Annotated in this window: 52 protein-coding genes and 5 pseudogenes; 27 read left to right on the top strand and 30 right to left on the bottom strand. The window is 68.5% G+C overall.

The annotated features are described in order from the left end of the window. The 3 genes and pseudogenes from DM816_RS09355 to DM816_RS09345 form a co-directional block, all read left to right on the top strand. Window positions 1–321 (top strand): annotated as a pseudogene (locus DM816_RS09355) (amino acid-binding protein); the annotation flags it as partial. A 70-nt stretch (window positions 322–391) separates the two neighbouring features. After that, window positions 392–1,381, top strand: coding sequence for a GNAT family N-acetyltransferase (locus DM816_RS09350; protein WP_117209755.1), 990 nt, complete (start codon window positions 392–394; stop codon window positions 1,379–1,381). A 149-nt stretch (window positions 1,382–1,530) separates the two neighbouring features. Next, on the top strand, window positions 1,531–2,658 hold the full coding sequence (locus DM816_RS09345; protein WP_117209754.1) for a nitric oxide synthase oxygenase: 1,128 nt from the start codon (window positions 1,531–1,533) through the stop codon (window positions 2,656–2,658). Here DM816_RS09345 and DM816_RS09340 read toward each other — a convergent pair. Beyond that, a complete protein-coding gene (locus tag DM816_RS09340; RefSeq protein ID WP_117209753.1) occupies window positions 2,651–4,186 on the bottom strand; it encodes an aldehyde dehydrogenase family protein in 1,536 nt (511 codons plus the stop codon). The two genes, DM816_RS09345 and DM816_RS09340, sit on opposite strands and share 8 nt — an antisense overlap. Window positions 4,187–4,388: 202 nt before the next feature. Here DM816_RS09340 and DM816_RS09335 point away from each other — a divergent pair, with 202 nt between their 5' ends. Next, window positions 4,389–5,237, top strand: coding sequence for a polysaccharide deacetylase family protein (locus DM816_RS09335; RefSeq protein WP_246001755.1), 849 nt, complete (start codon window positions 4,389–4,391; stop codon window positions 5,235–5,237). After that, window positions 5,234–6,139 carry a polysaccharide deacetylase family protein gene (locus tag DM816_RS09330; protein ID WP_117209751.1) on the top strand — a complete coding sequence of 302 codons (906 nt, stop codon included), beginning with the start codon at window positions 5,234–5,236 and terminating at the stop codon, window positions 6,137–6,139. Before DM816_RS09335 ends, DM816_RS09330 begins: the two co-directional genes overlap by 4 nt. On the opposite strand, the gene DM816_RS09325 is transcribed toward DM816_RS09330, so the two are convergent. From DM816_RS09325 to DM816_RS09310, 4 genes are all read right to left on the bottom strand, one after another. Continuing rightward, window positions 6,096–6,563 (bottom strand): tetratricopeptide repeat protein, encoded by a 468-nt coding sequence (locus DM816_RS09325; protein WP_162907274.1) that lies wholly within the window; start codon window positions 6,561–6,563, stop codon window positions 6,096–6,098. The two genes, DM816_RS09330 and DM816_RS09325, sit on opposite strands and share 44 nt — an antisense overlap. 19 nt (window positions 6,564–6,582) lie before the next feature. Beyond that, window positions 6,583–7,872 carry a hypothetical protein gene (locus tag DM816_RS09320; RefSeq protein WP_117209749.1) on the bottom strand — a complete coding sequence of 430 codons (1,290 nt, stop codon included), beginning with the start codon at window positions 7,870–7,872 and terminating at the stop codon, window positions 6,583–6,585. Beyond that, complete coding sequence (locus tag DM816_RS09315; RefSeq protein WP_117209748.1) at window positions 7,869–8,387, bottom strand: SigE family RNA polymerase sigma factor; 519 nt, start codon at window positions 8,385–8,387, stop codon at window positions 7,869–7,871. The genes DM816_RS09320 and DM816_RS09315 overlap by 4 nt, the downstream gene beginning before the upstream one ends. A 91-nt stretch (window positions 8,388–8,478) precedes the next feature. Then, window positions 8,479–9,378, bottom strand: a complete 900-nt coding sequence (locus tag DM816_RS09310) for a LysR family transcriptional regulator (RefSeq protein WP_211588607.1) — start codon at window positions 9,376–9,378, stop codon at window positions 8,479–8,481. 71 nt (window positions 9,379–9,449) lie between these two features. Here DM816_RS09310 and DM816_RS09305 point away from each other — a divergent pair, with 71 nt between their 5' ends. Continuing rightward, entirely contained in the window at window positions 9,450–10,157 is a 708-nt protein-coding gene (locus DM816_RS09305) for a CTP synthase C-terminal region-related (seleno)protein (RefSeq protein WP_117209746.1), read from the top strand. Window positions 10,158–10,224: 67 nt separating this feature from the next. Here DM816_RS09305 and DM816_RS09300 read toward each other — a convergent pair. From DM816_RS09300 to bioB, 5 genes and pseudogenes are all read right to left on the bottom strand, one after another. Beyond that, window positions 10,225–11,388, bottom strand: a pseudogene (locus DM816_RS09300) (cation:proton antiporter); the annotation flags it as partial. Further along, window positions 11,388–11,879, bottom strand: coding sequence for a cation:proton antiporter regulatory subunit (locus tag DM816_RS09295; protein ID WP_117209744.1), 492 nt, complete (start codon window positions 11,877–11,879; stop codon window positions 11,388–11,390). The pseudogene DM816_RS09300 and the gene DM816_RS09295, both read right to left, overlap by 1 nt. A gap of 99 nt (window positions 11,880–11,978) precedes the next feature. Beyond that, a complete protein-coding gene (locus DM816_RS09290) occupies window positions 11,979–13,070 on the bottom strand; it encodes a threonine aldolase family protein (RefSeq protein ID WP_117209743.1) in 1,092 nt (363 codons plus the stop codon). Further along, the gene (bsaP, locus tag DM816_RS09285; RefSeq protein WP_117209742.1) at window positions 13,063–13,242 is read right to left on the bottom strand and encodes a biotin synthase auxiliary protein BsaP; all 180 of its coding nucleotides are present in this window, start codon (window positions 13,240–13,242) and stop codon (window positions 13,063–13,065) included. Before bsaP ends, DM816_RS09290 begins: the two co-directional genes overlap by 8 nt. After that, entirely contained in the window at window positions 13,239–14,234 is a 996-nt protein-coding gene (gene bioB, locus DM816_RS09280) for a biotin synthase BioB (protein WP_117209741.1), read from the bottom strand. The genes bsaP and bioB overlap by 4 nt, the downstream gene beginning before the upstream one ends. Between bioB and DM816_RS09275 the strand changes: the two genes are divergently transcribed. From DM816_RS09275 to DM816_RS09260, 4 genes are all read left to right on the top strand, one after another. Next, window positions 14,233–15,330 carry an 8-amino-7-oxononanoate synthase gene (locus DM816_RS09275; RefSeq protein ID WP_117209761.1) on the top strand — a complete coding sequence of 366 codons (1,098 nt, stop codon included), beginning with the start codon at window positions 14,233–14,235 and terminating at the stop codon, window positions 15,328–15,330. The two genes, bioB and DM816_RS09275, sit on opposite strands and share 2 nt — an antisense overlap. Further along, window positions 15,330–16,016, top strand: a complete 687-nt coding sequence (bioD, locus tag DM816_RS09270) for a dethiobiotin synthase (RefSeq protein WP_117209760.1) — start codon at window positions 15,330–15,332, stop codon at window positions 16,014–16,016. Before DM816_RS09275 ends, bioD begins: the two co-directional genes overlap by 1 nt. A gap of 210 nt (window positions 16,017–16,226) precedes the next feature. Further along, entirely contained in the window at window positions 16,227–17,900 is a 1,674-nt protein-coding gene (locus DM816_RS09265; RefSeq protein WP_162907272.1) for a DUF2264 domain-containing protein, read from the top strand. After that, window positions 17,872–19,032: a cytochrome P450 gene (locus DM816_RS09260; protein WP_117209739.1), complete on the top strand. Its 1,161-nt coding sequence runs from the start codon at window positions 17,872–17,874 to the stop codon at window positions 19,030–19,032. The genes DM816_RS09265 and DM816_RS09260 overlap by 29 nt, the downstream gene beginning before the upstream one ends. A gap of 272 nt (window positions 19,033–19,304) precedes the next feature. On the opposite strand, the gene DM816_RS09255 is transcribed toward DM816_RS09260, so the two are convergent. The 7 genes and pseudogenes from DM816_RS09255 to DM816_RS42340 form a co-directional block, all read right to left on the bottom strand. After that, complete coding sequence (locus tag DM816_RS09255) at window positions 19,305–20,132, bottom strand: septum formation family protein (protein ID WP_117209738.1); 828 nt, start codon at window positions 20,130–20,132, stop codon at window positions 19,305–19,307. A 47-nt stretch (window positions 20,133–20,179) separates the two neighbouring features. Continuing rightward, entirely contained in the window at window positions 20,180–21,019 is an 840-nt protein-coding gene (locus DM816_RS09250; RefSeq protein WP_162907271.1) for a DMT family transporter, read from the bottom strand. Then, window positions 20,998–21,294 (bottom strand): alkaline phosphatase family protein, encoded by a 297-nt coding sequence (locus DM816_RS43670; RefSeq protein ID WP_211588606.1) that lies wholly within the window; start codon window positions 21,292–21,294, stop codon window positions 20,998–21,000. Before DM816_RS43670 ends, DM816_RS09250 begins: the two co-directional genes overlap by 22 nt. Before the next feature lie 14 nt (window positions 21,295–21,308). Further along, window positions 21,309–21,464 (bottom strand): hypothetical protein, encoded by a 156-nt coding sequence (locus DM816_RS44290; protein WP_246001753.1) that lies wholly within the window; start codon window positions 21,462–21,464, stop codon window positions 21,309–21,311. Between the two features lie 28 nt (window positions 21,465–21,492). Then, window positions 21,493–21,711: pseudogene (locus DM816_RS45725) on the bottom strand (NAD(P)-dependent oxidoreductase); the annotation flags it as partial. Further along, complete coding sequence (locus DM816_RS44285) at window positions 21,615–22,322, bottom strand: NAD(P)-dependent oxidoreductase (protein ID WP_246001751.1); 708 nt, start codon at window positions 22,320–22,322, stop codon at window positions 21,615–21,617. The gene DM816_RS44285 and the pseudogene DM816_RS45725, both read right to left, overlap by 97 nt. Before the next feature lie 265 nt (window positions 22,323–22,587). Continuing rightward, the gene (locus DM816_RS42340) at window positions 22,588–22,830 is read right to left on the bottom strand and encodes a hypothetical protein (RefSeq protein ID WP_162907270.1); all 243 of its coding nucleotides are present in this window, start codon (window positions 22,828–22,830) and stop codon (window positions 22,588–22,590) included. A gap of 529 nt (window positions 22,831–23,359) precedes the next feature. Here DM816_RS42340 and DM816_RS09235 point away from each other — a divergent pair. The 4 genes from DM816_RS09235 (at window position 23,360) to DM816_RS09220 (ending at window position 26,410) form a co-directional block, all read left to right on the top strand. Then, window positions 23,360–23,767 (top strand): hypothetical protein, encoded by a 408-nt coding sequence (locus tag DM816_RS09235; protein WP_117209736.1) that lies wholly within the window; start codon window positions 23,360–23,362, stop codon window positions 23,765–23,767. A 136-nt stretch (window positions 23,768–23,903) separates the two neighbouring features. Continuing rightward, entirely contained in the window at window positions 23,904–24,425 is a 522-nt protein-coding gene (locus DM816_RS09230; protein WP_162907269.1) for an ImmA/IrrE family metallo-endopeptidase, read from the top strand. Continuing rightward, the gene (locus DM816_RS09225; RefSeq protein ID WP_162907268.1) at window positions 24,355–25,563 is read left to right on the top strand and encodes an MAB_1171c family putative transporter; all 1,209 of its coding nucleotides are present in this window, start codon (window positions 24,355–24,357) and stop codon (window positions 25,561–25,563) included. Before DM816_RS09230 ends, DM816_RS09225 begins: the two co-directional genes overlap by 71 nt. Further along, a complete protein-coding gene (locus DM816_RS09220) occupies window positions 25,556–26,410 on the top strand; it encodes an oxygenase MpaB family protein (RefSeq protein WP_117209733.1) in 855 nt (284 codons plus the stop codon). Before DM816_RS09225 ends, DM816_RS09220 begins: the two co-directional genes overlap by 8 nt. Here DM816_RS09220 and DM816_RS45720 read toward each other — a convergent pair. Further along, window positions 26,397–26,525 (bottom strand): hypothetical protein, encoded by a 129-nt coding sequence (locus tag DM816_RS45720; RefSeq protein WP_425455230.1) that lies wholly within the window; start codon window positions 26,523–26,525, stop codon window positions 26,397–26,399. The two genes, DM816_RS09220 and DM816_RS45720, sit on opposite strands and share 14 nt — an antisense overlap. Between DM816_RS45720 and DM816_RS45715 the strand changes: the two are divergent. Then, window positions 26,524–26,841, top strand: a pseudogene (locus DM816_RS45715) (tetratricopeptide repeat protein); the annotation flags it as partial. The gene DM816_RS45720 and the pseudogene DM816_RS45715 sit on opposite strands and share 2 nt — an antisense overlap. A gap of 119 nt (window positions 26,842–26,960) precedes the next feature. Further along, window positions 26,961–27,605 carry a hypothetical protein gene (locus tag DM816_RS09210; RefSeq protein ID WP_246001748.1) on the top strand — a complete coding sequence of 215 codons (645 nt, stop codon included), beginning with the start codon at window positions 26,961–26,963 and terminating at the stop codon, window positions 27,603–27,605. 109 nt (window positions 27,606–27,714) lie between these two features. Here the strand turns inward: DM816_RS09210 and DM816_RS09205 are convergent, their stop codons facing one another. Beyond that, window positions 27,715–28,530: an alpha/beta fold hydrolase gene (locus DM816_RS09205; RefSeq protein WP_117209730.1), complete on the bottom strand. Its 816-nt coding sequence runs from the start codon at window positions 28,528–28,530 to the stop codon at window positions 27,715–27,717. Window positions 28,531–28,763: 233 nt separating this feature from the next. Beyond that, window positions 28,764–29,348 carry a polysaccharide lyase beta-sandwich domain-containing protein gene (locus DM816_RS45200; protein WP_281274311.1) on the bottom strand — a complete coding sequence of 195 codons (585 nt, stop codon included), beginning with the start codon at window positions 29,346–29,348 and terminating at the stop codon, window positions 28,764–28,766. A 330-nt stretch (window positions 29,349–29,678) separates the two neighbouring features. Between DM816_RS45200 and DM816_RS09195 the strand changes: the two genes are divergently transcribed. Then, on the top strand, window positions 29,679–30,422 hold the full coding sequence (locus tag DM816_RS09195; RefSeq protein ID WP_117209759.1) for a VOC family protein: 744 nt from the start codon (window positions 29,679–29,681) through the stop codon (window positions 30,420–30,422). 4 nt (window positions 30,423–30,426) lie between these two features. Here the strand turns inward: DM816_RS09195 and DM816_RS43665 are convergent, their stop codons facing one another. The 9 genes and pseudogenes from DM816_RS43665 to DM816_RS09155 form a co-directional block, all read right to left on the bottom strand. Next, the gene (locus DM816_RS43665) at window positions 30,427–31,137 is read right to left on the bottom strand and encodes a nucleotidyltransferase domain-containing protein (protein WP_211588605.1); all 711 of its coding nucleotides are present in this window, start codon (window positions 31,135–31,137) and stop codon (window positions 30,427–30,429) included. A gap of 4 nt (window positions 31,138–31,141) precedes the next feature. Continuing rightward, entirely contained in the window at window positions 31,142–32,506 is a 1,365-nt protein-coding gene (locus DM816_RS09185) for a beta-N-acetylhexosaminidase (RefSeq protein ID WP_117209728.1), read from the bottom strand. Then, on the bottom strand, window positions 32,503–33,573 hold the full coding sequence (locus tag DM816_RS09180; RefSeq protein WP_117209727.1) for a LacI family DNA-binding transcriptional regulator: 1,071 nt from the start codon (window positions 33,571–33,573) through the stop codon (window positions 32,503–32,505). Before DM816_RS09180 ends, DM816_RS09185 begins: the two co-directional genes overlap by 4 nt. A gap of 213 nt (window positions 33,574–33,786) precedes the next feature. After that, window positions 33,787–35,328 carry a glycoside hydrolase family 13 protein gene (locus tag DM816_RS09175; RefSeq protein WP_117209726.1) on the bottom strand — a complete coding sequence of 514 codons (1,542 nt, stop codon included), beginning with the start codon at window positions 35,326–35,328 and terminating at the stop codon, window positions 33,787–33,789. Continuing rightward, window positions 35,325–37,367 (bottom strand): alpha-galactosidase, encoded by a 2,043-nt coding sequence (locus tag DM816_RS09170; protein ID WP_246001745.1) that lies wholly within the window; start codon window positions 37,365–37,367, stop codon window positions 35,325–35,327. Before DM816_RS09170 ends, DM816_RS09175 begins: the two co-directional genes overlap by 4 nt. A gap of 263 nt (window positions 37,368–37,630) precedes the next feature. Continuing rightward, window positions 37,631–38,176, bottom strand: a complete 546-nt coding sequence (locus DM816_RS09165; protein ID WP_117209725.1) for a PIN domain-containing protein — start codon at window positions 38,174–38,176, stop codon at window positions 37,631–37,633. Next, window positions 38,173–39,015 (bottom strand): ImmA/IrrE family metallo-endopeptidase, encoded by an 843-nt coding sequence (locus DM816_RS09160; protein WP_246001759.1) that lies wholly within the window; start codon window positions 39,013–39,015, stop codon window positions 38,173–38,175. The genes DM816_RS09165 and DM816_RS09160 overlap by 4 nt, the downstream gene beginning before the upstream one ends. A 60-nt stretch (window positions 39,016–39,075) precedes the next feature. Next, window positions 39,076–39,261, bottom strand: a pseudogene (locus tag DM816_RS45195) (helix-turn-helix domain-containing protein); the annotation flags it as partial. A 27-nt stretch (window positions 39,262–39,288) separates the two neighbouring features. Then, complete coding sequence (locus tag DM816_RS09155) at window positions 39,289–39,891, bottom strand: TetR/AcrR family transcriptional regulator (RefSeq protein ID WP_117209723.1); 603 nt, start codon at window positions 39,889–39,891, stop codon at window positions 39,289–39,291. A gap of 56 nt (window positions 39,892–39,947) precedes the next feature. Here DM816_RS09155 and DM816_RS09150 point away from each other — a divergent pair, with 56 nt between their 5' ends. The 10 genes from DM816_RS09150 (at window position 39,948) to DM816_RS09105 (ending at window position 49,295) form a co-directional block, all read left to right on the top strand. Continuing rightward, on the top strand, window positions 39,948–40,973 hold the full coding sequence (locus tag DM816_RS09150; protein WP_162907266.1) for a CapA family protein: 1,026 nt from the start codon (window positions 39,948–39,950) through the stop codon (window positions 40,971–40,973). 76 nt (window positions 40,974–41,049) lie between these two features. Continuing rightward, a complete protein-coding gene (locus DM816_RS09145) occupies window positions 41,050–41,952 on the top strand; it encodes a proteasome assembly chaperone family protein (RefSeq protein ID WP_117209757.1) in 903 nt (300 codons plus the stop codon). Then, entirely contained in the window at window positions 41,949–42,830 is an 882-nt protein-coding gene (locus DM816_RS09140; RefSeq protein WP_117209721.1) for an AEC family transporter, read from the top strand. The genes DM816_RS09145 and DM816_RS09140 overlap by 4 nt, the downstream gene beginning before the upstream one ends. Window positions 42,831–43,054: 224 nt before the next feature. Then, window positions 43,055–43,462 (top strand): VOC family protein, encoded by a 408-nt coding sequence (locus DM816_RS09135; protein ID WP_117209720.1) that lies wholly within the window; start codon window positions 43,055–43,057, stop codon window positions 43,460–43,462. Between the two features lie 59 nt (window positions 43,463–43,521). Next, entirely contained in the window at window positions 43,522–44,718 is a 1,197-nt protein-coding gene (locus tag DM816_RS09130; RefSeq protein WP_162907265.1) for a chymotrypsin family serine protease, read from the top strand. A gap of 168 nt (window positions 44,719–44,886) precedes the next feature. After that, the gene (locus DM816_RS09125) at window positions 44,887–45,546 is read left to right on the top strand and encodes a PASTA domain-containing protein (protein WP_117209718.1); all 660 of its coding nucleotides are present in this window, start codon (window positions 44,887–44,889) and stop codon (window positions 45,544–45,546) included. Window positions 45,547–45,556: 10 nt separating this feature from the next. Further along, the gene (locus DM816_RS09120) at window positions 45,557–46,276 is read left to right on the top strand and encodes a methyltransferase domain-containing protein (RefSeq protein WP_117209717.1); all 720 of its coding nucleotides are present in this window, start codon (window positions 45,557–45,559) and stop codon (window positions 46,274–46,276) included. Next, window positions 46,273–47,370: an alkaline phosphatase family protein gene (locus tag DM816_RS09115; RefSeq protein WP_117209716.1), complete on the top strand. Its 1,098-nt coding sequence runs from the start codon at window positions 46,273–46,275 to the stop codon at window positions 47,368–47,370. Before DM816_RS09120 ends, DM816_RS09115 begins: the two co-directional genes overlap by 4 nt. Before the next feature lie 121 nt (window positions 47,371–47,491). Beyond that, window positions 47,492–48,694 (top strand): DNA polymerase IV, encoded by a 1,203-nt coding sequence (locus DM816_RS09110; RefSeq protein WP_342768685.1) that lies wholly within the window; start codon window positions 47,492–47,494, stop codon window positions 48,692–48,694. A gap of 211 nt (window positions 48,695–48,905) precedes the next feature. Continuing rightward, window positions 48,906–49,295, top strand: coding sequence for a DUF3040 domain-containing protein (locus DM816_RS09105; RefSeq protein WP_117209715.1), 390 nt, complete (start codon window positions 48,906–48,908; stop codon window positions 49,293–49,295). A gap of 425 nt (window positions 49,296–49,720) precedes the next feature. Here the strand turns inward: DM816_RS09105 and DM816_RS09100 are convergent. Next, window positions 49,721–51,526: transglutaminase TgpA family protein (locus DM816_RS09100; RefSeq protein WP_117209714.1), on the bottom strand; the 1,806-nt coding region annotated here is incomplete at its 5' end.

Below are 51,526 nucleotides of genomic sequence, written 5' to 3'. Positions count from 1 at the left end.
CTCGCCGCCGACTGGGCAGCCGTGCTGCTGGTGCCCGCCGACTGGGCCAGCCGCCGGCACGAACCGGCCGTGATCCACGCGAGCTGGCGCGCTCCCGAGGCGCCGCGCATGCCGGAGATCGCTCCGCTGCGCCCGCGCGCGCTGACCGGGGCTGACGGCACGCGATACGCGATCGCGCCGTTCGGCCGGGGCGGGCTCGTGCTGGCCGTGGCCCGCGAGCTGCCGGCCTTCCACGCCACCGAGATCGACCGCCTGGCGGGACTGGTGCGCGCCACCGCCGTCATGATGGGCGACCGGCTCGAAATGACCGCCGCGCTGTGAAACGACGCACATACAAGGTCATATAACGCCGGGTAATAGCCTCGAAACCTCGCGGGAGGAGGCTGTGGGCATGACACTTTGGCGGGTACGTGCGACCGTGGACGACCGGCCGGGATTCCTGGCCGTGCTGACCGCGAGCCTCGCCCTGCGCTCCATCAACATCCTGGCCGTTCAAGTGCACACGACCGAGGCCGGGGCGGTCGACGACTTCCTGCTCGACGCGCCCGACAACCTCGACGAGGCGGACCTGCTGGCGGCCATCGAACGCGGCCGGGGACGCAACGCCTGGGTCGCGCGCACCGATGCGCACGGTCTGGTCGATGCGCCCGCGCAGATCGCCGGGCTGGCCGCACGGTTGGTCGCCGACCCGGAGGCACTTGGCCAGACCCTGAGCGCGATGCTCGGCGGATGCCTGGTGCAACACGAGAGGTCCGACTCGGTGACGGGGCACGGCGCGACGAACATGCGCGTGGCCGATCCGGCGGGCGGCACGATCGTGCTGACCCGGCTCGCACCGGTGTTCACGCCCGCCGAGTTTGCGCGTGCTCAGGCTTTGGTCGAGGTCGCGCGTGCCGCGATGACCTGCCGTGCCGCGAACGCGACCCTGCTCCTGCCGGGCGGCGAGGAGCTCAGCCTGCGCCCGGCCGGTGAGTCCGACCTGCCGGCGGTGCGCAGGCTCCATGCCGCGTCCGGCGGACCGTCCGACGCGCGGCTGAGACGGCTGCTGAGCCCGGCGCGCGGTGTGGCCCTGCTGGCCGAAAACCAGCACGGCGAGGTCGTGGCCATGGCCCATCTGATCGGCGAGGGCGAGCTGGCCGAGGCCGCGTTGCTCGTGCAGGATTCCATGCGGCGCAAGGGACTCGGGACCGCGCTGTTGCGCCGCCTGCTCGGGCTGGCGGGCCCACTGGGCCTGCGCGCCGTCGAGTTGCACATGCGAGCCGACAACCACGCCATGGTTCGCCTGATCCGCCGTGTCCGTCCACAAGCGACGTTCGACCACGACGGTGGCCACACGAGCGCCACCCTGCCCGTGCGCGACTTAGCCACCACGCCCATCTGACCCCAACCCGTTTCTGCGTTGATCATGAACTTAATGCCGCGACACGCCGTCGAGCATGGGCTCAAGTTCATGATCGACGAGGAAAGGCGCGGGGAGAGTCGCACAGGGTGTGCGATTCCGGGCGGGGGGAGTACGCGAATATCGCTCGCATGGTCTCGAACGCTCCAACCGGTTATCGCGATGCTGCGTTGAGCGAGTGGGAGCCGGGAAGCCAGGTGGATGTGGACGAGGCCGTGGAGTTCCTACGTGCGGTGTACGGCGAGGTGCCCACGCTCGGCCGGGTCGAGCCGCGCCTCACGACGGTGCGCGACCAGATCGCGGCGCTCGGGACGTACTGGCACACCCCGCAGGAGCTGGTGCACGGCGCACGCCTGGCGTGGCGCAATGCGAGCCGGTGCATCGGCAGGTTGTATTGGCGCAGCCTCCTCGTGCTGGACCGGCGCTCATCGCGTACCCACCAAGAGATCTTTGAAGACCTGGTGGCCCACCTGCTGAAGGCGACCGGGGAGGGTGAGCACCGCGGCAGGCTGCGTCCGATCATTTCGGTCTTTCGGCAGGCCGTCGCTGGGCGGCCGGTGACCAGGCTGCGCAACGATCAGCTGATTCGGTACGCGGGCTACGACGACGATGCGGGCGATGCGCAGAATCGGGAGCTGACGCGGGCGGCCATGGCGCTCGGTTGGCAGGGCAAGGGGAGCCCATTCGATCTGCTGCCACTGATTTTGCAGACGGGCGACGAGGAGCCCACGTGTTTTGAGCTGCCGGAGACCGCGGTGCTGGAGGTCCCGCTGACACACCCCGAGTTCGTCTGGTTCGCCGAGCTCGGGCTGCGCTGGCACGCGGTCCCGGCCATTTCCAACATGCGGCTGTCGATCGGTGGGATCGATTATCCGCTGGCGCCGTTTTCGGGCTGGTACATGGGCACGGAGATCGGCGCACGCAATCTCGCCGACGAGCACCGATACAACATGATCCCGGCGATCGCCCGCTGCATGGGGCTCGACATGTCAAGCGAGGCAACGCTTTGGCGCGATCGAGCATTGGTGGAGCTCAATCGCGCCGTGCTGCACTCGTTTGCCCGCGCGGGCGTGCGCATGTCGGACCACCACACGGAGTCCAGGCGGTTCATGTCCCATGTGGAGCGTGAGCGCGCAGCCGGCAGGCCGGTCCCGGCGGACTGGACATGGATCGTGCCGCCGATGTCGGCGTCGCTCACGCCCGTCTTCCACCGCTATTACGCCGAGGCCGACCTGCGGCCCAACTTTTACGCTATGTAGTGGGGTAACGGCTGTATTCGGGGAAGTTGCCGTAGAGCCGCTCGTCGGGGTCGCCGACCGTGACCGCCTGCACCAGCAACTCGCCGCCGACGAAGGCGCCCTTCCAGCTGGCGCCGCGCCCGCCGAACGGCTCCTCGCGGTCCCCGCGCGATCGAGGCTTGTTGATGCCGACCTTGAACGCCTGCAGGTCCGTGGCGAGCTTGCCGGCCAGGTCCTCGTCGTCGCAGGCCAGGCTCGCCACGAGCGCGCCGTTGGACGCGTTCATGGCCGCGAGCAGCTCGTCCTCGGTGTCGACCACGACGATCGTGTCCACCGGGCCGAACGGCTCGGCGTGCATGAGGCGGCTGCGGCCGGGCGGGGCGAGCAGCGCGGACGGTGCGACGTAGGCGTCGGTGTCCTGCCCGTCGAGGAAGGTCCCGGTTTCAATTTTTCCTCGATATAGCGGTACGGCACCGGCCTTCACCGCCTCGTCGACCTTGCGGCGCAGCTCGTCGGCCTTGGTCGCGCTGATGAGCGGTCCGAAGTCGAGCTCGGGCAGGGGATCGGTGTCGTTCTCGACCGCCAGTGGGTGTCCGAACCGGATGGACTTGACCACGGGCAGATACACATCCAAGAAGCTGTCCACGAGCTCGCGCTGGACCACGAAGCGAGGGTAGGCGGTGCAGCGCTGCTTGCCATATTCGAACCCCTTGCGCAGGTGTCCGGCGAGCAGGTCCCACTGCGAGAATTCCCATACGCCCCAGGCGTTGAGGCCCTCCTGCTCGATCATGTGCCGCTTGTCGGTGTCGAGCAGGGCCGCGGCGACTTTGCCGCCGTTGGACCGCCCGCCGACGAACGCGACCGCGCCGATCTGCGGCGCGCGCACGAGCACCTCCGAAAGCTCCTCGCCACCGCCGGACACGAGCGTGGCGGGCAGTCCGGCGCGTTGCATGAGGGCGTGGGCGACGGTCAAGCACACCGCGCCGCCCTGGGACGGGGTCTTGGCGATGACCGCGTTGCCCGCGAGCAGTTGCACCAGCTCGGCGTGCACGAGCACGCTCATCGGGTAGTTCCAGCTGGCGATGTTGGACACCGGGCCGGGAAGCGGGGAGCGCCGTCCTATCTGCCGGTCGATCTCGCCCACATACCACCGGACGCCGTCGAGGGCGCGGTCGACGTCGGCGCACGCGAGCCGCCACGGCTTGCCGATCTCCCAGACCAGCAGCATGGCGAGCAGATCGCGATGCTCGGTGAGAAGGTCGAGCGCCTGGGTTACGCGCTCCCTGCGTTCACCCAATGGGGTGATGGCCCACTTTTTGTGGTCGCGGAGCGAGTGCTCGACGGCGGCCTGCGCGGTCGCCGCGTCCAACCGGGACAGCCGGGCGATCGTCGTGCCGTCGACCGGGGTGACCAGCGAGGACTGGCGGCCCACGGCCTGCCACTGCCCCTGGATGAGGTTGCGGAGGACATCACCGTCGAACGCCTCCGGTGCGACCTCCGTCGCGCGGGTAAGAGTCGTCTGCCAATCGGTGCCGGTTCGCAGCTGCATGGGCGTACCTTGCCGCCGAGCTCTCGAACCTGACAAGAGGACGTTCACATTCCGAGATCTCTTCACTGGGTCTGAGCAGTGGGTTTCCCATGTTGCGTGATGAAGCTCTCGTCGAAAGGCGTCGTTGTCGCACCGGTGGTCTATCGTCAGGGAGCCCCAGTCGCCCCCACAAAAATCGGGAGGACTTGTGCGAGTCCCCTTGGTGGTCCCTACCCTTTTTCTGCTCCTGGCGGTCACAGGCTGCGCGACAAAGTCCAACAACGCCACACCGCCGCCATCCGCCTCGGCGCCGGCCGCGTCCCCGTCTCCCTCGCCATCACCTTCGCCGTCGCCGTCTCCCTCGCCGAGCCCCACCGAGTCGCACACACAGCCACCCGCCTCGCCCAAGCCGCCCTCCCCGTCGCCCTCGCCCAAGCCCAAGACCGGGCCCGGCGGGTCATATGTGCTGACCGGGTCGAAGGACGTCGCGCTCACGTTCGACGACGGGCCCAACCCCGAGCACACCCCGCATGTGCTGGATCTGTTGCGCGACAACGGAATCAAGGCCACGTTCTGTGTCATCGGCAAAAACGCGCACAACTATCCCGACCTGATCCGGCGCATCCACGCCGACGGGCACACGCTGTGCAACCACTCCTGGCGACACGACCTTGAGCTGCGCAAACGGGGCGATTCCGCGATCCGCGACGATCTCGCCGCGACCAACAACGCGATCAAAGAGGCCGTGCCCGGGGCCAAGGTGTCGTATTTCCGCGCGCCCGGTGGGCACTTCGACAGCGATCTCGTGGGCATCGCGCGCAGCATGGGCATGACGTCGTTGTACTGGGATGTGGACACGCGTGACTGGGACTTCGCCAAATACGGGCGCGGGCAGAGCATGGTCAACCACATCGTGTCGACCGTGCAAAACAAGACGCGCAACGGCTCGATCGTGTTGGCGCACGACAACCTCAAGCCCGACACCGTGACGGCGTTCAGATATCTGCTGCCCTGGCTGAAATCCCGCTTCACGCTCGTCGCCCTGCCACCGGGCGGGCTGGGGCGCACATGACCGCGCGGCTGGCGTTGGCCGCGGTGGTCGTGATCGGACTGGCCGGGTGCACGTCGGCCAAGCCCGATCCGGTGCCGTCGGCCACGCCCGTGCCCAGTGCGTCCATCGTGGAGTCTGCGGAGCCGTCGGCCGAGCCCACACCGACGGGCGAGGCGGAGCCGCAGGCGAGCCCGGCGCGCAGCCAGGCGCCGCGCCCGCCGCGGATCACCACGCCGCCGATCGCACTGAACTGCACGGGCAGTCAGCCCTCGGATCGGCCGCAGGCGGGCGGCGCCGGTCCACTGGGGACAGTCAAGACGACCGGAAACACCACGGTGGCGCTCACGTTTGACGACGGCCCCGATCCCGTCAACACGCCCAAGGTGCTCGACCTGCTGCGGCAGTGCGGGGTCAAGGCGACGTTCTGCGTCAATGGCGTCAAGGCGCAGGCCAACCCGACCCTCATCCGGCGCATCCACAACGACGGGCATACGCTGTGCAACCACACGTGGAAGCACATCACCCAGCTCGGCGACTACGGGGTCGACCTCATCCGGCAGGACCTGACCGACACCAACAACGCCATCCGGGCCATCGTGCCCGATGCGCGGGTGCCTTATTTTCGCGCGCCGGGCGGGCGGTGGACGGCCGACTATCTGAGCGTGTGTCAGGAGCTCGGCATGACCCCGACCCACTGGGACGTCGACACGCGCGATTGGGAGTCCTCGCGATGGGGCAAGGGCGAGTCGATGGTCAACCACATCGTGGGTGTGGTGCAGGGCCAGACGCGGCCGGGCTCGATCGTGCTCATGCACGACTACCAAAAGCCCGACACCACAACGGCTTTGCACACCGCGCTGCCGTGGCTCAAGGCCCGCTTCACGCTCGTGGCGCTGCCGAGGGACGGCCTGCCCAAGCCGTAACCTGACGCCGCGTTGCCTTGGCGCACGGCTCGAACCCGGTTGCATCGATTGCGCCCGCCTCACCTGATTGACGCAGGCGGGCGCGGATCGCGGCGGCCTGTGTGCCGGCCGGATCGGTGTGCAAGCGTAAAGCCGCCGCCCAATGGCGACGCGCGTCTAAGGTGTCGCCCGCGTCGTGCAGGGCGTTGGCCAGGCCGAGGTGAGCGGACGCCTCCTCCGGCCGGCTTCGGCCGGCCGCCGCCACCGCGAGCGCGGCGCGGTGGGCGGCCGCGGCTTCGGCGGGGTGGCCCTGTTGGCGCAGCAGTTCACCGAGTCGGTTGAGCGCGCCGGCCTCGCCCGCGTGGTCACCTTCGGCCTGGGCGATCGCGAGCGAGCGCCGGAAGTGTTGCAGCGCGTCAGGAATCCGCTCGATCGCGGGAGACATCGCCTCACGGGGCATCGCTTCACGGGGCATCGTAAAAGCCCGCTTCCGCGACGATCGCCCCGGCCGGATCCAGCGCGCGCACCACCACGGTGAGTTTCTCGGACAGTCTGCCCCACCCGACACCCTGATGCAGGTCGACCCGAGTGAGCACCGTTCCCCCTTGGACGATTTTGGCCTGTACCGCCGACTGCGGCGCGATGATCAGCAGGTGGTCCGAGGCTCCCGGCAGACGATGCACGATGACCGACCTCGCGGGGTCGCCGACGGCACCGTCGCCGGTCGGGTGCGTGATGGGCGCGCTCGGGTTGGCCGGATCCAGCGCGACTGTCGCGAATGGACCGCCGCCGTCGGGCGTCAGCGCGATCACCGTGGCGATCGGTGCTGCGGCGACCTGCCCACCCCACCGCAGCATGTACTTGGCGTCCGACGACGTGAGTCCCGTGCGCCGGGCGATCAGCAGGGCCGCCTCCTCGGCCGCGCGCCGCACGCTCTCGCCGTGCCCGCGCAGTGACTCCTCGTCCACGCGCACCGCCGGGGTCATCACGGCACGGACGGCCATCGGCTGTACCTCGACCGGCGCCACGCCGGTCGTGCTGACCCGCACCCGCGTGCCCGGCAGGGTGGTGGAGCTGGTCGCCAGGTATACCTCGGTGTTGACCGGATGCCAGTCGGTGACGGGGCCGTCGCGCAGATATCTGGTGCGCACGCTGAACTCCAGGTGGCTGCCCTCCGGCCCGAAGATCAGCTGATAACGCCCCGACGACCCCGTCCACGCCGGCTGCGCGACCGGCGACAGCCGGCCGGCATCGACCAGCCGCAGTTGTTGCGGCTCATCGCCGGGCGAGCCGGCGTACGTGGCGTGCAGCGGGCGGCCCGTGACGCCCGCGAGCACGACCACCCGACCGCAGCCCGCGACGTCGCCGGCGAACAACACGCGGATCGCGTCCGGATCAGCGGGCATGTACGCGCCCTCGTACGAGCGCGTGTCAGTGATCTCCGCAGCGGCCCGTGCCCGTATCGCCTCCAGAAAGGCGGAGTCCTCGGCGAGGGTGCCGCGCGTGCGGCTGCTCAAAAGCGGCTGCAGCTCGGCGGGCGGCTCGCCGCCGGGTCGGCTCGCCTCCCACACGAACCCGTTGCGCGCCAACAGAACCCCGGCCGGGGCAGCGAGCGACAGCAGCATTGTGGCGACCGTGGTCGCGACAATGGTCCTGCGGCGGGTGCGCCTGAGCATGAGCCTGCGATACGGGTCCGGCTTCGGTGTGAGGCCGGAAGCCTGCCGCTGCATGGTGTCCCGCAGTTCGTTGATCATTCCGTGTCTCCCGCCAGGACGGCGAGCAGCGCGGGATGGGCCCGCCGCGGGGGTTCGATCATCTGCCGCAGCCGGGCCAGCCCGCGTGAAGCCTGGCTCTTGACCGTGCCCACCGAGCAGCGCAGCAGCGACGCGGTCTCGGCTTCGGACAGATCTTCCCAATAGCGCAGCACCAGCACCGCACGCATCTGGCCGGGCAAGGCCTGCAGCGCGCGCCACAGCTCGTCACGGTTTTCGAGGTCGGTACCCGGCCCGGCCGTGGGCCGCTCCGGCAGTACCCCCGTCAGGACCTCGATGACGCGGCGCCGCCGCCACCGCCCGATCAGGTGGTTGACCATCGCCGCGCGCACGTATGCCTCGGGATGGTCCATGGTGCGCCAGCGCGGCAGCACCGCCAGCAACGCCGTCTGCAGGACGTCTTCGGCCTCATCCGGGTCGCCGACCAGAAGGAACGCTATGCGCAGCAGCTTGGCATATCTGGCCTCCACGAATTCGCGGAAGTCCGCCTCGGCCATCGGATTCCTCTCGCCCGCCACCACACTCCCATAAACGCACGCGCCCGCGCGAGGGTTGAAAGTCGATCACGAATTGACCATGAAGTTGGTGTCACGACACGCCGTCGAACATGGACGTAAGTTCATGATCGACGGTAAAGAGGGTGGTGGCGGGTGGGGCGAGGGTGCTGTGGTGGATCAGTTCTACCCGGTGCACGAGCCGGGGCGCGCTCAGTGGCACGGCGGCCACACCCGTGCAAGCGGTCGTTGGGAGAAGCGCGATCCCCGAGCCGGACGCGATCAGCCCGAGCAGCGTGTGCACGTCGGCACCGTCGTAGCGTAGCGCCGACCGCACGCGATCGGCGTGGGCAAGTGCGCTCAACTGCGCCAGCGGGGTGGCGATGTCCGGGGCGTCGATCCACAGCGCGTCGATGATCTGGTGCAGCGACAGCGACGAGCGGTCGGCGAGCGGATGCGCGACCGGCAACGCCACCGCGATCGGGCTCTGCGCGACCGTTGTCGACGTGAGCGGGCCCGCGTCCAGCAGGTTGAGCGGGTCGTTGGCGGCGGTGACGCCGTCGACGAGGGCGAGGTCGAGGTCGCCGGAGGCCAAGCGGGCCAACAACTCGTGCCGCCCCGAGACCCGCAGCGAGAGGGTCACCCTGGGAAGGGATTGCCGGGCGGCGGCCAATGCGGCGAAGATTTTTCTGGTACCGGACAAGGGGCTCAGGCCGATGGACAGATGAGCCGGCGGCCCGGCCGAAAGCCTTGCCACATCGGCGATTGCCGCATCCAGCCGGAGCAGCAGGGGTGCGGCATGCGTGAGCAGCCGTTGGCCGGCCTCGGTCGGCGCGACCGGACGGCGGTGCAGCAGCCGCGCGCCGATCTGCCGTTCCAGCAGCGCGACCTGTTGCGACACGGCCGATTGGGTGTAGCCGAGCTCGGCAGCCGCCGCCGAGAACGAGCCCTGCCGGGCCACGACTACGAAGGTCTTCAGCAGGCCGGTGTCCATAAGCATCCCTAATGACAAGGTGCGAGATTGTCGTTGGCCTTAATAGGGCGAGGCCAGCCACGATGGTACGCATGACGACAGTGGCATTGGTGGGCGATCGTTCCGTGCACGTGCGGGCCCACGTGCGGCTCCCCGGAATCCTGGAGGCGCTCAGGCGCGACGAAGGATTGGCGTTGGACGCGTACTGGATCCCGACGGAGCAGGCACACGAGACCGCATTGACCCGCTTTGACGCGATCTGGCTGTTGCCCGGCAGCCCGTATCGCAGCCAGGCCGGAGCCCTGCACGTCGCGAAAACGGCGCGAGAGCACGGGATCGCGTTCCTGGGCACGTGCGGCGGTTTTCAGCACGCGATGCTGGAGTTCGCGCGGAACGTGTGCGGGCTGGCGTCGGCCGTGCACGCCGAGGTCACGCCGAAGGGGGAGGGCGAGGACGAGGTGATCGTCGAGCTGGCGTGCGCACTGGTCGGGCACGAGCGGGCCGTCCACATCGCACCCGGCTCGCGGGCTTCGGCGATCCTCGGGGCCGACAAGAGCATCGAGCGCTACCACTGCGCCTACGGGCTGAATGCCGGGTTTGTAGGTCTGCTTGAGTCCCGTGGCATGGCGTTCACCGGGCACGACGACGACGGTGAGGTGCGCGTCGCGGAACTGCCCGGTCATCCGTTCTATCTGGCCACGCTGTTCCAGCCGGAACTGGCCGACGAGGCCGGCCGCGTCCACCCGATCATCCGCGCTTTCGCTCGGGCGGCGCAGCCTTCCTCGAATGCGGCCGGGTGAGTGCGCCCACACTGGCCGGTGGCGGCGTCATGACCGGCGGCAGCGACGGGGGCGCGGCGGGCGTGACCCGCGGGCGCACCCACCGCTTGAACCACGCGTAGTCGGGCAGGCGAGCCAGCATCGGTCCACAAACGACAGTGATCAGCACGTAAGCCGTGGACAGCGGGGCGAGCTGGGCCGCCGCGCCCGCGCCGACCGCCAGCCCGGCGATGACGATGGAGAACTCTCCGCGTGGTGTGAGCGCCAGCCCCGCACGCCATCGGCCAAGGCTCGCGATCTTGGCGCGCTTCGCCGCCAGGTACCCGGTAATGATTTTGGTGACCATGGTGACCACGGCCAGCAGGACGGCCGGCAGCAGCACCGGCGGCATCGCCGAGGGATCGGTCGCCAGACCGAAGAACACGAAGAACACGGCCGCGAACACGTCACGCAGCGGGGACAGCATCGCGGCCACGTTCTCCACGATTTCGCCCGAGATGGCCATGCCCACGAGGAACGCGCCGATCGCCGCCGACACCTGGATGCTGGCGGCCAGGCCCGCGACCATGAGCGTGAGCCCGAGCACGGCCAGCAGCACGCCATCGGGGTCTTTGGAGGCGACAAGCCGCGACACGATGTGGCCGTAGCGCACGGCGATGAGCATGACGACCGCCACCGCGCCAAGCGCGACCGACAGCGACACCCCGCCCGCGATCAGGCCGGTGCCGGCCAGCACGGTCACGAGCAGGGGGAGATACACGGCCATCGCCAAGTCCTCGATCACGAGGACGGACAGGATGGTCGGCGTCTCCCGGTTACCGATGCGGCCCAGGTCGTTGAGCACCTTCGCGATGACGCCGGACGACGAGACCCACGTGATGCCGGCCAGCGCGATCGCCCCCACCGGCCCCCAGCCGAGCATGAGCGCGAGCAGCGCGCCCGGGACCGTGTTGAGCACCGCGTCGAGCAGCCCTGCGGGTGCGGCCGCACGCAGATTGCCGATCAGCTCGGTGGCCGAGTACTCCAGCCCGAGCATGAACAGCATCAGGATCACGCCGATCTCGGCGCCCACGGCGATGAACTCCTCGGTCGCGCCGAGCGGCAGTAGGCCGCCGTGCCCGAACGCGAGCCCCGCCAGCAGCCACAGCGAGATGGGGGAGATGCCCACGCGGCGGGCCACCCGGCTGAGCAGACCCAGCCCGAGCAGCACCGCACCCAGTTCGATCAAGAGCAGGGTGGTGGAACCATGCATTACGGACCCTCGGCAAGGATTTGAGCGACGGCTTCAACTCCTTGGGGGGTACCGACGGCGACCATCACGTCGCCGGCTTCGAACACGAATTGCGGGTCGGGTGAGGCCAGCACCGTGCCCTCGCGCAGCACGGCCACGATGGAGGCGCCGGTGCGGCTGCGGGCCTGGGTGTCGCCGAGCGTGCGCCCGACGAACGACGAGCCCGCCGGGATGGTGATCTGCTCGGTGCGCAGCCCGGCCGCCTGCTCGCGGATGCCGGCGAGCTGGCCCAGGATCAGCGACGCGCCCAGGATGTCGGCGAGCGCCTCCGCCTCGTCGTCGTTGAGCTCGATCGACTCACGGCAGCTGTCCGGATCCTCGGGGTCGAAACTGATGAAGTCTCGCCGTCCCGAGCGGAATGAGATCACGCCGATCCGGCGGCCCTTCGCCGTGACGAGGTCGTGCCGGACGCCGATGCCCGGGAGTGTGGTCTGCTCTACCTGTACCCGCATGGTTCAAAACTTAGCGCGCTTGGTGATCATGCGCTGTCGGCGGCGCGGCGAAGTCGTCCGTCCGGACCGTTTCCGACGCCTGTACCTCGATGCCAAGATTTAGTCGACTGAGTTGAACTCGGCCAGGAAGGCATCGGCGATGGCGGTGACGTCGGCGGGGGTGAGGGAGAGGGCGGGGGCCGCGATGGTGATCTCGGTCATGGCCAGCCCGGTGGGCGGTTGGTCGCGCCAGCCCGAGGCGAACCAGACCCGCTCGCGCTCGGCCAGCCGCAGGCATGCCTCGTTGAGGGTCGAAGCCGGGCCGGGCAACCAGAGCTGGAACTGATGGGTGTGCGGGGGATCGGGGTGGACACGGCCGGGCAGGGCCTTGGCCAGTGTGCGGGCATGCGCCACATAGGACGATAGCCGGGGCAGGATCGTGTCGAGCCCGTGCAGCGCGGTGAAGACGGACGGCCACTGCTGAAACAGCTTGCCTCCGTAGCGGTGCCGCCATGCCTTGGCCTCGCTGATGAACTCGGCCGGACCGGCGAGCGCCGCACCCGACAGGCCCATCAGGGTCTTGTAAAACGAGACATACACGCTGTCTGCCAGGGCCGCGACGGTCGGCAGCTCCTCGCCGAGATATGCCGTGGACTCCCACAGCCGCGCGCCGTCGAAGTGGACATATGCGCCCCGCGCCCGTGCCGCGCCGGCGAGCTCCGTCAGCTCGGCGAACGTCGGCAGCAGGTATCCCGCCTCGCGCAGCGGCAGCTCGACCATCAGCGTGCCGAACGGCTCGTCCACCGCGAGCACCTCGTCGGCCGTGGGCTGGCGCGGCTCCCGCGTCACCCACACCGTGCGCAGTCCAGACAGGACGGACAACGCATCCCGCTCCCAAACCACCGGATGTTGCAGCGGATGCAACGCCACGACCGAGTTTCCCTTGCGGGCCGCCCAAATCCGCAACGCGACCTGCTGGGCCATCGTGCCGCTGGGGAAGAACGCCACCTCCTGCTTGCCCAGCAGCTCGGCGACGCGCTCTTCAAGCCGGCGCACCGGCCCGTCGCCGTAGATGTCCGGCGCTGCGTCCAGGTCGAACCCGCCCTCCAGCAGCTGGGCCAGCCGCCGCCGGGGAGGGACGGCGCCGATGCCCGAGACGATGCGGTCGCAGCCGGCCATGGCCGCCCACCGCCGCCGGGCGTCGTCAGCCATGCATGGTCCCGTGCTCGACGCACGTCGCGGTCCAACCGGCCGGAACCACCTGCACCTTCATCCGGCGCCGGCACTTGGCGCAGAAACGCGGCGGCTCCAAGGCTCGCGCCCGCTCGCACTCGTCGTGCCGGCCGGGCTCGCCGCACCGTTCGCAGTAGACCATGACCGTCATAGCGTCGCCGACAACGCTTTCACGGGCATCTTGAGCTCCTGCAGCAACTCCAAATCCTGAGTCGCCGGGCGGCCCAGCGTGGTCAGGTAGTTGCCGACGATCACCGCGTTGATCCCGCCCAGGAGGCCGTCCCTGGTGCCCAGATCGCCAAGGGTTATTTCTCTTCCACCGGCGTAACGCAGAATCGTGCGGGGCAGCGCGAGCCGGAATGCCGCGATCGCCCGCAGCGCGTCCTTTGGATCCACGATGGGCCGGTCGCCAAGCGGCGTGCCGGGCCGAGGATTCAAGAAATTGAGTGGTACCTCGTGTGGCTGCAACTCGGCGAGCTGCGCCGCGAATTCGGCGCGCTGTTCGACCGTCTCACCGAGCCCGAGGATGCCCCCGCAGCACACCTCCATGCCCGACTCGCGGACCATCTTGAGCGTGCTCCAGCGCTCCTCCCACGTATGAGTCGTCACGACGTTGGGGAAGAACGACTGGGCCGTCTCAAGGTTGTGGTTGTAGCGGTGCACACCCATCTCGACGAGCTGGTCAACCTGTTGCTGGGTAAGCATTCCCAGCGACGCGGCCACGTTGATGTCGACGGCCGCCTTGATGGCCGCCACGCCGTCGCGCATCTGCTTCATCAGCTTGTCGTCGGGCCCGCGCACGGCCGCCACGATGCAGAACTCGGACGCGCCCGTCGCCGCGGTCTGTTTGGCCGCCTCCACGAGCGAGGGGATGTCGAGCCACACACTCCGCACGGGAGACGAGAAAAGCCCGGATTGCGAGCAGAAGTGGCAATCCTCCGGGCAGCCGCCGGTCTTCAGCGACACGATGCCCTCGACCTCCACCTCCGGGCCGCACCAGCGCATCCGCACCTCGTGCGCGAGCTGGAGCGCCGCCGGGATCTCGTCGTCGGGCAACCGCAGCACCTGCAGGATGCCGGCCTCGTCGAGGCCGACGCCCTGCTCGAGCACCGCTACACGGGCATGGTCAAGAATGGAGGCCATGTCGGTACCCTACAACGACTGGCTGGTGCGGCTCACGCATAAGGCGCGACTGCGTGAACGGGCGGGTCTGCGCAGGTCAGCTGCTGCTTTCCCGGGCGGGATCGATCTGGCGGGCAACGACTATCTCGGGCTGTCCAGCGATCCTCGAGTGGTCGAGGCGTTTTGTGCGGCCGCCCGGCGCTACGGCATGGGGGCGAAGGCGTCGCGTCTCGTGCGCGGGACGAGCGACCTTCATGTGCGGCTGGAGTCCCGGCTCGCCGATTGGATGGGGACCGCCAGTTCGCTTGTTTTCTCATCCGGATACCTGGCAAATCTCGGCGTCATCTCCGCCTTGGCCAGAACACAGCCACAATGCCTGCTCGTCCTGGATGCGCATTGCCACGCCTCGATGATCGACGGAGTCCGGCTCGCACGCGCGGAATTCGAGGTTTTTACGCACGGGTCGGCGGCCGCGCTCGAATCGGTGTTGGAAAAGCATGCCGGGCGCCCGATGATCGTGCTGACCGAGTCGGTGTTTTCGGTGGACGGCGACCTGGCCCCGCTTTGGGACTATCACGACGCGGCGCGCCGCTTCGGAGCCCTACTGATGATCGACGATGCGCATGGCCTGGGCGTGGTCGACCCGCCCGCCATGGCCGGCCAGCCCGACGTCATCATCACCGCGACCCTGTCCAAGGCGCTGGGCGGGGCCGGAGGCTTCGTCGCCGGGCCCGACCCGCTCATCCGGCACCTGATCGACACGTGCCGCACGTTCATCTTCGACACCGCGCCGCCGCCCGCGGTCGTGGCCGGCGTGCTTGCGGCGCTTGACATCGCGGGCTCTCTCGAAGGCGACGCACTGCGCGCGGAACTGCACGAGCGGGCCTCGATGATCGAGGATGGCACGCCGGGTGGGGTAGTCTCGCTGCGCGCCCCGTCGGCCGTGCAGGCCGTGGAGTGGGCGGCCGCATGCCGCGACAAGGGCGTGGCGGTAGGGTGCTTCCGGCCACCGTCCACCCCGGACGGCACCTCGCGGTTGCGCCTGACCATCAACGCCGGCGTGCCACGGGCCGACTTCGAACACGCTTTGGAGGTCATCGCGCAATGCCGTCCATGATGGTCGTGACCGGCACGGACACGGGCGTCGGCAAGACCATTGTCACGGCGGCCATCGCGGCCGCGCTCGGCCGTGGCGTCGCGGTGGTCAAGCCCGCGCAGACGGGTGACGATTCCGATGTGGACACCGTGACACACCTCGCGGCCCCGGCCTTCGCCAAGACGCTCGCATCGTTCCCCGATCCACTGGCCCCGCTGGCGGCCGCGCGGGTGGCCGACCTCGAACCGCTGGACCTCTACGCGGTCACCGACGCCATCAAGGAAATCTCCGCCGAGCATGAGCTGACGCTCGTCGAGGGCGCGGGTGGCCTGCTCGTGCCCATGGGGCTGCGGCCGGGCGGGGCTGCCTGGACCATCGCCGACCTCGCGGTCGCGCTCGGCGCGCCCGCTGTCGTCGTCGTGCGCGCCGGGCTCGGCACGCTCAACCACACCGCGCTGACCCTCGAAGCCCTGGAGCGCCGAGGCGTCCCCGCTCACGTCGTCATCGGTGCTTGGCCCGCCTCGCCCGAGCTTGTCCACTTCACCAATCTCGACGACCTCCCCGGCTCGCTGCACGGCCTGCTCCCCGACGCAGCGGGCTCGCTGGCCCCTGGGGTCTTCCGCCGCAGTGCTCCCGGCTGGTTCACCCCCGAGCTCCACGGCACCTGCGACAACCTCCGCGATCTGACCGACGCCTTCACGGACTGATCCGATTCGCTGATTAGGACGGCCCGCACGACGAGCAGTGCTCCGCCGGCGATGGCCGCCCACGCGGCACCGGCGCGCCGGCTTGCGACCGCGGCGCTGCGGCCTCGCCTATCCGCTCGGAATCGTCGGCGTGATCGTGTTCTGGCGCGACCTCCGGCAACCCGGGGGTGGGCGATCACCCGGGTGGAGGGTAGGGGAGACTTGGGCGTTATGACGTCGCCGCTTGAACTGCATGGGCCGTTGCCGATCGGGCGTGAGGGGTGGGAGTGGGCACTGCTGCGGTTGGTGACGCCGGCCGTGGAGCGGGCGGTGCTCGGGCCGGCGCGGCAACCGGCGGTGGCGAGCGTGAACGATCCGGGTGCCACGTGGTGGGAGCTGGTGACGCGGCCGCTGTGGGGGTTGGCGGCGCTGGGCCCGGAGTGTGACCTGTGGCCGATTGTGCGCGAAACCGTTGGCAAGGCGGTCGACCCGGACCACGAGTGGTACATCGGCCCGCCCACGCCCCGCAATCAGCGGCTGGTCGAGGCGGCCGCGGTCGGGTGGGCGCTTTCCCGTGTGCCGCAACACCTTTCGAGCCCGCATCTGGAGGCGTGGCTGCGCGCGGCGGCGGCCACCGAACCGGTGGACAACAACTGGCACTTCTTTCCCGTGCTCGCTGGGCACGCGTTCGGGATCGACGGCGGGGAGCATCTGGCGCGGCTGGACGAATTTTATATGGCCGATGGTTGGTACCAGGACGGTCCGACCCAGCGCTTCGATTACTACAACCCGTTCGGGTTCCATTTCTACAACGCGCTGCTGGGCCGGCGGACCGACGAGATGGCGGCGTTCGCCAAGCAGTTCGAGTACTGGTTCGCCGCGTCCGGTGAGGCCGTCCCGATCGGACGGAGTCTGGCCTATCGCATGGCGCAGGGCGCGTTTTGGGGCGCGCTGGCCTATGCGGGAGTCGAGGCGCTGCCGTGGGGGCGCGTGCGCGGCCTGGCGCAGCGGCATCTCGAATGGTGGTGGCGGCAGCCGATCCTGGACGGGGATGGCCTGCTGACCGTGGGCTATAGCTACCCCAACACGGCGATCGTCGAGCAATACATCGGGGGCGGCTCGCCGTACTGGGGAATGAAATTCTTCCTCCCGCTCGCACTGCCGCACGACCATCCCTTTTGGACGGCCGACCCGGAAGCCTTGCAGGATGGGCTTTCCCGCCAGCCGAGTGCCAAGGCGTTAGTCCAGCGGCACAACGGCGACGTGGTCCTGTACAACGGGCAGGGCTGGGTCGATTGGGCGCGGGGCGGCGAGGCGAAATACGCGCGCTTCGCCTACTCGACCCGTGCCGGGTTCAGCGTGGGCGCAGCGAATCACAGTCTCGAACAAGGCGCGTACGACAACACACTCGCGCTCTCCGACGATGCCGGCCGCCACTGGCGCACCCGCGAAAAGGCCGAAGAGTCGCGTGTGGACGGTGACATGGTCTGGTCGCGCTGGCAGCCGTGGCCGGATGTGACCATCGAGACATGGCTGATTCCGCGCGGGGAGTGGCACTTGCGCGTGCATCGGATCCGGACCGAAAGACCGCTGCTCACCGCCGAGGGCGGGTTCGCTGCGCAGTGGCTCACCCCGTGGCACCCGGACCACTTCGAGGGAAACGCGAGCGCCGGGCGAGCCAGCTTCGCGAACTCGGCCATCGTGGACCTATCGGGCGACCGCTCCGGCACCGTGATCCGCCCGCTCTCCGCGACAAATGTGCTGTTCCAGCGCACCTGCATCCCCACGCTGACCGGTGCCCTCGAACCGGGTGACCACGTTCTCACATGCGCCGTGTATCTCGGATCGACCCCGGGCGACGATGTAGCGTGGTCGGGTGTTGTTCCGGACCTGGGACTTCGATGAGGATCGGGACTTCCCGGCGGTAGCCGAGGTGGCCGACCATGTGGGCGTCACCCACACGGTCGTGTCGAGCCATGCCCTCGTCAAGCGCGTGCTGGCCGACCCGGCCACCTTCCTGCCCGGCAACGCCCTCGACGCGATGACGCCGATCCCGGTCAGTGCTTTGCGAATCCTTATCCGGTACGGCTTCCGCCTCCCGCCAACGCTCGCCAACAACGGCATGCCGTCCCACCCGGGCATTCGCGCGATCACGGCCCGCGCCCTGCACCCGGAGCGGGTCGAGGCGGTGCGGCCGTGGCTGACCGACCTGGTGCGCGACCGGGTCGCCGGGTTCACCAAGCGGCTCGAATCCGGCGAGAGCGTCGACCTCTACGCCGAACTCGCGGCCGACGTGCCGCTGCTGGTGCTCTCGCGTCTGGTCGAGTTGCCCGAGGCTGCGGTGGACGCGGTCAAGGACTTCTCCCGCGCTGCGCTGGAGCTGTTCTGGGCGCCGGTCGACGAGCCGCGTCAGCGCGCGCTGGCCGACGAGGTCGGGCGCTTCCACGCGGTACTGAGAAAATTCGTCAAGGACGCGGGAGGCCTGGTGGGCGAGTTGCGCGACCACGCCGCCGCCAAGGGTTTGCCCAAGGACACCCCGATCGGAGCGCTGTTTTTCCTGCTCGTTGCCGGGCAGGAGACCACGTCGCAGTTTTTGACGCTGCTCATGCATCGGCTCACGCGCGAACGGCGGGTGCTCGACGGGCTGGGCGACGGCTCGATCGCCGTCGATGACGTGGTGGAGGAGGGGCTGCGCCTCACCCCGCCGATCCCGACCTGGCGCCGAATCGCGGGGCAGGACACCACCCTGGACGGTCACGCCATCCCCAAGGGGCGCAGCATCGTGCTGTGGCTGGCCCGCGCCGGAGCGCAGCTCGCGGGACCGTCCTTTGTGCCCGGTCAGCCCGGCTCACGCAAGCATCTGGCGTTCGGCGCGGGGGCGCACCGCTGCGTCGGCGCCCAACTGTCGCGAATGGAGTCGGCCGTCATCGTGGGCGAGACGTTTCCGTTGCTGCGGAAGGCAACGGTCGTGCGTGCGCCCTGGTGCCCCGACAATCTGAGCTTCCGCATGCCCGACGCCTTCACGATCAGCTTTTAGGACCCGATGCGCAAGAGGGCCGAGGCCGGCTCCTCGTACTTCACCGATCTGGTGCGTCCTTGACCGCAAAAGGAACCGAATAACGCCTTCACGGCATGGGTTCCAAAGTGATGCTCCAATTCATTGAGCGACCGCTCGTATAGGTGCGTCTTCTCCACGAGGCCACCTGTGGCTGCCGCCTTCCGGGTTAATCGCCGCGTGCCCGACCGTGCCTGGTGCCCGGACACCCCGCGCATGCGGTGACGTCCGGGAACAGATTGGGCCCCAGACGATCAGCCGCGCAACGGACCCGTGACCATCGTGTCGGAGACGGCGTAGCACACGGCAGTGGTGCGGCCACCCGGCCACTCCTCGGGCAGCGGAAAGATGGCGCGCGGCTTGACGCCCGGCCTTGGCCCACCGAGATAGTCGGCCACCATCCGCTCGCAGTGCGGCACGGCACGGTCGGCCATCTCCTGCAGACTCGGTGCGGGATCGGTGGGCAGACCGAGCACGAGCACCCCGGGCACGGCCTCACTGCGATGCGGCTTGTCGCACGGGACGACGTGCAGCGGGCCGTTGGCCAGCGGCTCGTGCGTCATGCACCGCTGGAATGGGCCGAGTCCGGCGGCGAGCGCGCCGGTCAGGGCTCCGGTGCGCCGCACGGGGTTGTTGTCCTCGCCGCGCTCGGCGAGCACGCACGCAAACCACCTGTCGCCCTTGTCCCACAACTCCTTGTTGGGCCAGGACTCCAGCACCTCCAAGCGGGTCGCGTCGGCGTCGGGCCCGCGCAGATAGTCGGTGCGAGCCGCGCGGCAGTTGGCCTCGATCGCGGGAGGCACGTCCGGCGGATGCCTGTCTGGTGTGCCCTCCGGCAGCGCGGCGGAGAGCACCACCTCGTATTCATGCGGCTGCCCACAATCGACCCTGGTCAGCGTGCCGCTGGAGGCATCGAGACAGTCACCGGACCGGTGCGGTCCGACCCCGTCGGGCCGGGCACTCGGGCTCGCGGACGGCTGCGCTCCGGTGCCGTTGTCTTTGCCAACCTTGTCATCGGCGCAGCCCGCAGCCAGCACCAGTGCAACCAGCACCGTCGCGCCCGTCTTTGCTCCCCATCGCACCGGCCCAGGTTACTTCGCCGAGCGCGGGACCGGTCCCGCGCGGCTCGTTACGAGCGGCCCAGCGTGACGCCGACGGCGCCGAGCACGACGCCCAGCGCGGCGGTGAGGCGGCGCCACATGTCGTGTTCGCCCAGCAGTTTGGCCCCGAGGAACACCACGAGCAGCACAGTCACCTCGCGCAGCGGGGCGATGACGGTCACCGGTGCCATGGTCAGCGCGGTGAGCACGAGGATGTACGCCCCGGGCGCGCAAATGGCCGTGCCGAAGATGTGGCGCTTGTAAGACTGCCACACCTGCTTGACGGCCGCGCGGCGGCGCCACAACCACGGCGCGAACAGGATCGCGCGGCCCGTGTCGGTGGCCCAGTTGATGAGCAGCGGCGGCAGGATGGCGACGGCTGCCTTGTCCCACAACGTGTATGCCGCGATGAACAGTCCAACCACGACGGCATAGGCCACAGGACGCCACGCCGTCACGCGCGGTTTCCCAAGCACCGCAACGCTGATCGCGAGGATGAACGTGCCCGCCCAGCCCAGCAGGCCCGGGTCTTCGCCGAAGAACGGCACGGCCACCAGGCAGGTGAGCACCGGCCCGAGCCCGCGCGCGATGGGGTAGACGACGGACAGATCGCCTATGCGATAGCCCCGCTGCAATACGACGAAGTAGGAGGTGTGCAGGAAGAGGGCACCACCGATGAACTGCAGCGCCCGCCAGTCCAAAGTGTCCCAGGCGTTTGCCAGCACCCAGATGCCCAGCGGCGCCCACAGCACGGCCGCGACCACCGACCACACGCCGAGAAACTCGGTGGAACCCGCCTTCTTCGCCAACAGGTTCCACGTGGCGTGGCAGACGACCGAGGCAAGGACTAGCGCGATTGGAAGGAGCATCCGGGGAACCCGTCCCCCGAGTGGATCGGCACGCCGGCCGCGGCGGGCACGGTCGGGGCGATGTCGGCGTGGGTGGCCTGCACACCTGCGACGATACCCGGCCCACACGTTGCGGCCCACGCCGCGCGCTCCCATGTGGACCGTCCAGCGTGGCCACCGCCGTCGCGATGCCCATGGTCGGTCACGACGACAAACGTCCACTGCTCATCCGCATCAGTGGGCCGCGGCGCGCAACGCATCGGTCCGCACACCGCCGACTCCAAAGACGACCACATGCTTCAACGCACTCCTAAGCGATTCGGGGGAGATCGTGCGGGTTCACCAGTCCGTGCAGCGGTTGCCCGGCGACGAAGCGCTCCAGCTCGGCCGCGACGTGTGCGCCCAGCAGGCGCAGCTCCCGCCCGCGCGAGCCCGCGATGTGCGGTGTGACAACAACATTGGGCATCCGCGGGAGCGGATGAATGGTGCGGCAGCGGCTCCGGCGCGGTGACGTCAAGGACGGTGTCGACGCGTCCGCTCGCGCAGGCTTCCGTCAAAGCAAGAGTGTCCACAAGCGACCCCCGAGCGGTGTTGACGAGCAGTGCCCCATCGCGCATCAGCGCAAGTCTCCGCCCGTCGATGAGATGACGGGTCTCTGGCAGCTCGGGGGCGTGGACGGTGAAGGCGCTGGAGACCGCGCAAAGCGTGTCCAGATCGGACGGCTCGGCGCCGAGCGCGGTATTTCCTGTTCCGGCACATAGGGATCGCTCACCAGCACGCGCACGTCGTAGTCGCGCAGCTTCGCCGCCACCATGCGGCCGATGCGTGAGAAACCCGCAATCCCTATGACGGTACCGCTGACGCCGCTGGCCTCGCCCGGCATGTGCCCCAGTTCCGGCCGGCCGCCCGCGTAGTGCCGGGCGTGCCGGAACGCCCGTTTGAGCCCGAGCACGAGCGCCGCGACCGTGTATTCGGCCACCGGGCGGGCGTTGACCTGGGCCGCCGACGACACGACGATCCCGCGCTCGAACGCCTCGGGCGACACGTACCCCTTGACCGATCCGGCGGCGTGCAGGATCGTCCCGAGCCTGGGCATCCGCGCGAGCTCCATGCGCGGGCAGCCCCACCCGGTGAGCAGCACCTCGACGTCGCTCGTGAGGTCCGGGACCACCGTGGCGACCGCGTGGATGCGCTTGCGCACATCCTCCGGGAACAGGTCGGCGAACAGCCGCGGGGTGAGGGCGAACGCGGCAACGACCATCAAAGGCAGTCCCGTTAGTAAACGCTTGCCACCGTCGAGCACCCTGAGCGAGCTGCTTTCCATAACAAGCCCTTGACGCAACGTAGTAACCGTTTTATGTTCGCCGTCAACATGGAGCCGTCACGGAGAGGGCAAGAGCATGCGATTGCCCTGCCGTACGGTAAAACCGCCACGCCACGGCAGGGCTCCGGCCGCTTCGGCTATGTCGTGTTCAAGAAGGCGCCCGCCGATCGGATCAAGATGCTGCTGCGCGTGCTCAACTGGCTGGCGGCCCCGTTCGGTACCAAGGAATATGAATTGGCAAATTATGGGGTCGAAGGCGTGCACTTCACTCGCGCGCGCCGACGGTGGAATTGTCAAGACCGAGCTCGGCAAGACCGAAAACCCCACCAACGTGCCCATCAAACACATCGCCGCTGCGCCGGTCGTCCTTTACTACCCGGGCGGGGGTGCGCTGGCCAAGTCGATCGCCGATCCGTCCAACGGGCTGCGCTCGGAAACGTACTCCAGCAAATGGGCGCAGCTGAGCAAGGCCACCGGTGACGCGCACGCCGCGGTAGTCTTCGGTCACCGTCCACTGTCCGATTGGGACACGATGGTCAAGGAGTTCATGGCGGGTGGCGGCGACAGGGATGGCCGAGGAGTTGGCGCGCGAACACGCCGCCGCCAACGGCTAAATCCCCTTTCCCCAGAGAGTCGGTCGCACTCCCGAAGACCGGCCCTCGTGCGATTTCATCGCGGCGCCATCATGCGAGACGCTGATCTTCGGATTCACCCGTGGCACTGGGGAGAGGCAAGCTACACCACAACGGAAGGGGAAACCACTCCCGCTGTGCCCCCGATTGCCGATGTAGGGGGACAGCCCTGCACCTTCACGCTCGCCTCTCCCGGTTTCAGGCTCCGGCACGCCGCCTTGCGCGTGTGCGCCGTCGCTGCCTCCCCGCCGCCCCTGGCGATGTTTGCGCTGCGCTGTCCCGTAGGCACTCGGAAGGCGTTGAGTCTCGGACTTGGACAGTCTAAGGTGGTCCCCATCAATCTTGTCAACCACAGAAAACACTTTGGACCAAAGTGTTAGTCACACTCAACATCCTGGAGGCGCTGTGGGCGAGCCTCAACGCCCTCGATCAGTCGCCGAGCGCCTGACCGACCTGATAGAGACGGTGCGCAAGCCCGGCGCGGGCGGCAAGCGATACACCGACCGCGACATCGGGTCCGCGGTTGGCTGCTCACACACGCTGATCTTCAATCTGCGCAAGGGGATCACCGATCCGGCAAAGGTGCAGAGCGGCATCCTGCAGAGGATAGCGACGTTCTTCGAAGTCGATCCGAATTATCTCCAGCCCGAGGCGACAGCACCGGCGCTCAACCCGGCAGCCGCGCGCATCGCGTTGCGGGCGTCGCAACTGTCGCCGGCCGGATTGGAGATGGTGCAAGAGCTGCTCGAACACATCTCCAAATTAGAATCTGCCCAGGGCAAGGCCGACGAGGCCGCTCAGCTCGACCCATAGACGTAAGGTGCCTGCCATGGAGCAAGCGGGGAGATGACATGGGTAAGCCGCGTGACGTCCTTGGCCGCCGCTACTGCCCGGCCGCAGCGGGTTTCGACATCGGGACGAACCGCGCCGGGCACCGCAGGGCGTGACGGTGAACCGCAAGATCGAGGCGGAGTGCCTGGAGGCCCTGGAGGGCCTGCATATCCCCGATCCCTGGTCCGCCGATGCGTTCTTGGCCTGGCTGGCCGAGGCGCGGCGCAGGCCGATCATCGTGGTGCCGTGGAAGGTCGTTGGCGGCATCACCGGCTGCTGGGTGGAGCGGGAAACCGCCGATTTCCTGGTGGTGGACGAGAAGGCCACGCCGTTGCACCGTTCGCACGTCGTCTGCCACGAGGCCGCGCACATGTGGCTCGGTCATCAAGGGCATGCCGCCGCCGAGCTTTCGGCTCAGGCGGGCCTGCCGCACCATTACAGCAGCGAACAGGAGCAAGCCGCCGAGACGCTTGCTGCCCTCATCCTGGAGCGCGCCGCGCTCCCGTCGCCCTCACGGGTGCCGGACGACGTGCGGCGCGTCATGGACACCCTCTATCGAGGAGTAACCGTTGATAGCCTGGCTGACCCCCGCGGTGGCGCTGCTGGCCGCCGCCGTCGTTGGTTTCGTTTTACTGTTTAGCCCCAATGCCCGCACGCCGGCGCGTTATATGGCGATCGTCTGGCTCACGCTCGAAGGGGTGGCGCAGGCGGCAGTCACCCCCTCCGGTTACCACGCGATCAACCAGGCGCTGGGGTACAACAACATCGCCATCGTCATCTGCCACAGTCTCGGCCTCGCGGCGCTGTTTTTTCTGCTCATGATGTACATGTTCTGGCGGCTGGAGGGTGGATATCGGGCCGCGCTGAGGAAACGCGCCCCGGTCATGGCCGCGGCAATCATCGCGCTCAACGTGTTGTTTTTCGCCACGCCCGAGGTACCGGAGATTTTGGACAGTTGGCGGCTGGCCAACGCCGGCCGCCCCACCGTGGCGTGGTACTCGATCGTGTTGGGTGCCGCGATCGCCTGGACCATGTTCGAGGCGGGCAGGCTGAGCCTGGTGTATCTGCGTCGGGTTCCCAGCTGGTACCACCGGGTGGGCCTGTCCATGGTCGCGTTTGGCGGCTGCCTGGGAAGCGCGCTGTTTGCCCTGCTGGGCATCGTCGACGGCCTGGCCGGTCTGGCGGGCGCGACATTACCGCCACACACCGGACTCAACCGGCTGCTCGTGCTCCTGGCTGTCGCCGGGTTCTCGCTCGGCCTGCTGGTGCCCGGCACCATCGGCGGAACCGTTGAGGTGATCCGCCGCAGCCGCCAAGCCGAGCTGTGCCGGCGGATGGAACCGCTCTACCGAGCCTTGACCCAGCAGTATCCCGAGGTGCTCAAGCGTAGGCCGCGGTACGGCGGTATCGGGTGGATCGTCAACTGGTGGGGAAACGGCAGGAGACTCAACGAGCGGACCATCGAGGTGCTCGACGCCCTCGTCGCACTTCGGCCGAGGATGGACAGACTGGCCGCGGACACCGCTGCCGCGCTCGCCGAACGGCACGGACTGCCCGACGACCAGATCCGCGTGATAGCACAGGCGACACAGATCGCCGACGCGCTGCGGGCGACTGAAACGGAGCGGCGGACCGGCGACAGCACGGTGCCCATGACCCAGCAGGGCGAGGCGCCATGGCTGGTGCGGGTGTCTCGCGCGTTTGCCGGCTCACCGTTGGTCGCGCAGGCTCTCGCGGAGGTGGCCCAGCGTCGAGCCGAGGACCCGGCGCATGCGTAACCTACCGCGATACCTGGAGGGGCTCGACCCGCAGCGCGACCACCACACCATCTACCGATACATGGTGCAGCGGGAGTTCGCCGTTGACATGCGCGTCGGATTCGGGCTGGCGTTCTATCGCACGTTCGCGATCCCGTCGATCGCCCGGCTGTTGCACGACACCGGTGAGATGATCGAGCGCACGGACAAGCGCGGTGACGACACCCGCCTGGCGATGTATGAGCTGATCGATGGTGGCCCCGACAGCCGGAGGGGCAGACAGGTCATCGCCCGGCTCAACCGGATGCACCGGGTCTATGGCATCACCAACGACGAATACCTTTACGTGCTCGGCACCAACGTTTTCTGCCCCACCAGGTGGATCGACCGGCATGCGCACCGGCCGCTGCATCCGGTCGAACGGGCAGCCACCCTTGCCTTCTGGCGACGGGTCGGCGATCTGATGGGGGTCCAGGAGGTGCCGGCGACATGGGAGGAGTACGAGGCGTTCTTCAACGCCTTTGAGGAAGCCAACCTCGGTCCCGATCCCGCCGTGACGCCGATGGTGGAGGCGATCAGAGCCATGACCCGCCGGCGCGTCCCCCGGATGTTCCAACGGGTGGCGATCCAGGCCAGGGAGGCGCTGCTGGACGAACACTTGCGCCAAGCCCTCGGCATCGCCAGGCCCTCGGCACGTGTGCTCATCGCCGTGCGTTCGCTGCTGCGGGTTCGATCGCTGCTGCGGCGGATGACCGGCCCGCCGAAGAAGGACTTCTTCACTCCCGGAGAGCCGAGCCGGACCTATCCGGACGGCTACACGATCGAGGAGCTCGGCCCGTCACCGGTGCGTCCGGTCAACCGGCGCTAACGGGCGCAGCCGCCATGCGCACGGCGACGCCGGCCAGCACCAGCCCGGTGACCTGCTCGATCATCCGGCGTCCGTAACGCTCGGTTAACATGTCGCCGGGTTGAATCGCCCGCATGTTTGACGAGAATCTCGATCGACGCCGGTTTCTCCAGCGAGCAGGCCTGGCCGTCGGCGCCGGTGCGGTACTGCCGGTATTGGGAGCGCCGGCCGCGACGGCATCCGATGCCGACCCGGATCAGTTGTTGCGAGAGGCGAGATTCGAAGAGGCGGAACGAGGATTCAAGCGCCTGCTGCGCAAGGATCCGAATGACGCGCACGCGGCGGCGCAGCTGGGATACATCGCGCTGCTGTCCAACCGGTTCGAGGCCGCCGAGCGGTTTCTGACCAGGGCGGTCACGCTGGCGCCCGACGACGCTTCCACCCAGCAGCAGCTCGGCGACTGCTACGTCCGCCAGGACCGACTGGACCGCGCGGTCGCGCCCCTTCGGGCCGCGGGAAACCCTTACTACATGGCGCAAGCCGAGCAGTACGCCAGCATGACGGGCGAGCCATGGCGACCGGGATGGCCGGCGGCCAGACCTTCACGATGTACTTCGGGGTGCTGGAATCGTTCCGCATGGGCGACATCGAGCTGTGCAACGTCCCGGTCCATTGGAACGATGCCCGCAAGCCGTCGCTGCCTGACGGTTCGCAGCCGGACGGGGTGCTTGGCACCTGGATCTTCTACCACTTCCTGACCACTTTGGACTACGCGAACCAGGCGCTGATCCTGCGGCGCAAGGACAGCGCGCAGCTGCGGAGGTTTCGGGCGGAGGCGATGCGCGCCTGCGCGGTGAAGCTGCCGCTATGGCTCGGCGGCGACCACTTCCCGTGCACGCTGGGCAGCCTGCTCGACTTCGGGCCGAAGGTGGTCTCGTTCGATACGGGCGGACCGCGCTTCGGCATCGGCATGACCGTGGCGATGGCCGAACAGTTGGGCGTCGAAGTGGACTACGACCATCCCGAGCGGTTCAACAACAAGGTGGTCTACCCGATCACGCCGGAAAGGATCAGTCTTGGCCGCGCGGTGGCCCCCATGTTCGTGGCCTTGCCGGCCCGCTGCTGGTCGACCACTTCTTCAGGTTCAGGACGGTCGCCAACTTCACTCACGAGTTCTTCAAGCTTTTCGCGATCACCCTCGACTTCACCGACATGAACCTCTACATCACCGGCGACTCGCTGGTCAAAGATCGATGAGCAACGGATCGGCGGCTGCCACGCGATTGGCAGCCGCCGATGGGGTTCGGGTGGATGTGCCGAGCGGGTCAGCGGGCGAGAAAGGCGAGTGTGGTCGCGGCGAACAGCGGGCTGTCGAGGATGTTGTAGTGCGTCCGTCCGGGCAGGATCGCCAGGGCGTGCCCGCCCTCGGGGCGGCCCTCGCCCATCCAGCCACCGTCGCGTTGCCCGCCCCCGAGCAGACCGAACATTTCGACGTAGTGGCTGGGCGGTGCCATGTCGGCATCGCCCGCGCCGATCAGTGTCGGCACCCGCAACCCGCGCACGTCCTCGGTGAAGTCGAACTCGACCGCCATCGCCTCACCGATCTTGTCGAGCAGCCGCGAAAAGTCCTCCGGCCGGGGCGCGACCCGCTGATAGAGCTCATACATCGGGGTGTCCTTCATGAACTCGGCGGCCGCCCCGCTCACCTGGCCCTGCTGGGCACGGATCTCCGGGTAGACCGCGTCGTCGCGCAGGAACGCGGAGAAGACCGCCAACCGGCCCACCTTGTCGGGGTGCTTGACCGCGGTCTGCAACGCCACACCGCCGCCCAACGAGAAACCGACGATGTCGGGCCGGTCCAGCCCGAGGTGGTCGATCAGCGCCGCGATGTCGTCGGCCATCAGGCGCACGTCGAGCGGGCGGTCGATGTCGGCGGTGCGGCCGTGGCCCTGCAGGTCCGGGGTGATGACCCGGTGGTGCTCGGTGAGTGCCGGCAGCACCGGCGCGAACATCTCGCCCGAGCCGAGCCCGCCGTGCAGCAGGATCATCGGGCGGCCGGAGCCGTGCGATTCGTAGTACAGGTCAAGGCCGTTGATCTGCGCGTATTCGCCGGTGGCGGTGGCTGTCGTGGTGTTTGTCATGCCAGTAGGACGACCCCGGCTTGGGGAACTCATCGGCGCGTCGAAGAAATTTTGTGCAAGGTAGCCTCGGCGGGCCGCGTCCTTACCTTCGACGAGGTGATGGCGTGGACAGGACCGTCGAGGCGGAGTTTGCCGAGTTGTGCCGTACCGTGGCCATGCCTGGCACCGTGCCCTGGCCGAGTTCGCAGACGATGAACTGCGGAATTTTACCCTGGTAAAGCGTTAACCCAGCGTCACCGTGGCCAGGTGCGTGCGGCCGGCGGTGCCGTCGGTGGCGAACCGCAGGTGCAGTTGCGCCCGGTCCGCAGCACGGTCACCGTGGTGTCCTTGTTGGTGACCGCGGCGACCGGGCGGTGCCGCGTGAGCATGATCGAGGCGATGTTCTGCCGCGGATCGGCCAGACACACGGTCGCGGTCGAGCCAGACTGTCCAATCAGGACGCTGGCGGGCTGATCCACCGAGATCCCGCGGTCGGCGCGGCCGCGATTTCCCAGAAGTTGACAGCGGTCACGCCGATTGAAGAGACACTGATGCCCTGTTGGTACCGAGTATTCGCCAACACTGTCAGGTAGGCCGAGTCGTTGGCGCGGGCCTGAGTCGCCGCACTGCTCGCGCCCGGCATCAGCCGATAGGCGTAGGAACCGTGGGTGGGGTTGACGGCGGGCTTCTCCAGTTGTCCGACGCGATCCGCGCCTGATCGGACAGTTGCGTAGCGAACGGCTCGCTCGCCGGGGTCGTAACCGGTTCCCCCAAGATGAAGTCTGCCCAACGCTGGCGCAGACCGTCGTACTCGTCCGCCGCGCGGGCGGGTGTGACAAAACCCAAGACCACAGCCCTGGCCGCGAGCGTGAACGTGCGTCGAGACAACCTCATTGATGTCCCTCCGGTTCAGGAAAGCGTTTTCTATGGAGCGCAGGTTAGACATGCGCGGCTCACGGCACAATGCCCGCTTGTAGCGCGAACACGCAGCGTTCATGGCCCGCACCGAGGGATCGCGCGCCGGCCGTCGCCGCGCCGCTTCTCCGCGCCGCTTCTCCGCGTGGCCCTGACTTACGCCTCGCCGAGACCTTCGCCGTTGCCCGCGTCTTGCAAAAACATGTCGATTCCTTGCATGTGCATTGCAGCCGCGATTCTGGCACCGTCGGGTCGTGCTTGCGAAAACTGTTCAGCCCAACGAGACCACCGTGCCGTTGCTGCCGTGCGCCTCGCCGGAAGAGACCCTGGCGTTCTGGCGTGCCCTCGGCTTCGCCGTCACCTACGAACAGACGAAACCCTATCTATACCTGGCTTTCCAGTGGAGCGGGTTCCAATTGCACTACGGACGCGCCGCCGAGAGCGTGGACCCGGCAAAGGAAAACACCGGTGGATGCCTGGTGATGGTCGATGCCGTCGCGCCCTATCACGCGGCGTTCACCGAGGCGATGCGCCGGCAATACGGAAAGGTGCTCGCCAAGGGGCTGCCTCGAATCACCCGCTATCGGGCGGGCGCCTCACGGTTCACCGTCATCGACCCGTCCGGGAACTCGATCATCTTCATCGAGCGCGACGAGCCGGAGGAGCTGGAGTATGGCGGATCCAAGCGGCTGCAAGGGCTCGCCCGAGTGTTGGACAACGCGCGGATCCTGCGCGAGTTCAAAAACGATGACCGGGCCGCCTTCCGGGCGCTGAACTCGGGGCTGCGCCGTCACGGCGAAAATGCGCCGGCCGTGGAGCAGGCGGTGGCGCTGGCCGCGCTCATCGAGCTTTCGACGGCGCTGAACGAGCCGGAACGGGTCCCGGAGTGGGGAGCCAGGCTCAGGCGACTGAATCTCAGCGCACAGGAGCGCCGTGAGGTCGAGTCCGCCGTTGCGGACCCGAATCTACTTCAGAAATGGTTGCCCGCCAACACCTGACGCGTCACGCGGCGATGGCGAGGGCCAGGCGAACGACTTCGCGCTGGGCGTCGACGAGCAGGTGTTCGGTGCGGGCGGCGGTCATGGCGTAGAGGTCGAGCGCGGCCCGGTTGGCCTCGGGCACGGTCGCCTCCACCACGCCCAGCGCGCGGTCCTGCGCCCGTGTCCACCGTGGACCTTCGGCCTCGGCGACAAGATCCCACAACCGGTTCTCGCTGTCGTAGAGGATCCGGTGGTGCACGGCCAGGACCACGGCCATGCGCAGCGCGAGCACGCAGCGCACCACGGCCGCCGCCCGCGGGCTCCCGCCGCCCGCCTGGCCGACCAGCCGGTGGACCTCCTCGGCGTAGCCGGTGATCTGCTCGGCCACCCACGCATCGGCCGCTTCGCCCACCTGCGACCAATCCCAGGCGTGCGCCTCGGCACGCAGCCGCGCCGCCTCGCCCGTGGGATCGGCCAAGACGACCGCACCGCGCCACGCGGGCACCGCACCGCCCGCCTCGGCCGGTTGCAGGAAGCTCGCCCGCACGTCCTCGGCGGTGCGCCAGGAGACCGACACCTGCCTGCCGTCGCGGACCAGCAATCGGTAGGCGGGTCCGGAGCCCAGCGCGATGAGGTCGACGTCGGAGGTGGGCAGCGCGTCGCCCCGCGCGACGCTGCCGACGAGCACAACGGCCTGCGCGCCCTGCACGACGAGCTCGTCTGCGTAACGCATGCGCTCAGTCTACGGGACGGTAGTTCACGTTCAGGCTGTCCAACAACGACAGATGGGCCCGCAGCCGGTCCTTGAAGCCGGCGAAATCCTTGGGCGCCTGCGACCAGCCCACCTCGGCCAGCGCGGCCAGCCTCGGGAACGCCCGGTATTCCACGAGCGCCGGCGTGGGCAGATATTCCGTCCACAGCTGGCCCTGCACCCCGGTCACCTCGCCCGGCTCGAACCGGTAAACCCGCTCCAGCGGCACGAAACCATTGATGGCGGTCGGCTCGCCCGGCCGGAAGCCCTCCGACCAATCGAAGTAGCAGTGCTCGTGCGGGCAGGACACGGCATCGTACCCGGCCGCCCGCGCCGCCGGGGCCCGCGTCACGTCACGCCAACCGAAGAACAGCAAGCCTTCTGGCGGGTCGGCGTCGAGCAGCTCGTCCCACACCGCTGTTTTGCGCCCGTGCGACGCCAAATGCGTTGCCAGCGTTCCGATCCACCAGCCGAGCAGATCGCCAACCGAATCCGCTCGGGCTTGCGCCGCGGGCGAATGCTGCCACTGCAGCGAACGCACCTCGTCGCCGCCCAAATGCACATATTCGAACGGGAAGACCTCCACCACCTCGTCGAGCACGTGCTTGATGAACTCGACGGTGGCGTCCTTGGTGTTGAGCACCTGGTCGTGGATGCCCCACATCGTGGACACCTCGACATTTTCAAAGCCTATTTGAGGGTACGCGGCAATCGCCGCCTGAGTGTGGCCGGGCAGATCGATCTCGGGCATGATCTCGACCCCGCGCCGTTTCGCATACGCCACAAGATTTTTCAACTCATGCTGGGTGTAGAACCCGCCGTGCGGCGTGCCATCGAACGCGAAGTTGTAGTAGTGCCCCCGCATGGACTCACGCCTGAACCCGCCAACGGTAGTCAGGCGTGGATAGCGCTTCACCTCGAACCGCCAACCCTGGTCGTCGGTCAAATGCAGGTGCAGCCGATTGAGCTTGTGCAGCGCCATCAGGTCGACATATCGGTGCAGGAACTCGATCGGCAGGTGCCAGCGCGCAACATCCAGCAGACTGCCGCGCCACGAATACCTTGGCGCATCGTGGATTTCGCAAGACTGCCACGCGGACGCGGTACCAGAGCGAAGGGTTTGAACAGCCCATCGCAGACCGGAAAGCCGGCCGCGAACCTTGAGTCCACTTTGGTCGGCCCGCAGCCAATAGGCTTCTTCGCCGAACGTGTTATCGGCAATCCACTCACCCGCGACCGGAAAACCAAGCTCCGCAAGCAGTTCAGCGATCGCCGGCGGCCCGGTGAACGGCAGCGCCGTCAGATCGAGCGTGCCTTCCAGCGGGGTGTATTGACGGGGGAGTGGGATCACGCGACTCTCCGTGCGACGGAGTCACGGACCACCACATGCGTGCCGAGGATGGTCTCGCGCTCGGGCATGCCGCGCTGGGCCTGCAGCGCCATGCGCACCGCCGTGCGGCCCAGCTCCTCGGCCGGGATGTGCACTGTCGTGAGCGGAGGCCACATGTGCGCGGCCATGGGCACATCGTCATATCCCACAATGGACACATCGTCCGGGACCCGCAGACCGGCCTCGCGCAACGCTTTCACCGCACCGGCGGCACACCCGTCATCACTGGCGACAATCCCGGTGCAGGGGAGCGGGCCCTGCTGCAGCAGGCGCTTGATGGTCGCGTATCCAAAGTGGATGCCGAATGCGCCCAAATACAGCAATGGTTTCAGCCCACGGTCCGCCATCGCCCGCTCATATCCGCGCACCCGCGGGTCACTGGTCGTGAAGCCCGGTGCGCCGCCGAGGAACATCACGCGTTCGTGCCCGGCGGACAGGACGTGACTCGTCGCCGAGTAGGCCCCGCCCTCGTTGTCGTAGTGCACGACCAGCGCCGGCACGTCGGGCCCCAGCCCCGGCCGTCCACAGAGGACCAAGCGAGAGCCGGCGGAGTCGAGCGCCTGCGCGTAGTGGGCGAGCTGCTTGCGGTACTCCGGTGTCTCCTGCACGCCGCCTACCGTGATCACGGCGTCTGCGCCCTGCTCGCGCATCATCTTGACGTACGCGAGCTCGCGGTCGGGGTCGGCGCCCGTCGTGCACACCAGGCACAGCCGCCCCTCCTGGGCCGCCTGCTGCTCCACGCCCTGGATGATGTGGGCGTAGAAAGGGGTGATCACCTCGCGGGTCAGGATCGCCACGGTCTTCTGACTCACCCCGGCCAGCGCGCGGGCGTGCACGTTTACCACGTAGTCGAGGTCCTTGACCGCGCGCAGCACCTTGGTCCGCGTGGCGGGCGCGGTCGGGTAGTTGCCGGCCAGCACGCGCGACACCGTGGCCACCGAGACGCCGGCCCGGGTGGCGACGTCGCGGATGGTGGTGCGCGCCTCCCTTCCGGCCTTCCCCGCCTGCTCGGCAGGCTTGCGCGGCATTTCGCCCCCCAGTTTCTGTAAACGGTTACTGGGGGAGATAGTGCTGTGTTTCTCGACGCGTGTCAACCAGCCGGACCTACCCGCGGCCCGCCCGAGCCCCTACTTGCGCGCTTGTGAGGCCAAAGCGAGCGTGCTCTGCATGCAAACCGTCCTTTGGCCGGATGGGGCAAGCGTCTGCGGCTGACCTTACGGCCAGGTTTGATGAAACGTTGGCTATGCGACTCTTTCCTTGACCCAGACCGCCGCGTCGGGTGGCAGGCCGGGCTCGTCGATGCTTTTGAGCAGGACATGCTCGTCCCCGTCCAGCGGGAGCGTCTCCGCGGAGAGGTTGATGATGCAGGTGTGGTGCCCGCGCTTGAACGCCAGCACGCCCTCGGGGGAGTCCAGCCACTCCAGCGGTCCGCCGTCCAGCGTGCGGCGCAGCCGGAGGGCCGCGCGATAGAGGCTGAGCATCGAGCCCGGGTCGTCCTCCTGCGCCTCGGCAGTGAGCTTGGCCCATGACTCGGGCTGCGGCAGCCACGGGGTCGAGCCCGCCGGGCCGAAGCCGAACGGCGGGTTCGTGCCGGACCACGGCAGCGGCACGCGGCACCCGTCGCGGCCCCGGTCGGTGTAGCCCGACCGGACCCAGCGTGGATCTTGAAGGACGTGCGTCGGCAGGTCCTCGACCTCGGGCAGGCCCAGCTCCTCGCCCTGGTACACGTACGCGCAGCCGGGCAGCGCGAGCATCAGCAGCGCCGCCGCACGGGCCCGCCGCGTGCCCAGTGCGAGGTCGGCGGGCGGCCCGTCGAGCAGGGGCAGGAAGTTGTGCCCGGTGTCCGGCCGGCCATACCGCGTCACGTGCCGCACGACGTCGTGATTGGACAGCACCCAGGTGGCGGGCGCGTTGATCGGCTGGTGCGTGCTGAGGGTAAGCGTGATCACCTCGCGCATCATCGCCGCGTCCCACGGGCACGCCAGAAACGCGAAGTTGAATCCGGTGTGCAGCTCGTCGGGCCGCAGATAGCGGGCGAAGCTCACCGGGTCGGGGTCCCACAGCTCGCCGACGAAGATGCCCTTCTGCGGATACGACTCGGCCACCTTGCGCCACTCGCGATAGATCTCATGCACGCCCTCCTGGTTGCGGTATCCATCCATCGCGGACAGATCCTTGACCAGGTGGTCGGCCACGTCGATGCGGAACCCGTCGACCCCGCGGTCGAGCCAGAAGCGCAGGGTGGCGTCGAACTCCTCGCGCACCCGTGGGTGATCCCAGTTCCAGTCGGGCTGCTCGGGGGCGAACATGTGCAGGTACCACGAGCCGTCCGGCGCCTGCGACCAGGCCGGGCCGCCGAAGTGGGAGGACCACTCGTTGGCCGGGTTGTCGCGGAAGTAGAACAGGTCGCGCTCCGGGGCCGCCGGGTCGCGCAGCGCCGCCTGAAACAGGGGGTGCGCGCTTGAGCAGTGGTTGGGCACGATGTCGACGATCACCTTGAGGCCGAGCCCGTGTGCCTCGGCGATCAGCGTCTCGGCCTCCGCGAGCGAGCCGAACAGCGGGTCGATGTCACGGTAGTCGGCCACGTCGTAGCCGGCGTCGGCCATCGGCGAGACGTACCAGGGGCTGAACCAGATGGCATCTACACCCAGGGTTTTCAGGTACCCGAGCCGCGCCCGGATGCCCGCCAGGTCCCCGATGCCGTCACCATTGCCGTCGGCGAAACTGCGTGGGTAGATCTGGTAGATGACGGCATCGTGGATCCAGGTCGTACTGCTGCTCATGCGACCAACTCTAGGACGAGCGCGTCGGCGGGATTCAGGCGCGGCATCGGCAGCCCGATGGTGGACAGGGCACGGCCGGTCCAGCGCGCCTCGGGAAGGTCGAGTTTGCCGTGCGGTCCGAACACGACCCGTGTTTCATAGGAAAGGTCGGGATTCAGGCCGGGCAGGCGCAGCCGGAACGGAGCCCCGTACCGCGGGATGTTCGCCGGGGTGCTCGTGGTCTGGGCGTAGCTGAACAGCGCGTGCGTCCCGTCCTGCGACACGACCCCGTGCACGACGGCCGACGGGTCCGCGAGGTCGGGCACGACGACCCGCCCAGTGTGAATGAGCTCACGCTTGGCCTTGTACAGGGCCACCCACTCGGTCAACAGGTCGAGCTCGTCGAACGCGGTGATGTCGGCCTCCATGCCCGCGTGCCCGAACAGCGCGGTCACGCAGCGCAGATGCAGGTCGGTGACCCGGCCCGTGACGTGGGTGCGCTTCGGGCCGACGTGCGCGCCCATCAGCTCCGGCGGTAGGAGCAGGCCCGTCCACAGCTGGATCTGCTGGCGGTCGATCGGGTCGTTGGTGTCCGACGTCCACACCCGGTCGGTGTGCTGCAGGATGCCCAGGTCGATGCGCGCCCCGCCGGACGAACACGACTCGATTTCCAGTTCGGGGAAGCGTGCCTTCAGGGTGCGCAACAGTTCATACACGGCAAGGGTTTGCCGGTGCACACTGGTCGGCTCGTGAACGTCGCGGTTGTGGTCCCACTTAATATAGTCGATGTCCAAACGCGACACGAGTTCGGCGATCCGGCCCAGCAGATAGTCGAACACCTCGGGGCGCGACACGTCGAGCACGTGCTGATTGCGGGACTCGGCGGGCAGGCGCCCCGGCATCGCCAGCACCCAATCGGGATGCCCGCGGAACAGGTCCGAGTCTGGATTTACCATCTCCGGTTCGAACCACAGTCCGAATTGCATGCCCAGCCCGTGCACATGCTTGACGAGCGGCTCCAAACCGTTGGGCCACACCGTTTCGTCAACGAACCAGTCGCCCAGCCCGGCGCGGTCGTCGCGGCGATGCCGGAACCAGCCGTCGTCGAGCACGAACCGCTCGACCCCGACCCGGGCCGCGGTGTCGGCCAGCTCCTTGAGCTTGTCGAGATTGTGGTCGAAATACACGGCCTCCCACGTGTTGAGCACGACCGGGCGGGGCGTGCGCGGATGCGACTCCCGCGCACGGATCAGCCGGTACATGCGATCGCGGATGCCGTCCAACCCCTGACCGGAGTGGACAAAGTAGACGGTGGGCGTGTGATAGGTCTCGCCCTCGGCGAGCCTGACCTCGCCCGGTTCGAGCAGCTCACCCCCGCCGAGTGCGGCAATGGCGTCGGGCAGCCGCTCGGCGGTGTGCTCGTGGTTGCCGCTCCATCCAACATGGACAGACCAGATCTCGCCGGTGCGGTTGGCGAACCCTTGCGTGCCAACACTCAGCAGGAGCGTGGCGTCGTGCCCGGTGCGGCCGCGGCGACTCTCGCGGACATGGGCCCCAAAACCGAAGCTGCCGCGCTGCGGCGCCCGCTCTAGTGCCCAACGCCCGGTCATATCAAGCTTTTCAACAGCCTCATCTGGTACCGGCAAAAAGCATCTAAGATTGGCAAGACTCCACACGCCGGGGCCAACGTTGGTCAGCGAGTGCCGCATCTTCACCACGCCCTGCGGCGTGACCTCCACGATAGACTCGACGGCCACGCCCGCTTCGTCATCGCGGGCGCGCACCACCATGCTCGTGCCGGTCAGCTCGACCTCGCCGTCCAGGCGCAGGCGCAAATGCTGCCACCGCCCGTCGCGATCCCCGGCGATCGCGGGGCGCCCGGCCCAGCCCTCATGCTGCACGGGCAGCAACGGCAGCGCACTCGACCGGTACGCCACATCCGGCACGCCCACCCCCGGATCGGTACCCCAGTGCACCATCCGCGGAAGCCCGCCATCCTTATCCAGCACGACCGTCACGCCGACCCCGTCGGCCCGCAAGGTGTGATTTTGTTGGACCACGCGCGAAACCCTACTCCACCCTGTTCGGCCAGGGCGAGTTCGCTAGCCGGCCATCCTGCCTCGGCCATCCTGCCTCGACGAGCGGCTCAGCTGCCGCCCGGCACGCCTGAACTCGTGAGGCGCTGGAGCACCTTCCGGATGCCTTCCTCTGAATGCCACTTTTAAGCACGGTGCAGCGCCCCCGTGGTGAAGGCGCTGTCATGGTTCGGGGACGGCGAAGAGATAAATGCGTTCGAGGGCCTGGAGGCAAGCGGTGATGAGGGTCATAAGAGGCCGTGCGCCCGTGCGAAACGAGCGAATTCGATTCCGGTGCACGGCAGTCGCATTCCGGTGTGCGCCAAGGCCTCCACGAGATTGCTGGCGGCGGGTTCGGTGAGCTTTCCCGCTCGGCACGAGATGGCCAGGAGCCAGATGGTGCCGTGCACATCAACTCCGAAGGAGCGGCCCACCCGGGTCGCATCGCGATCATCGATTAGAGCGGTGGCACCGAGTTCTTCCGCCAAAGACAATACGCTGGCCTCGCCGACGTTCCTCGCACCGGAACCGACACGGTTGGCCCAGGTCGCAAAGCGTTTCAGTCTGTCCAGGGATTCCAAGCCCACCACCTGTAGCCACTCCAGGCTCAGGATCTGCGCAAGCTCCGGATACCTTTGGCTGCCCTCCCGAAGCTCTTCTCGGACGACATGGGGAACCAGGCACTCCGTCCCGGCCAAGAGGTCGCCCAGTACGTCGAGCCGGTCGGCACGGGCGAAATGGCTCAGGCAGGTCGTGTCAAAGACCAGGCGCGGCGCACGGGCGGATGCGGTCACGGTTCGGCTTCCTCACCGTCGATGGCAGGTAAGTCCTTTTCCTCGATCTGTCCCCGCATCAACTCCACCGCCCGTGCGGTGGAAATGAGCTGCCTTCGGCGTGCATCCAAGACGGCATGAGCGAAGCTCGGTGGTACCCGGATCCAGTCCAAATCGGGTTGCGGGGCCCACCCGACGGCATCAAGCAGCTCTGCCCTGGTCGGTGTCTGGGCCAACCATCCGGTCGCCTCCGGCTCGTCCAGAACCGCGGCCTGAACCGCTTGCCGGACAGCCAAAGACCATGAGGTTCGGTAGAGGGCCGTGAGCCGAACCAGTGCGTCCCGAGTCAAGCCAGATCCTCGCGCGGAAATGACATCCGTGGGCAGCAGCAGCTCCGCTGCGAATGCGTCGATAACGGATTCCCGATCGGCTCGCGAGGCACTAACGCCGAGATCGCTCGAATACTCATCGCCGAGCACGATGTGGCCCAACTCATGAGCGGCTGTGGCGCGTCGCCTGCCCGGATCGCCAAACCTGCCCACCACGGCGGCCGCCACGTCACCGTCGATGACCGATGCACCGTCCCCCGGCAGGTCGAGAACGGCGAGGAAAAGTCCCGCCTGCTCGCAGGTCGCCATGAGGGAGGAGATCGGCTCACGGCCGTGTCCTAACCGTTGACGTAGCCAGTTCGCTGCCTCACGTGCCGCCGATCCCGAATCGACCGTGCCCGGATACCTGAGAATCTCGGGCGTGCCGAGCATGCCCAGTGCCTGAATCTGACGTACATCCCGCAGCCAGCTCATCAACGAGGCCTCCAGTCGGAACGATTCCCGACCGGCCTGAGTGGCCTCGTCCTCCAAGAGCGCGGCCCGCCTCGACAGCACGGCCGGGCGGTCATACAGAAAATGGCTGAGCGGGAGCTCAAAGCACGAGCTCAGCCGCACCAGTTCGACCGCGTCGATCCGTCGCGCTCCGGCCTCAATCTTCGCGACCATTGTGCGGTCCAGCCCGATCCGACGGCCCAGCTCTTCTTGAGACATCCGTGCAGCGAGGCGAGCCTCCCGTACTCGCTGGCCTATTTCGGTCCACTCCTGCTGCGCGGTCATAGTGCGATAATCGCACACCGTGCTTCCTCAGGCGAGGGTTTCGGGCTGCAGGCCGAGTTCGCGGGCGGCGGCGAGGCGCATCCATTCGGCGGCCTGGCGGCGGGTGATGGTCTTTTCGTGGACCATGAGCTGCACGGCGAGGCCGTCGATGAGGGAGTTGATGCGCCAGGCGGCGCCGAACGGGTCATCGCAGGTGAACACGCCCTCCTTGACGCCGGTCGCGATGACGTCGGTCAGGGCCTCCTTCCAGCGCAGGTCGAGTCTGCGGGACACGCGCTCCAGCTCGGGCACGCGCAGCGCCTCGGACCAGCCGTCGATCCAGATCAGCCAAGACCGCGAACGCCCTTGGGGCGCAAGGAGTTTAATGAGCTTGCGTAGTTTGGGCAGCGGCTCGTCGGGCGCGTCCAGCACACCCTGCAGCTTGGCCAGATCCTGCTCGGCGGCGTATTCGAACGCCTGCGCCATGAGCGCGTCCTTCGTGCTGAAGTGGTAGAACACGAGCGCCTGGCTCACCCCGGCCGCCTTGGCGATGTCGGCGGTGCGCGTGTTGGCGAAGCCGCGCTCGAGGATCACCTCCACCGCCGTTTGCAGCAGGTCTTCCAGGCGCATCTGGGCCGACCGTCTCGTCACGCGCCCACCCTAGCGTTCACCCGCTACAGCCCGTAGTTCGGATAAAGTGCACAATCGTGCGAATTGGACTACTTGCTGCGGTGTTGCTGGCGGCCGGGTGCGCGGTGCAGGGGCAGCAGCCCGTGGCGCAGCCGTCGCCCGTCAAGGCGCCCAAGACCGAGATAACCCTGGCCTTCGGTGGCGACGTGCACTTCGAGGAGCGCACACGCAAGCTGCTCGACCATCCCGAGACGGCGTTCGGGGAGATCGCGGGGCTGTTGTCTCAAGCCGATCTCGCGTTCGTGAATCTTGAGACCGCCGTGACCGAGCGGGGCACGCCGGAGCCGAAGGCGTTTCTGTTCCGTGCGCCCGCTAGCGCCTACATGGCCGTCCAAAAAGCGGGCGTCGATGTCGTGTCGTTGGCCAACAACCATGCGCTCGACTATGGGCGGGAGGGCCTGGCCGACACCATCGAGGCGGCACGGGCGGCCGGGGTGCCGGCGCTCGGCGCGGGCCTGGCCGGGGACGCCTATCGGCCGTGGGTCAAGGATATCGACGGCACGCGGATCGCCGTCGTGGCGGTGACGCACGTCAATGAGCTGTGGGAGCGCTGGCGGGCCACGGACGATCGGCCCGGCCTGGCCATGCTCCGTGACACCGCGCGGGCGATTGAGGCCGTGCGGGAGGCGCACCAGCTCGCCGACGTGGTCGTGGCCTGGACCCATTGGGGCCCGGAATACGAGGAGTGCCCGACAGACGAGCTCAAGGCGCTCGCCGCTTCGCTGATCGATGCGGGAGCCGACCTGATCGTGGGCGGGCACCAGCACCTGCTGCTGGGCGCGGGCTGGCAGGGCAAGGCCTACGTCGCCTACGGGATGGGCAACTTCCTGTGGTGGCGCAACGACGCCGCCTCCAACGAGACAGGTGTGTTGTGGGCCACAATCCGCGACAAGCGGCTCGCCGAGGTCGAGCTCAAACCGGCGTACATCGATCGTGTCACCGGGCAGCCGGCGCCCGCGAATCCCGAGGTGGCGCAAGGGATCCTGGACCGGCAGGCACGCCTGCGCGAGTGCGCGGGACTATCCGATACGCCGACAGCGTAAGCGGTACCCCCTAGGAATGGATCTTTAATCTTTCTTGTTGGCCGGTGTGAACATCACCGGCTGGAGGAGAGAGATCGTGCTTGATCCACAGGGCCTTTATGAGCTCAGCGCTGATCGGTCTGACCTTGGGCGGCCGGTGCTGTTGCATGCGTTGACCGGTTTCGTCGACGCCGGGGCGGCGGGGCGGCTGGCCCGGCAGCACCTGCTGGACACGCTCGACTCGCGAGTGATCGCGACGTTCGACATCGACCAGCTCTTCGACTACCGGTCGCGGCGGCCGCTGATGCAGTTCGCGGCCGACCACTGGGAGTCCTACGACGAGCCCACGCTGACGCTGCACGCGCTGCGCGACGACGATGACACCTCGTTCCTGCTGCTCACCGGGCCGGAGCCGGACCTGCAGTGGGAGCGGTTCATCGCCGCGATCGCCCAGATAGTGAGAGTGCTCGATGTCCGGCTGACCGTCGGCATCCACGCCATCCCGATGTCCGTGCCGCACACGCGACCCGCCGGCGTCACCGCCCACGGCACCAACCCGTCGCTGATCGTTGGGCACGAGCCGTGGATCGCCAACGTTCAGGTCCCGGCGAGCGTGACCAACCTGCTCGAATACCGGCTGGGCCAGCAGGATCTGGACGCCATCGGGTTCGCCGCGCACGTGCCGCACTACCTGGCCGAGAGCGAATATCCGCAGGCCGCCGAGCAGTTGCTGATCTCCGTTTCGCGGGCCACCGGGCTGCTCCTGCCGACCGACCGGCTGCGCGAGGCGGGCGAGACCGTCCGGGCCGAGGTCGAGCGGCAGCTGGTCGACAACCAGCAGGCCTCGGCCGTGGTGCGGGCGCTTGAGGAGCAATACGACGCCTTCATGCGCGGGCGCGGGAGCAACTTATTGACCGAGCCCACGCCGCTGCCGACCGCTGACGAGCTCGGAGCGGAGCTGGAGCGGTTCCTGGCCGAACATCGGCGTCAAGAAGGGTGATCGCGGCCTTCGCCCCACTCTGGGTGATCACGTTTCTGGGGTGGGGCGCGGCCCGGTTCGGGGTGTTCGGCGCCACGGCGCAGCATGGGCTGGCCCAATTCGCCTTCATTGTGGCCATTCCCGCGGTCATCTTCAGCACCCTGGTCAAAATCCCGTTTGATGAGCTTCCTCTGGTACCCCTGGCGGCGTTCGCTTTGAGCACGCTCATCGTTGGGCTGCTTGGGTTCTGGCTCGTGCGCCGCAAAAGCTTGAACGAGCGCGTCATCGCCGCCATGGCGTCGGCCTACGTGAACTCCGGAAACCTCGGCATCCCGGTGGCCATCTTCGTGCTCGGGGACGCGTCGCTCGTCGTGGCGGTGGTCGCGTTCCAGACGGTGATCGTGACACCCTTGGTCGTCGGCCTGCTGGACCGGCGCAGAATCCTGGAGCTGCCGCTGAAGGTGCCGGTCGTGATGGCCTCGCTGTTGGGTGTCGTGTTCAGTGCGGCCGGCTGGCACCTGCCGCCCGATGTGTTGCGCCCGTTCGAGTTTTTGGGCGCCGCGGCGGCTCCCACCGCGCTGTTCGCGCTCGGCATGTCGCTGCACATGCCCGACAGCCGGCCCAATCTGCACCGGCCCGAGCTCGGCTGGACGGTGCTGGCCAAAATCGTGCTCCAGCCGTTGGTCGCGTTTTTGATCGGGCGCTACGTTTTCCACCTTCCGCCGCTGGACCTGCTGGCCGTGACGCTGTTCGCGGGCCTGCCCACCGCGCAAAACACCTTCGTCTACGCGACCCAATACAAGGTGCCCAGCGACCTCAGCCGAGACGCCGTGCTCGTGACCAGCGTGCTGTCGCTGCTGTCGCTGTCGCTCATCCTCTGGCTCCTGGGACAAAGATGATCTTTGGTGTTAGGGGCCTCGTCGACCTGCCGCCCGACCAGCTACGCAGCGATCAAGACGTCGCCCGCCGTGCGGAGCTCCGCCTCCTCGTCGACCTCGAAGGGACAGCCGGGCCGGTGCCGAGCTGGCAACGCTGACGGAGGCGGGACATCTTTTTGCGCCCAGCCGCGGTGACTGGCCGGCCCGTGCGAAGGCTTCCGATTTCGAAGGACTAGCGTTGGCGCGTGCGGGTTGAGCTGTTTTCCCTTCTGGTCGACGACTATGACCAGGCGATCGCGTTCTTCACCGGCGTGCTGGGCTTCGAGCTGGTCGAGGATTCGCCGTCGCTGACCAACGATGGCCGGGCCAAGCGGTGGGTCGTGGTGCGCCCGCCCGGTGCGCAGACCGGCATCCTGCTCGCCCGCGCCGACGGCGAACGGCAGCGCGCCGCGATCGGCGAGCAGACGGCGGGTCGAGTGGGATTCTTCCTGCGGGTTGACGACTTCGATGCCGCATATGCCCGGATGTCGGCCGCTGGTGTGGAGTTCTTGGGCACGCCGCGCACCGAACCCTATGGCCGCGTCGTCGTGTTCCGCGACATCGCGGGCAACAAATGGGACCTACTCGAAGAGGTCGGCCGGCAGCGGGGCTGAACGGAGTTTATCGGTTCATCGTCTTGTGTGAATGGGCCGTGGGGCTATAGGTTCCGGTGGTGAAAATTTCGCTGTTGGTCGCCGGGCTGGCGGTTGCTTTGGTGGCAACGGTTTCCGGCCCTGCGCAGGGTGGTCCGGCCGGTCCGGATTGCGAGGTCGCCGTGTCCAATGTGACCGGTGAGCAGGACGTTGACGTCGATGCCCGCCACCACCGAGCACACCAGGCCATCGATGCCGCGATCGGTGCGGGCCGGGCCAAGGAGCGGATCGCCGACCAACTGCGCCGCGGGCTCATCGGCACGGTCGCCGACCCGGTGACGGGCGTGGTCACCGCGGTCATGACACCCGAGTTCGGCCCGCCCGAGCGGGTGAAGGCCGACGGGGCGCGCTTCGTCACCGGCTGCCACAGCGCGAGCGAGCTCATCGAGGCCGAGGATGTCCTGACCGGACGCTCGTGGCACCCGGACGCCGCCCGCTCCGCGTTCGGATTTTCCTTGCATGGTGCCGATTCCCGCTTCCACGTCGCGTTCGACGCGCGCTATCCGGGCGCTGCCGCCGCGCTTGCGGCCAGGCTCGGTGACCGGGTCAAGGTGACGCTGGGTGCGGCCGCCCGCGCCGGCCGGCTCGACGACGGCCGCCCGCACTTCGGCGGGGCGGGGCTGCGCGAGGGCTCCGGTTCCATGTACAGCAACTGGTGCACGAGCGGATTCTCGGTGCGCCGCAACGCCTCCGACGGGCAATACGGCTCGATCACTGCGGGACACTGCTTCAACGACGGCGCGTCCATCTACTCCGGACCGAAGTATTACGGGTACAGCTGGGGCAAGTGGAACTACCCGCACCACGACGTCCTCGGGATCCGCTCGGGCAGCGAGACGTACGATAACGTGATCCACGTCGATCCGTGCTGCCCGTCGACGCGCACGGTCGTGGGCAGGCACTACCCGCGCGTGGGCGATTACGTGTGCTTCAGCGGCATGGTGACCCGCGCGCTGTGCAGCATCCGGGTGCAGTCCACCGGAGGCGTGTTCTGCGATCCGAAAGGCTGCACCGGCGGCCTCATCGAGGGCGTGCGCAACGGCGAGGTCTTCGTGCGCTCGGGCGACTCGGGCGGGCCCATCTACGTGCGCACCGGGAGCAACTCCGCACTCGCGGCAGGGATGATCGTCGCCGGTGCGGGCGGCGGGACGCTGGCCTACGGCGAGATGATCCACGTCATCGAGAGCCACCTCAACGTCACTCTGCTGACCTCCTGACGTCGTAAAGGTGGACCCGTGCTGAGGTTTCTTCAGGCGAAGCCGTGCTGTGTTTTTCCCGCCCCCCAGCCCTTTGGGGCCTGCCGCTCTTGCGCGGATGTCCGGGACCGTCAAGCGGCTCCCGGACACCCGCTGCGAAAAATACTGCTTACGGTCGTGTGTGGACTGATGGCGGGCTGTGCTGCGGCTCAGCCGGTCCAGCAGGCCGGGCCGGAGCCCAGCTCGGCCGGGAGCACCGCCGAACACCTGCGGCTGGCGGTCCCGCAGGTGGTCACGCTGCCCGCGGCCCAGGCCGACAGCGTGCTCACCAAGGCGGGGCTGGTGCCGGTGCTGCGCTTCGAGCCCGGCATCCTGGCCAGCGAGGGAACGGTCGTCAACACCGAGCCTGCGGCCGGTACCCTCCAAAAAATGGGTGACAAGGTCATTGTCATCGTCGCCGGTCAGCCCGGCCCGACCCTGCATGATTACGTCGACGCGCATCGCGAGCAGTTCGTCGGCGTGGGGGTGGACGGCAACGGCGTCCTCGTGATCGGTGTGCATCAATCGACCGACCTGGGGCGGGAGATGCCCGTGCTGACCAGGCTCGCCGACGGGCGGGCGTTGCGCGTGCAGTCGTGCCAGCGCACCTGGGTCGAACTGCGCCGGGTGCAGGTCGAGCTGCAGGCCGACCCGACGCTGCGGGGCGCGAGCTTCGCCACCGCGCTCGATCCGCTGGCGTGCGCGGTGCGGTTCACCGGCGACGTGACCGACGCTCAGGTGGCCGAGCTGACGGGCAGGTTCAGCGGCGCTTTGGTTATCCAGCAGGGGTCGGCGGGGCGTCTCGGGTAGTCTCGCCACCGTGGAACGAGTCGGGGCACGCACCGCCGTCATCTGGTCCGTGCTGCGCGCTGAGCTGTCCGCTCGGCAAGGCAGCGGCCTGCGCGTTGTCGACGTGGGCGGGGGGACTGGCGGGTTTGCCGTGCCGCTCGCGCAGGCCGGGCATACGGTGACCGTGGTCGATCCCAGCCCGGACGCGCTGGCGGCGCTGCTGCGCCGGGCCGCCGACGCGGGCGTCGCCGACCGGGTCGACGGCGTGCAGGGCGACGCCGACTCGCTGCCGTTCTCCTCCGACGAGGCCGACCTTGTGCTGTGTCACGCGGTGCTGGAGGTCGTGGACGACCCGGTGTCGGTCGCGCAGGCGCTGGCGCGGGTGCTGCGGCCGGGCGGTGCGGCCAGTGTGCTGGTGGCCAACCGAGCCGCGGCGGTGCTGTCGCGGGCGGTGGCGGGGCAGTTCAAGGTGGCAGCCGAGCTGCTGGGCGACCCGTTGGGGCGCCCAAAGGGGGGCGGGAACAAGACCGCGGGGCAGCGGCGGTTCGATGTGGAGAGCGCGTCGGGGCTGCTGACAAAGGCGGGGCTCACTGTCGAACAGGTCCACGGCGTTCGTGTGGTTGCCGATTTGGTGCCGGGCGTGCTCGCCGACGGCGATCCGGAGGCACTCGCGGCGTTCGAGCTCGCGGTGTCCGCGCAGCCGCCCTATCGCGACATCGCCACGCAGTTGCACTTCTTGGCCCGGAAATGAGGATCCCCGACTATTCGCGTGGGACGCTGGCCGACGTGCTGCCCGGTGCGCTGACCGCGCTCGGCATGACAGGGCTCTCCGACCCGCTCGGGCTGGCGTCCACTTTGGAGGGCGTGCGGCGGGTGGCCGTGCTGCTGGTGGACGGCATGGGATACCACAATCTCCCGTCCTATGCGGCAACGCTTGCACCGCAACGGATCACGTGCGGATTTCCGTCTACGACGCCTACCTCGCTGGTCAGTTTCGCGACCGGGGTCGCGCCCGGTGGGCACGGCGTGCTTTCGTTCTTCGCGGTGATACCGGGCACGGATCGCGTGCTCAACCACACGCTCTGGACCGACGACCCGTCCCCGTTCGAGTGGCAGCCGGTGCCGCCGCTGTATGTTGCGGCGGCCGCGCAGGGGATACCGGTCACGGTCGTCAACCGGCCCGAATTCGTGGGCAGCGGGCTCACGGTGGTGACCACGACGGGCGCGGATTATCGGCCCGCGGCGGGTGTGGACGAGCTCGCAGCCGAAATGCTTGGGGCCCTTGCGGGTGGTGGGCTTGTCTATGGGTACCACCCGGAACTGGACAAGGCCGGGCACTACGCCGGGTTGACGTCGGAGGCGTGGCACGCCGTCGCGTCCGAAGTGGACGCTCTGCTGGTGCGGCTGATCGACGGCCTGCCCGCGGACGCGGCGCTGATCGTGACGGCGGACCACGGGCAGCTGGACGTGCCGTCGGACAAGCGTATCGATCTCGATGCGCTGCCCGACGGGGTGCGCGTGATCGCCGGTGAGCCGCGGGTGCGATACCTGCACACCGAGCCGGGAGCCGCTGGAGATGTGCTTGAGTCGTGGCGGGCGCTGGCCGGTCACGCGGCCATGGTGCTCTCCCGTGAGGAGATTATCGAGACCGGGTGGTACGGGCCGGTCGACCGCGCCTTCGCCGAGCGCATCGGCGACGTGGTGCTGGTCTGCCGTGACGACTGGGCGCTGTTCTCGCCCAAGTTCGACCATCCGCACCTGCCCAAGCTGGTGGCCATGCACGGCGGGCTGACCGAGGCCGAGATGGACATTCCGCTTTTTGTCCTCAAAGCTGGCTCCTGCTAAAGCAAGTCGCGCGCAGACCGCCTCGGAAGGCGACGGTTGCATCCGATTTGCGTGCGGCGAAGCCCTCGCAAATCGGACGCGCCCATCGCCGGCGGTCTGCCGCCCGTAGTAGCTTTCTGGCGTGTGGTCGACGTCGGACATCCTGCATGTGGACATGGACGCGTTCTTCGCGTCCGTGGAGATCCGGCGCCGTCCCGCTTTGCGTGGCCTGCCGGTAGTGGTCGGGGGCACAGGCAATCGGGGAGTGGTGACCTCGGCGACCTACGAGGCCCGCGCGTTCGGCATCCGCAGCGCGATGCCCGCGATGCGGGCACGGGCGCTGTGCCCGCACGCCATCTTCCTGCCGGGCGACATGCAGGCCTATGCGGAGGCGTCGCGCGCGGTGATGGCGCTGTTTCGGGAGTTCACACCGCTGGTCGAGCAGCTGTCGGTGGATGAGGCGTTCTTGGACGTGTCCGGGGCGCGGCGGCTGTTCGGCACGCCGGAGGAGATTGCGGTGCTGATCCGCCGGCGCATGGCCGCCGAGCAGCAGCTCACGTGCTCGATCGGGGTGGCGCCCAACAAGTTCCTGGCCAAGCTCGGGTCCACCCGCGCCAAGCCCGACGGGATGATCGTCATCCCGCCTGACGGGGTGCTGGAGTTCCTGCATCCGCTGCCGGTGTCCGCGCTGTGGGGCGTCGGCAAGCGCACGGAGGAGTCGTTGCGCCGCATGGGATTGTCGACGGTCGGCGACGTCGCCCAGGCGTCCAGGGCCATGCTGCGGGCCGCTGTCGGGCAGGCGGCCGCCGAGCACCTGCACGAGCTGGCGTGGGGGCGCGACTCGCGCCGGGTCAGCACCGAGCGGGTCGACAAGTCGCTGGGCTCCGAGACCACGTTCGAGACCGACGTGGCCGACGCGGAGGCGTTGCGGCGCACCATCCTGTGGCTGTCCCAGCAGGTTGCCACGCGGGCCCGCGCGGCCGACACCGCCGGGCGCACGATCTCGGTCAAGCTGCGGTTCGCCGACTTCCGCACGATCACGCGCTCGCGCACCCTGCACACGCCGACCGACGTGGCGCAGGAGATCTTCCGCACGGCGGTCGAGCTGACGGAGGCCGCGCGGGGCGGGCAGAAGCTGCGCCTGATCGGGGTGAGGCTGGAGGGCCTGGTCGAGGTCGCCGGCTCGGCCCGGCAGCCGGCGCTCGACGAGCCGGAGCACAGCTGGCGCGACGCGGAGGTGGCGACGGACGCGGTGACGGCCAAGTTCGGGCGGGGCGTGGTGCGGCCGGCCAGCCTGGTCAAAAAGCGCCCGGAGCAGGGCTCACCGGCCCGCCCGCAGACCTGACCGCGCGATCTTGCGGCTCTCCCTCAGGCGTGCCGCGTGGCGGCGCGGCCCTCGCGGGCGGCCCCTTTTTGCGAACCCCAATCGGTTGAGCCGCCGCGATTGGTCGGTTGCGCCCGTGTCGTCCAGCTTTCGAACTGGCCTCCCCCCTCGTAGACTGACAGGTAGCAGTTGTCCGACTGCTACAAGTACTCGTCTGCCGGGGAGGGGTGCCGTGCCGCTATCCGAGCACGAGCAGCGGCTGTTCGAGCAGATCGAACGCTCGCTGTCAGAGGACCCTAAATTCGCCTCCGCGGTGCGCCAAAGTGATCCGAAGTTCCACGCGCGTCGTCGACTGGTCCTAGCGGGTGTGGTGGTCGCAGCGGGCCTCGCCCTGCTGGTCTACGGGACAGTCGCGAAAGAGTCGTTGCTGGGCGTCGCGGGGTTCGTGGTCATGTTGGCCGCGGCCGGTTACGCGATGCTCGCCTACCGCAGGGGCGCCAACGGGGCCTCAGGCGGACATCTGCGCTCGGTCGGGGGCACCGCCACCCGCCGCACCCGGCGCGGCCTGGGCATCATCGACCGCCTCGAGGCGCGCTGGCGCGATCGCGGGGACTATTACTGATCGGCAAGCGTGCGGTGGCCGCCCGGCAATGGGCGGCCACCGCCGTATACCGGGGCCGGGCGCGCCGGTGGGCCTGATGTGGGTCGGGCGTGCCCGTGTTCTGCTGGTCCGCGCCGTGCCTTCGGATTAAAAGGCTCCTAAGTAGATGGTGTGGACTCGCGGCGTGTGTCAGATTCGTTCGCGTGTGCCCACTTGTGCAGATCGGCTCGATTGCCTAGCTTCTATATTCATGAACTTCAAAGGCATGGCCGTCATCGCGAGCGCGTGTCGTGTGCGGCGGCCATTCTCGGTGTGCCCCGGATCCGCTGGATTGGGCACCAGCGGGTGGCGTGCACCGGCCCCCTGCGTCGGACCGTGGGAGCAGTTCGGCTAGGGACGGTGCGGTGGGCGGCCCGAAGAGGGAGTCGGGCCGCCCACCGCAGTCGTCAACGGGCCGCCCGCCGCAGCCGCAGCGGACTGGCCAACCGTCGCACCGCGAGCCGCATTTCGGCCGTGCGGTTGGAGAAACGGGTCGTGGCGTTGGAGGCGGCCGTGCGCCAGCGCTGGACGACCGACGGCGGCAGCATGACCGCCGTGAGCCGCACCCACCGTCCGGCCTGGGCCGCGAGTGTGCGCCTGACCTCCTTGACCGCGGGCGCGAGCCCCTCGGTCGCCACCGGGCGCTGCGAGTAGCGTGCGCGCTCCTCGGCGTGCCCGAGCAGGCGTGCGTTGTCGGCCGCCGTGGTGTCCAGACCCTCGTCCTTGACCAGCCGATCGGCCGTCATGCGCGGGGTTTCCGCCACGTCGATCGGGATGCGGTAGTCCACGAGCGTGTCCATCAGCTCGTCCCACGCGGCGTGTGCCTTGCGCCTGGCCGTGTCGGTCACGTCCGGATCGACCACCCGCATCTGCCCGTCCGCCGCCTCGACGGCGGTGGCCGTGGCCACCGCGACGGCCGCGTTTCGCTTGCGCCGCAACATCTGCCGTCGCAGCGCGGGCAGCAGCAACAGGATCAGCGCGGCCGCCCCGCCGCCACCGGACCACCACACCCACGCGGGCGTCGGGGTCTCGCTCTGCTCGCCCTCGGTGGCGCACGGGCCGTCGGGGCAGTCGTTGGCCCGGTTGCGCGGATCCTCCTCGGCGGGATTCTCCGTCGACTGCGGGCCCGGGGTCGAGGTCGGCCCGGTGGTGCTCGGGGTCTCCTCCGGGGCGTCCACGTTGGGCGCCCACCCGGTCGTCACGGAGCCGGTGACCATGCCGCTGGGCGTGGCGTCGAACGGCACCCACCCGTACCCGTCGAAGTAGACCTCGGTCCAGGCGTGCAGGTTGCGCGACTTGAGCGTGTAGGTGCCGTTGCTGTAGCTGCCGCCCCGGGTGAACCCGAACGCCACCCGCGCCGGGATCCCGGCCGCCCGCACCATCCAGGTCAGCGCGGCCGCGTACTGCTCGCAGAAGCCCTTCTTCTGCTGCAGGAAGTCGGTGATGTGCTGCCCGGTCGTGCCCTCCCTGGTGGACAGGTCGTACTGGAAGCCGTTCTTCTGCGAGAAGTAGTCGTACAGCGCGCGGACCTTGTCGTACACCGTCGTCTTGCCCCGGGTCAGCCGGTCGACCTCGGCCTGCACGGCGGGCACGTTGGGCACCTCCGCGAGGCTGCGCTGGATCGGGTGATTGGGCGCAAGCGGCCGGACCTGGCGCAGTTCGTTGGGGTCGAACAAGGGCCGTACATAGCTGAGCGTGTATGTCCTGCCCGGGGACTTCGACCGGGTTGAGTAGATGACCTGCTGGTCGGGGTCGTATGACCACGTGGAGTCGAGCCCCTGCGTGCCGACCGGGATCGAGTAGGCCGGCATCATCGGCATGTCGAAGTTGCGGAGCACCTCGATTTTGGCCTCGAACCGCTGCGACGGCGGCTGCCGGTCGACTCCGGCCGACTGCGGCAGGTTGTTGGTCACCGGCCGCCCGCTCGGGGTGCGCTGGCGGAAGCCGTTGAGCTGCACGTCATCGGCGACCGCGAACTTCAGGTAGAACGGCTCCCTGTCGGTGGTGGTCACCCGCACCATGTCGACCTCGTTGAGCTGCGTCAGCTTGCCGTGCAGGTTGGCGAACAGGTCGACCGTGCGGCCGCCGCGGCCCGAGCCGTCGCCCGGCCCCGTGCCCTCCCCGCCGAACTGGGCGAGCAGTCCCGTGGTCATGCCGGGCACGGCGAGCGGGAGCACCACCGCCGCGATCACGCCCGCGACCGCCAGCCTGCG

The sequence above is a fragment of the Allorhizocola rhizosphaerae genome, assembly GCF_003426775.1.
GTDB lineage: Bacteria > Actinomycetota > Actinomycetes > Mycobacteriales > Micromonosporaceae > Allorhizocola > Allorhizocola rhizosphaerae.
Note: the sequence above shows the minus strand (reverse complement) of the source record. Positions and strands in the feature narration are given on the sequence as shown.

What these genes read in the sequence shown, in the direction of transcription:
- DM816_RS09350 (WP_117209755.1), top strand. Translation starts at nt 392, where the DNA reads ATGACACTTTGGCGGGTACGTGCGACCGTGGACGACCGGCCGGGATTC.
- DM816_RS09345 (WP_117209754.1), top strand. Translation starts at nt 1,531, where the DNA reads ATGGTCTCGAACGCTCCAACCGGTTATCGCGATGCTGCGTTGAGCGAG.
- DM816_RS09340 (WP_117209753.1), bottom strand. Translation starts at nt 4,186, where the DNA reads ATGCAGCTGCGAACCGGCACCGATTGGCAGACGACTCTTACCCGCGCG.
- DM816_RS09330 (WP_117209751.1), top strand. Translation starts at nt 5,234, where the DNA reads ATGACCGCGCGGCTGGCGTTGGCCGCGGTGGTCGTGATCGGACTGGCC.
- DM816_RS09325 (WP_162907274.1), bottom strand. Translation starts at nt 6,563, where the DNA reads ATGTCTCCCGCGATCGAGCGGATTCCTGACGCGCTGCAACACTTCCGG.
- DM816_RS09320 (WP_117209749.1), bottom strand. Translation starts at nt 7,872, where the DNA reads ATGATCAACGAACTGCGGGACACCATGCAGCGGCAGGCTTCCGGCCTC.
- DM816_RS09315 (WP_117209748.1), bottom strand. Translation starts at nt 8,387, where the DNA reads ATGGCCGAGGCGGACTTCCGCGAATTCGTGGAGGCCAGATATGCCAAG.
- DM816_RS09310 (WP_211588607.1), bottom strand. Translation starts at nt 9,378, where the DNA reads ATGGACACCGGCCTGCTGAAGACCTTCGTAGTCGTGGCCCGGCAGGGC.
- DM816_RS09305 (WP_117209746.1), top strand. Translation starts at nt 9,450, where the DNA reads ATGACGACAGTGGCATTGGTGGGCGATCGTTCCGTGCACGTGCGGGCC.
- DM816_RS09295 (WP_117209744.1), bottom strand. Translation starts at nt 11,879, where the DNA reads ATGCGGGTACAGGTAGAGCAGACCACACTCCCGGGCATCGGCGTCCGG.
- DM816_RS09290 (WP_117209743.1), bottom strand. Translation starts at nt 13,070, where the DNA reads ATGGCTGACGACGCCCGGCGGCGGTGGGCGGCCATGGCCGGCTGCGAC.
- bsaP (WP_117209742.1), bottom strand. Translation starts at nt 13,242, where the DNA reads ATGACGGTCATGGTCTACTGCGAACGGTGCGGCGAGCCCGGCCGGCAC.
- DM816_RS09275 (WP_117209761.1), top strand. Translation starts at nt 14,233, where the DNA reads ATGTCGGTACCCTACAACGACTGGCTGGTGCGGCTCACGCATAAGGCG.
- bioB (WP_117209741.1), bottom strand. Translation starts at nt 14,234, where the DNA reads ATGGCCTCCATTCTTGACCATGCCCGTGTAGCGGTGCTCGAGCAGGGC.
- bioD (WP_117209760.1), top strand. Translation starts at nt 15,330, where the DNA reads ATGGTCGTGACCGGCACGGACACGGGCGTCGGCAAGACCATTGTCACG.
- DM816_RS09265 (WP_162907272.1), top strand. Translation starts at nt 16,227, where the DNA reads ATGACGTCGCCGCTTGAACTGCATGGGCCGTTGCCGATCGGGCGTGAG.
- DM816_RS09250 (WP_162907271.1), bottom strand. Translation starts at nt 21,019, where the DNA reads ATGCTCCTTCCAATCGCGCTAGTCCTTGCCTCGGTCGTCTGCCACGCC.
- DM816_RS43670 (WP_211588606.1), bottom strand. Translation starts at nt 21,294, where the DNA reads ATGTGGTCGTCTTTGGAGTCGGCGGTGTGCGGACCGATGCGTTGCGCG.
- DM816_RS44290 (WP_246001753.1), bottom strand. Translation starts at nt 21,464, where the DNA reads ATGCCCAATGTTGTTGTCACACCGCACATCGCGGGCTCGCGCGGGCGG.
- DM816_RS44285 (WP_246001751.1), bottom strand. Translation starts at nt 22,322, where the DNA reads ATGGAAAGCAGCTCGCTCAGGGTGCTCGACGGTGGCAAGCGTTTACTA.
- DM816_RS09220 (WP_117209733.1), top strand. Translation starts at nt 25,556, where the DNA reads ATGCGTAACCTACCGCGATACCTGGAGGGGCTCGACCCGCAGCGCGAC.
- DM816_RS45720 (WP_425455230.1), bottom strand. Translation starts at nt 26,525, where the DNA reads ATGCGGGCGATTCAACCCGGCGACATGTTAACCGAGCGTTACGGACGC.
- DM816_RS09210 (WP_246001748.1), top strand. Translation starts at nt 26,961, where the DNA reads ATGGCGACCGGGATGGCCGGCGGCCAGACCTTCACGATGTACTTCGGG.
- DM816_RS09205 (WP_117209730.1), bottom strand. Translation starts at nt 28,530, where the DNA reads ATGACAAACACCACGACAGCCACCGCCACCGGCGAATACGCGCAGATC.
- DM816_RS43665 (WP_211588605.1), bottom strand. Translation starts at nt 31,137, where the DNA reads ATGCGTTACGCAGACGAGCTCGTCGTGCAGGGCGCGCAGGCCGTTGTG.
- DM816_RS09180 (WP_117209727.1), bottom strand. Translation starts at nt 33,573, where the DNA reads ATGCCGCGCAAGCCTGCCGAGCAGGCGGGGAAGGCCGGAAGGGAGGCG.
- DM816_RS09175 (WP_117209726.1), bottom strand. Translation starts at nt 35,328, where the DNA reads ATGAGCAGCAGTACGACCTGGATCCACGATGCCGTCATCTACCAGATC.
- DM816_RS09125 (WP_117209718.1), top strand. Translation starts at nt 44,887, where the DNA reads ATGGCGGGCTGTGCTGCGGCTCAGCCGGTCCAGCAGGCCGGGCCGGAG.
- DM816_RS09115 (WP_117209716.1), top strand. Translation starts at nt 46,273, where the DNA reads ATGAGGATCCCCGACTATTCGCGTGGGACGCTGGCCGACGTGCTGCCC.